General features: G+C 49.8%; 50 protein-coding genes and 1 pseudogene (1 of these 51 only partly in view). 19 read left to right on the top strand and 32 right to left on the bottom strand.

Annotated elements, in window-relative coordinates:
- Window positions 1–490: 490 nt before the first annotated feature.
- Window positions 491–2011: a DUF3612 domain-containing protein gene (locus KNV97_RS03740; RefSeq protein WP_136483785.1), complete on the bottom strand. Its 1521-nt coding sequence runs from the start codon at window positions 2009–2011 to the stop codon at window positions 491–493.
- A 161-nt stretch (window positions 2012–2172) separates the two neighbouring features.
- On the opposite strand from KNV97_RS03740, the gene KNV97_RS03735 reads away from it, so the two are divergent.
- Window positions 2173–2751, top strand: coding sequence for an aldolase/citrate lyase/malate synthase family protein (locus KNV97_RS03735; RefSeq protein ID WP_218561558.1), 579 nt, complete (start codon window positions 2173–2175; stop codon window positions 2749–2751).
- A gap of 218 nt (window positions 2752–2969) precedes the next feature.
- Here KNV97_RS03735 and KNV97_RS03730 read toward each other — a convergent pair whose 3' ends face one another.
- Together KNV97_RS03730 and KNV97_RS03725 are read right to left on the bottom strand one after the other, a co-directional pair.
- Window positions 2970–3986, bottom strand: coding sequence for a GGDEF domain-containing protein (locus tag KNV97_RS03730; RefSeq protein ID WP_136483787.1), 1017 nt, complete (start codon window positions 3984–3986; stop codon window positions 2970–2972).
- 167 nt (window positions 3987–4153) lie between these two features.
- Window positions 4154–5050, bottom strand: coding sequence for a DMT family transporter (locus KNV97_RS03725; protein ID WP_218561557.1), 897 nt, complete (start codon window positions 5048–5050; stop codon window positions 4154–4156).
- A 115-nt stretch (window positions 5051–5165) separates the two neighbouring features.
- On the opposite strand from KNV97_RS03725, the gene KNV97_RS03720 reads away from it, so the two are divergent.
- Both KNV97_RS03720 and KNV97_RS03715 read left to right on the top strand, forming a co-directional pair.
- Window positions 5166–5657 (top strand): MarR family winged helix-turn-helix transcriptional regulator, encoded by a 492-nt coding sequence (locus KNV97_RS03720; protein WP_136483789.1) that lies wholly within the window; start codon window positions 5166–5168, stop codon window positions 5655–5657.
- A gap of 5 nt (window positions 5658–5662) precedes the next feature.
- The gene (locus tag KNV97_RS03715) at window positions 5663–6052 is read left to right on the top strand and encodes an MmcQ/YjbR family DNA-binding protein (RefSeq protein ID WP_136483790.1); all 390 of its coding nucleotides are present in this window, start codon (window positions 5663–5665) and stop codon (window positions 6050–6052) included.
- Here the strand turns inward: KNV97_RS03715 and KNV97_RS03710 are convergent, their stop codons facing one another.
- A complete protein-coding gene (locus KNV97_RS03710; RefSeq protein ID WP_218561556.1) occupies window positions 6053–6976 on the bottom strand; it encodes a chemotaxis protein in 924 nt (307 codons plus the stop codon). It lies immediately after the preceding gene.
- A 217-nt stretch (window positions 6977–7193) separates the two neighbouring features.
- Between KNV97_RS03710 and ppiC the strand changes: the two genes are divergently transcribed.
- Window positions 7194–7472, top strand: a complete 279-nt coding sequence (ppiC, locus tag KNV97_RS03705) for a peptidylprolyl isomerase PpiC (protein ID WP_136483792.1) — start codon at window positions 7194–7196, stop codon at window positions 7470–7472.
- 197 nt (window positions 7473–7669) lie between these two features.
- Here ppiC and KNV97_RS03700 read toward each other — a convergent pair whose 3' ends face one another.
- The 10 genes from KNV97_RS03700 to KNV97_RS03655 all read right to left on the bottom strand — a co-directional run bounded on the left by KNV97_RS03700 (window position 7670) and on the right by KNV97_RS03655 (window position 21503).
- Complete coding sequence (locus tag KNV97_RS03700) at window positions 7670–9475, bottom strand: RICIN domain-containing protein (RefSeq protein WP_218561555.1); 1806 nt, start codon at window positions 9473–9475, stop codon at window positions 7670–7672.
- Window positions 9476–10051: 576 nt separating this feature from the next.
- The gene (locus KNV97_RS03695; RefSeq protein WP_218561554.1) at window positions 10052–10372 is read right to left on the bottom strand and encodes a heavy metal-binding domain-containing protein; all 321 of its coding nucleotides are present in this window, start codon (window positions 10370–10372) and stop codon (window positions 10052–10054) included.
- A 129-nt stretch (window positions 10373–10501) separates the two neighbouring features.
- Window positions 10502–11665 carry an oligogalacturonate lyase family protein gene (locus KNV97_RS03690; protein WP_218561553.1) on the bottom strand — a complete coding sequence of 388 codons (1164 nt, stop codon included), beginning with the start codon at window positions 11663–11665 and terminating at the stop codon, window positions 10502–10504.
- Window positions 11666–11726: 61 nt separating this feature from the next.
- Window positions 11727–13496 (bottom strand): sodium:solute symporter family protein, encoded by a 1770-nt coding sequence (locus tag KNV97_RS03685; RefSeq protein WP_218561552.1) that lies wholly within the window; start codon window positions 13494–13496, stop codon window positions 11727–11729.
- A 403-nt stretch (window positions 13497–13899) separates the two neighbouring features.
- Complete coding sequence (locus tag KNV97_RS03680; RefSeq protein WP_256611394.1) at window positions 13900–15360, bottom strand: EmmdR/YeeO family multidrug/toxin efflux MATE transporter; 1461 nt, start codon at window positions 15358–15360, stop codon at window positions 13900–13902.
- Window positions 15361–15393: 33 nt separating this feature from the next.
- Window positions 15394–17031, bottom strand: a complete 1638-nt coding sequence (locus KNV97_RS03675; protein ID WP_218561551.1) for a pectate lyase — start codon at window positions 17029–17031, stop codon at window positions 15394–15396.
- Window positions 17032–17220: 189 nt separating this feature from the next.
- Window positions 17221–18507, bottom strand: coding sequence for an ABC transporter substrate-binding protein (locus KNV97_RS03670; RefSeq protein WP_218561550.1), 1287 nt, complete (start codon window positions 18505–18507; stop codon window positions 17221–17223).
- A 21-nt stretch (window positions 18508–18528) separates the two neighbouring features.
- Window positions 18529–19671, bottom strand: a complete 1143-nt coding sequence (locus KNV97_RS03665) for an ABC transporter ATP-binding protein (protein WP_218561549.1) — start codon at window positions 19669–19671, stop codon at window positions 18529–18531.
- Window positions 19672–19704: 33 nt separating this feature from the next.
- Window positions 19705–20616 carry a carbohydrate ABC transporter permease gene (locus KNV97_RS03660; protein ID WP_218561548.1) on the bottom strand — a complete coding sequence of 304 codons (912 nt, stop codon included), beginning with the start codon at window positions 20614–20616 and terminating at the stop codon, window positions 19705–19707.
- A 2-nt stretch (window positions 20617–20618) separates the two neighbouring features.
- Window positions 20619–21503: a carbohydrate ABC transporter permease gene (locus tag KNV97_RS03655; RefSeq protein WP_020328923.1), complete on the bottom strand. Its 885-nt coding sequence runs from the start codon at window positions 21501–21503 to the stop codon at window positions 20619–20621.
- 737 nt (window positions 21504–22240) lie between these two features.
- Between KNV97_RS03655 and KNV97_RS03650 the strand changes: the two genes are divergently transcribed.
- The 3 genes from KNV97_RS03650 (at window position 22241) to KNV97_RS03640 (ending at window position 27871) form a co-directional block, all read left to right on the top strand.
- Entirely contained in the window at window positions 22241–22888 is a 648-nt protein-coding gene (locus KNV97_RS03650; RefSeq protein WP_256611390.1) for an oligogalacturonate-specific porin KdgM family protein, read from the top strand.
- Window positions 22889–22961: 73 nt separating this feature from the next.
- Window positions 22962–25169 carry a right-handed parallel beta-helix repeat-containing protein gene (locus KNV97_RS03645; protein ID WP_218561547.1) on the top strand — a complete coding sequence of 736 codons (2208 nt, stop codon included), beginning with the start codon at window positions 22962–22964 and terminating at the stop codon, window positions 25167–25169.
- A 134-nt stretch (window positions 25170–25303) separates the two neighbouring features.
- Window positions 25304–27871, top strand: coding sequence for a pectinesterase family protein (locus KNV97_RS03640; RefSeq protein WP_218561546.1), 2568 nt, complete (start codon window positions 25304–25306; stop codon window positions 27869–27871).
- A gap of 97 nt (window positions 27872–27968) precedes the next feature.
- Here KNV97_RS03640 and KNV97_RS03635 read toward each other — a convergent pair whose 3' ends face one another.
- From KNV97_RS03635 to kduD, 8 genes are all read right to left on the bottom strand, one after another.
- A complete protein-coding gene (locus KNV97_RS03635) occupies window positions 27969–28310 on the bottom strand; it encodes a DUF2799 domain-containing protein (RefSeq protein WP_218561545.1) in 342 nt (113 codons plus the stop codon).
- 274 nt (window positions 28311–28584) lie between these two features.
- Window positions 28585–29211, bottom strand: a complete 627-nt coding sequence (locus KNV97_RS03630) for a bifunctional 4-hydroxy-2-oxoglutarate aldolase/2-dehydro-3-deoxy-phosphogluconate aldolase (protein WP_218561544.1) — start codon at window positions 29209–29211, stop codon at window positions 28585–28587.
- Window positions 29212–29221: 10 nt separating this feature from the next.
- Window positions 29222–30148 carry a 2-dehydro-3-deoxygluconokinase gene (gene kdgK / locus KNV97_RS03625; RefSeq protein ID WP_218561543.1) on the bottom strand — a complete coding sequence of 309 codons (927 nt, stop codon included), beginning with the start codon at window positions 30146–30148 and terminating at the stop codon, window positions 29222–29224.
- Window positions 30149–30321: 173 nt separating this feature from the next.
- Window positions 30322–31236 (bottom strand): alpha/beta hydrolase, encoded by a 915-nt coding sequence (locus KNV97_RS03620; RefSeq protein ID WP_218561542.1) that lies wholly within the window; start codon window positions 31234–31236, stop codon window positions 30322–30324.
- A gap of 111 nt (window positions 31237–31347) precedes the next feature.
- Window positions 31348–31983: an RpiB/LacA/LacB family sugar-phosphate isomerase gene (locus KNV97_RS03615; protein WP_218561541.1), complete on the bottom strand. Its 636-nt coding sequence runs from the start codon at window positions 31981–31983 to the stop codon at window positions 31348–31350.
- A gap of 50 nt (window positions 31984–32033) precedes the next feature.
- On the bottom strand, window positions 32034–32357 hold the full coding sequence (locus tag KNV97_RS03610) for a cupin domain-containing protein (protein ID WP_020328932.1): 324 nt from the start codon (window positions 32355–32357) through the stop codon (window positions 32034–32036).
- 14 nt (window positions 32358–32371) lie between these two features.
- Entirely contained in the window at window positions 32372–32893 is a 522-nt protein-coding gene (locus KNV97_RS03605) for a YgjV family protein (RefSeq protein ID WP_218561540.1), read from the bottom strand.
- A gap of 22 nt (window positions 32894–32915) precedes the next feature.
- On the bottom strand, window positions 32916–33677 hold the full coding sequence (kduD, locus tag KNV97_RS03600; RefSeq protein ID WP_218561539.1) for a 2-dehydro-3-deoxy-D-gluconate 5-dehydrogenase KduD: 762 nt from the start codon (window positions 33675–33677) through the stop codon (window positions 32916–32918).
- A 260-nt stretch (window positions 33678–33937) separates the two neighbouring features.
- Here kduD and kdgR point away from each other — a divergent pair, with 260 nt between their 5' ends.
- The 4 genes from kdgR to KNV97_RS03580 all read left to right on the top strand — a co-directional run bounded on the left by kdgR (window position 33938) and on the right by KNV97_RS03580 (window position 38167).
- Entirely contained in the window at window positions 33938–34720 is a 783-nt protein-coding gene (gene kdgR / locus KNV97_RS03595) for a DNA-binding transcriptional regulator KdgR (protein ID WP_218561538.1), read from the top strand.
- An 82-nt stretch (window positions 34721–34802) separates the two neighbouring features.
- Entirely contained in the window at window positions 34803–36677 is a 1875-nt protein-coding gene (locus KNV97_RS03590) for a putative nucleotidyltransferase substrate binding domain-containing protein (protein ID WP_218561537.1), read from the top strand.
- A gap of 4 nt (window positions 36678–36681) precedes the next feature.
- The gene (locus KNV97_RS03585) at window positions 36682–37407 is read left to right on the top strand and encodes an exonuclease domain-containing protein (protein ID WP_218561536.1); all 726 of its coding nucleotides are present in this window, start codon (window positions 36682–36684) and stop codon (window positions 37405–37407) included.
- A gap of 151 nt (window positions 37408–37558) precedes the next feature.
- Window positions 37559–38167 (top strand): 2OG-Fe(II) oxygenase, encoded by a 609-nt coding sequence (locus KNV97_RS03580; protein WP_136483797.1) that lies wholly within the window; start codon window positions 37559–37561, stop codon window positions 38165–38167.
- Window positions 38168–38352: 185 nt separating this feature from the next.
- Here KNV97_RS03580 and speG read toward each other — a convergent pair whose 3' ends face one another.
- The 3 genes and pseudogenes from speG to KNV97_RS03565 form a co-directional block, all read right to left on the bottom strand.
- Entirely contained in the window at window positions 38353–38883 is a 531-nt protein-coding gene (gene speG / locus KNV97_RS03575; RefSeq protein WP_136483798.1) for a spermidine N1-acetyltransferase, read from the bottom strand.
- Between the two features lie 105 nt (window positions 38884–38988).
- On the bottom strand, window positions 38989–39384 hold the full coding sequence (locus KNV97_RS03570) for a DUF2391 family protein (protein WP_136483799.1): 396 nt from the start codon (window positions 39382–39384) through the stop codon (window positions 38989–38991).
- Window positions 39385–39587: 203 nt separating this feature from the next.
- A pseudogene (locus KNV97_RS03565) lies at window positions 39588–41049 on the bottom strand (aminotransferase-like domain-containing protein).
- Window positions 41050–41163: 114 nt separating this feature from the next.
- On the opposite strand from KNV97_RS03565, the gene KNV97_RS03560 reads away from it, so the two are divergent.
- Complete coding sequence (locus KNV97_RS03560; protein WP_218561534.1) at window positions 41164–42069, top strand: DMT family transporter; 906 nt, start codon at window positions 41164–41166, stop codon at window positions 42067–42069.
- Between the two features lie 123 nt (window positions 42070–42192).
- Here KNV97_RS03560 and malK read toward each other — a convergent pair whose 3' ends face one another.
- Entirely contained in the window at window positions 42193–43314 is a 1122-nt protein-coding gene (gene malK / locus KNV97_RS03555; RefSeq protein WP_218561533.1) for a maltose/maltodextrin ABC transporter ATP-binding protein MalK, read from the bottom strand.
- A 731-nt stretch (window positions 43315–44045) separates the two neighbouring features.
- Between malK and malE the strand changes: the two genes are divergently transcribed.
- The 3 genes from malE to malG all read left to right on the top strand — a co-directional run bounded on the left by malE (window position 44046) and on the right by malG (window position 47778).
- Entirely contained in the window at window positions 44046–45227 is a 1182-nt protein-coding gene (gene malE, locus KNV97_RS03550) for a maltose/maltodextrin ABC transporter substrate-binding protein MalE (protein ID WP_136483803.1), read from the top strand.
- 73 nt (window positions 45228–45300) lie between these two features.
- Window positions 45301–46875, top strand: a complete 1575-nt coding sequence (gene malF, locus KNV97_RS03545) for a maltose ABC transporter permease MalF (RefSeq protein ID WP_218561532.1) — start codon at window positions 45301–45303, stop codon at window positions 46873–46875.
- A gap of 12 nt (window positions 46876–46887) precedes the next feature.
- Window positions 46888–47778 (top strand): maltose ABC transporter permease MalG, encoded by an 891-nt coding sequence (gene malG, locus KNV97_RS03540; RefSeq protein ID WP_136483805.1) that lies wholly within the window; start codon window positions 46888–46890, stop codon window positions 47776–47778.
- Window positions 47779–47929: 151 nt separating this feature from the next.
- Here the strand turns inward: malG and KNV97_RS03535 are convergent, their stop codons facing one another.
- The 3 genes from KNV97_RS03535 to KNV97_RS03525 all read right to left on the bottom strand — a co-directional run bounded on the left by KNV97_RS03535 (window position 47930) and on the right by KNV97_RS03525 (window position 49963).
- Window positions 47930–48181, bottom strand: a complete 252-nt coding sequence (locus tag KNV97_RS03535) for a hypothetical protein (protein WP_218561531.1) — start codon at window positions 48179–48181, stop codon at window positions 47930–47932.
- Between the two features lie 174 nt (window positions 48182–48355).
- Window positions 48356–48847, bottom strand: a complete 492-nt coding sequence (locus KNV97_RS03530; RefSeq protein WP_136483807.1) for an acyl-CoA thioesterase — start codon at window positions 48845–48847, stop codon at window positions 48356–48358.
- 204 nt (window positions 48848–49051) lie between these two features.
- Complete coding sequence (locus tag KNV97_RS03525; protein ID WP_218561530.1) at window positions 49052–49963, bottom strand: DMT family transporter; 912 nt, start codon at window positions 49961–49963, stop codon at window positions 49052–49054.
- 214 nt (window positions 49964–50177) lie between these two features.
- On the opposite strand from KNV97_RS03525, the gene KNV97_RS03520 reads away from it, so the two are divergent.
- Entirely contained in the window at window positions 50178–50966 is a 789-nt protein-coding gene (locus tag KNV97_RS03520) for an AraC family transcriptional regulator (protein WP_136483809.1), read from the top strand.
- A gap of 75 nt (window positions 50967–51041) precedes the next feature.
- Here KNV97_RS03520 and KNV97_RS03515 read toward each other — a convergent pair whose 3' ends face one another.
- Window positions 51042–51956: a M14 family metallopeptidase gene (locus KNV97_RS03515; RefSeq protein WP_218561529.1), complete on the bottom strand. Its 915-nt coding sequence runs from the start codon at window positions 51954–51956 to the stop codon at window positions 51042–51044.
- 181 nt (window positions 51957–52137) lie between these two features.
- Between KNV97_RS03515 and KNV97_RS03510 the strand changes: the two genes are divergently transcribed.
- A complete protein-coding gene (locus KNV97_RS03510; RefSeq protein ID WP_136483811.1) occupies window positions 52138–53046 on the top strand; it encodes a DUF808 domain-containing protein in 909 nt (302 codons plus the stop codon).
- Window positions 53047–53232: 186 nt separating this feature from the next.
- Here KNV97_RS03510 and pyrC read toward each other — a convergent pair whose 3' ends face one another.
- A complete protein-coding gene (pyrC, locus tag KNV97_RS03505) occupies window positions 53233–54261 on the bottom strand; it encodes a dihydroorotase (protein ID WP_218561528.1) in 1029 nt (342 codons plus the stop codon).
- A 308-nt stretch (window positions 54262–54569) separates the two neighbouring features.
- On the opposite strand from pyrC, the gene KNV97_RS03500 reads away from it, so the two are divergent.
- Window positions 54570–56390, top strand: a complete 1821-nt coding sequence (locus KNV97_RS03500) for a hybrid-cluster NAD(P)-dependent oxidoreductase (RefSeq protein WP_218561527.1) — start codon at window positions 54570–54572, stop codon at window positions 56388–56390.
- 145 nt (window positions 56391–56535) lie between these two features.
- On the opposite strand, the gene KNV97_RS03495 is transcribed toward KNV97_RS03500, so the two are convergent.
- Window positions 56536–57162, bottom strand: coding sequence for an AraC family transcriptional regulator (locus tag KNV97_RS03495; RefSeq protein WP_136483814.1), 627 nt, complete (start codon window positions 57160–57162; stop codon window positions 56536–56538).
- Between the two features lie 243 nt (window positions 57163–57405).
- Here KNV97_RS03495 and KNV97_RS03490 point away from each other — a divergent pair, with 243 nt between their 5' ends.
- Window positions 57406–57671, top strand: partial view of a 1-acyl-sn-glycerol-3-phosphate acyltransferase gene (locus KNV97_RS03490; protein ID WP_136483815.1) — the start only. 841 nt of this gene lie beyond the right edge of the window; only the first 266 of its 1107 coding nucleotides appear in the window; its start codon is at window positions 57406–57408; its stop codon lies beyond the right edge, outside the window.

Below are 57671 nucleotides of genomic sequence, written 5' to 3'. Positions count from 1 at the left end.
TTGTTTATTCTAATTGTTGTAGTCTCATAACGCCCACTATAACGGGGCGGCTCGTTCACAGTAACAGGAGATAAGCGCGATGACTCTGACCTCAGGTAAACGAATGGGTGTCCGTGCGCTGCTTGTTACGTTAGATTACCGAGCGGTTTTATGAGTTGGCATGCTTAGTGTTAGATTGCTTATTGGTGTTGCAAAATGCAAGTAATTGCAAATCGCAATTGTATTATGACATCAGTTGTAATGAAATCGTTCTATTTTTCACCGGTAACCCCGTATTTAAAGCATTTTATAAGTTGGCACGCTATGTGCTTTATATACAGTGACCCTTTTAAGCCGAGGGTCACCTAGCCAACTGACGTTGTTAGTGAACCATCTTGTTCACATCTATATATAGCCAACCGCCTTTATTGCGATTGGCTTTTTTTTTGCTCTTTTTCCGGCAATTAACTTTTTACATTAATATCTTAGTTGGCCGGATGTTGTGTGACTTTTACTCTTCTCCATCGCATTTTGCATAGCAGCTTGGTTGACGCGGACAGACTGCACCACGTGAGCAAATCAAGCGGGCTTCATTTTCAATCCCACGTTCAATCCAGTTAATATTAAGAATTTTTGCGATAGTGAGTAAATCTTTCTTAATTGCGCCCGGAATCACAGTACTCCCGCCGTGACTGACGCAAGACGCTTTCAGCTCTTCTGCGATGGCCAGTGCATCTCCACCTTGCGCTGCAATGGCCGGGTTAAGATCGATACCTGCGCACAACACCCGGTTATTGCCGGCAGGATCGGTCATGTTGATCGATTCACAGCAGTAAATACGCGGTTCGTCCCCAACGTTGAGAATCGAGATCTGTGCGGAGCTGTCCGGTTGAGGCTCAGAGAGGCGACGGAAAACCGCCCAGTGCTGACAGGGGTCGTTAACTTTACGCATATTGCCCCAGGGCAGAGGGATACCATTACCACGATAAACCGCTTTGAGCTTTCCTGCTCCGTAAGCATCGAAATAGTGCCAGTAAGGGTAGGGTGAAACGACCGTCATACGGCGCATCGCGACCGACGGTGATACACCGGCTTTGAGGTGCACATCAATTTCATAGCCATTGCGGTCGAGTAGTTGGCGGAAGGGAACTTTAGGACACAGCAGGGCACCGGCAAAAAAGCTCGATTCAAAGTCTCGCCACGCCTGCAGAATATCCTGCGAGTTAAGCTCTGAAGTGGGCTGGCTGTCTTGCTCTTCCCAGCCCTGCGTATGACCGACAGTGAGTACGCTTTTCAGGCCGTCTTTGCTGTGCAGGACATTGTGACCAATGTAGACCGCCAGATCATATTTAAGCCGGGTCGGATGCTGGCGCAGGATTTCATTGAGATAAATGGTGCCGGGAGGTTCAAAAAATGAGGTGATAAGCTGTTTGGCACTCACCCCAAGCTCGTCCACCACGTCACGAGGTGTACGCTGTACCCAGCGAATATTCAGTCCCAGGCTTTTGGCGATATCGAACAGATCTTCCACCGCCAGGTTCAGACGTTTAAGACCGACCTCTTCAGCAGCACGTTCCAAATCGGGAAAATGGTTCTGCAGGCTTTCCTGGTGGGCTCGGATCAGCAGATGAGCAAACTGGCGACCGGTAATGCCGGTTTGTGACAGCATTTCCGGTATGGCGATCTGCAAAATGTCGTTCGAAAACAAGAAGCTTGGCTCCAGAGCCATGCCGCTGATCCCGCCCCGGTTACCTTTGTCCGGGGTGATATCGGCCTGCTCCGGCTCGTCATCGAGAAACCAGGCCGGATCTTTTTGAAATACATTGGCGATCACCTCGAGCATTTCCACACTTGGTACCCGTTTGCCCCGTTCAATCATCGACAGGTAGGAGACGGATGGCGCGTACTCCGGATTAACCCGAATACAGCGTGCGGAGAGATCCTCCATTGTTAAGTGATTGCGTTTTCTCAGGTTTCTGACTTTAGTCCCGAGAAAATGAGACTGTCTGACTAAGCTTTTTGACACGGCCATTTTGTAAAATTCACATTGTAAAATTTTTGTTGTGAAATTGTAGTAAAAAATCCGCTAATCTACAAAATAAGCAAGTCACAAACTGGAAAACAAAAATACTTAACCAGCTTAATGTGAATGCACAGGACGAAACATTTTTGGTTATCCATGAGGGAAAGACGATGAATATGCTGACATTCGATAAAACAGAAATCCAACAACAACCGAAACCATTTATCGCTGAAGCTGTCTTCGCCGTCGAGACGATCAGCGCTGATAAGCAGTGTGAAAAACAAGCCAAAGCCAAACAGCTGCTCGATCGCCTGTTTCCGCTGGAAAATGGCTCACACCAAGATGTGACCAGCTACATGATTGATTACAGTCACGTACTGGCCTATTTCAAAGACGGTACTCACAGTGGACTGAAATATCCGAAACACTTTGTGGCGTACACTGGCGGAAAAGACAATCCGTGCTCAATCCTGCTGCGTGATGGCAGTGGCTGCCATGTAGAAGTGCTGCTGGGCTGCATGAAAGGCACCGGCAGCGTTGAGTTGGTAGAGATTGACGATATCCAGCTTGAGACCTGTACCACCTTCTGTCAGATGTGTGATGAGACGGAACCGACCGCTGCGATGCGTCACTGGATAAGCCTTATTAAGGGAGACGAGCGTGGCAGACCACAGGCGTGCAGTGAGGATAAAGAATACACGTCCAAAAGCGGAGAAGACTACTGCCTGAGCTACTGCTTTAATCTGTGATAGCAAAACGTTGCGGTGAAAAGTCGCGCAGTGATATCAATCAGAGCCTTATATCAGAGTGATACATAGCACAGTGATATTAGGTAACTTGATTCATCGCCAAAGCGTTTACTTTGGGTAAGGCCTTCAGCAATAAAAAAATCCACCGGGTTAAATCGGTGGATTTTTTATTGTCTCAGCGTTTCGCAAAGCTGTTGTGTGCTGCTTGACGTGCCTGTTTAAATCGGCATCACCCGGTTACGTCCCAAGTGCTTGGCGTCGTACAGCATTTGGTCGGCCCGATCGAGCAGTGACTGCGCGCTATCAAGGTCATCACGCTGTGAAACTCCGAACGAGGCGGTAATGTTACCAACCTGGTTATTATTGCGGCGATCGCGTACCTTGAGTTTTTCAATTGAGCGGCGCAACGTGTCGGCGAACTGGCGTGCGCTGCGCAATGATTTATTCGGCAGGATTAGTGCAAACTCTTCGCCGCCAAAACGATAAGCAGTGATACCTTCCCGACAACTCGCCTGCAGACGTTTACCCAGGCTGCGTATGATATTGTCGCCGAACAGGTGGCCAAATTCGTCGTTAAATCTTTTAAAATGATCGATGTCGAGCAAAATAATGCTCATTGGCTGGTGGCCATGCATTAGGGCGGCCAGATCATCATTAAAGGCTCGGCGGTTATACAGGCCAGACAGGCTGTCAAACAGGGCATCGCGCTGTACCGTCGCCAGCTGCGCTTTCAGGCGTGATATTTCCTGACTGGCACTCTGTAACTGGTTGTTGAGGAAACGGGTCGAGTGCCGGATATCGTGTGATTCACTGACAAACTGACGGATCATCATCATCACTTCCTCGATGGAAAGCTCTTCATGCTCAACCCGTTCAAGGTCATTCAGACTTTTATCGATAGCGGCCTCAAATGCACTGGTGTCCGTCATGGTGTCTGACATGGAGCAGCAGATTTCATTGGCCAGCAATTCGATATTGTTGCGCAGTTCACTGACGCTGGTTTCGGCTCTGGTCGCTATGTGCGTCTTGTAGAGATGCTCACCAGTGGCTGGCGGGAACAGATCGAAGTTGGCCAGAATGGCGTCCATCTCCTCGTTCAACTGAGGCATACTGTTATCAACATAGGTGTACCAGAGCGCGTAGTTGGCAGGCGTCGCGGCAACATGGTTTTTGATCATCAGTGGAACGGCTTGTTTGAGGTTGGCCGTGGATTTTTTGAAATCGTCGTCAGTCATTATGTATCGGAAGTCACTAGGCGATAACCATTTGATTAGCAAATAATAGCTGAGTTTGGTCAGCAATGCTTTAAAAAACGCATGATATGTAAGGTTCCATGAGTCAGACTAGGCTTTAGCTAAGTCCTTTTTTCTATACAGATCAAAACCTAATCAAATTAGGCCGCTCATGAGTGAGCAGCCAGTTTTAACGGGCGGCGCTGACGCAGCAGCGCGATCACCTGAGGTAATAATGACATGACGATCATCCCGGCCATCAAGGCATATTGCTGCGGTTGGTAAAATTCACTCAGTAACAAGCCCCCGCACACAATACCGGCCACCGGATTGGCGATACCGCCAAAGGTAAAATCGACCACCGACATACGTTGCAGTAGCCACACATACAAACCATAACCGATAACAGTATTGGCCAGCACTATCCATAGGATGCCGATAGCGTTACGGGCAGAAAAATGATGTAGCGCCTCCAGATAGGCATGAGGTTCAATCAAAGCGTGTACCAATGCAGCCGCGCTCAGCGCCAGGCCGCCAATGATCAGTTGCCAGGTCAGCACTGACCACCAGTGAATGCGTCCACCCAGTGCCTTGGTCAGGGTTGAACCAAAAATGATGCACATGATTGCTGCCAGCATGGCCATCAGACCAAACGGGTTGAGGCTAAGGGTTTTAGGATCAAACAGCATCCAGGCGAGCAGCACCAGGCCTAGACCGCACATCAACTGAATCAGCGATGGTCGTTGACGCCGGACCAGCCAATGGTAGCCCATGGCAAAGACAGGGACAGACACCATACCAACCCCCGAAATGGCTGATGGCAGCGTTAAAGCCATGACAAAGATCAGGCTGAAGAATGCGGCAATATTGACCAGGCCAACCATACTCAGCGTTTTCCAGCTTGTCTTATCAGGCCAGCTTGGTTTTAGAGCAAGCAGCAGCAGACCGGCAGGCAGTGCGCGCAACGCTCCTAGTGCCAAAGGTGGCCAGTCGGCCAAGGTAGATTTAGTGACAGCGTAGGTGGTTCCCCACAGGAAGGCAGGAATCATGGCAAATAAAATGTTCATATCAAGTATCTTTATGTTGAGATATTTAAGTGAAATTTATCGCACAGAATGCTTCTTGTAAAGTATCTTTATGTTAAAGTAAATTATCGAAGCCGATAAAGGAGAATACAACCCGATGGATGCGATTGATCGCGTACTTGCACAGTGGCAGGCAGAGCGGCCACAGTTAGACACTTTACCTATGGGTATCATGGGACGCATGATGCGTTTGATTAAGCACCTTGAAGCAGCGGTGGGCGAGTTGCACAAGCAGCATGGTCTGAAAATGGGCGAATTTGACGTGCTCGCCACGTTGCTGCGATCCGGAGCCCCTTATCAGTTGACACCGTCAGAGCTGCTTTCTTCTATGATGCTTACCTCAGGCGCGATGACCAACCGGCTGGATAAACTGGATCAGAAAGGCCTGATCACCCGCGTACACAGCACGGCGGATCGACGCAGTATTGAAGTCAAACTCAGTGAGCAGGGATTGTTATTAATTAATACTTTGGTGCAGGAACATGTCAACATTCAACAGCAGTTAACCCAGTCGTTGAGCCCGCAGCAGCAGCAGGCGCTGACACTGTTACTCAAACAGTGGTTGAGTGATTTCGAAGCGCAGGAGTAAGTCGTATGGCGCTGACAAACACACCCAGGCAGACGCTGATTGAATTTATCGAAAGCTTGCCGCAGGTACAGGCGGACTATCCCTTTGGTCCTGAGCCTCTGGTGTATAAAATTCGCGGCAAAATGTTTGTGCTGTTTTTTGAATCGGCCTCGGAGTGGTTTGTGAACCTGAAATGCACTCCTCAAGACGGTGAAATTCTCACCAGCCAGTTTAATGCGATTCGGCCGGGCTACCATATGAACAAGCGTCACTGGATTTCAGTCGCGCTGCAGGGAGATGTGGAGCCGGGAATGATCGAAGATCTGTGTCTGCGTTCTTACCAGTTGGTTGTGAATAAACTAAGGAAAGGGGAGCGCGAAGCCTTGCAGCGTTTGTGGCCGCAAGGCAAGGCGTGATCAGTGGCTGGAAGAGAGCGCGGGCTGGCTCAGTTTTTTGGCACCGCGCAGCATAGCTTCAATCAGTTCGGTGGCGTTAAATTTCTCTAATGCTTCATGTGCGCCGACCTGATGGGCACGATCGACACAGATTTCACTCGACAGTGAGGTGTGCAAGATGCAGTAGGCATGGCTGAGGTGAGCGTCGTTTTGTACCTCAAATGCCAACTCGTAGCCATCCAGTCCCGGCATTTCAATGTCGCTGACCAGGATATCAATCGCCTGATGGTCTGCAGCCAGTCTGCGCATCATATCAATCGCTTCGAGACCGTTTTTACAGATCTGGTAAGGGATATTGATACGATCCAGCGCATCCGCCAGCTGTTTACGTGCGATAGATGAGTCATCCACCAGCATGATATTGAGGGCTTTGAGTCGCTCACGTTCCACATCGGTCAGCATCGGCACTTTAGTGGATTCATACTGCGGGTAAATTTTAGACAGCAGCAGTTCGACATCCAGCATCTGAACGATTTTCTGCTCGTAGCGGGTAATACCTGTCACGAAAACATTGCGCCCGGCTGACGGCGGAGATGGCTCAATACTGCGCCAGTCACATTCGATGATCTTTTCAATCCCGCGCACCATAAATGCCACGACAGTACGCAGGCAGTCAGTGACGATCAGATAGCTTTTTTCATATTCATCCGGGTGGATCGGGCGAAAACCGATCGCCGCTGCCATATCAATCACCGGCACGGTGGTGTTGCGGAAGGTAACAGTACCAACCACATGGTGATGTGAGTAGGGAATCTGAGTCATCGGCATAAAAGGAATAATTTCGCGTACTTTTAATGTTCCAATCGCGAACAGCTGTTTTTGCATATTCAGCGTGAACATCAGCATGCCCTGCGACTGATTTGCCTTACTGGGAGTTTTAGCCATAACTAGTATCTTAATTAATCGTTATTCACTCTATACTAACTGAAAATAGCGCATCGGCAACGGTAACGCGGTTTTTTTAGTGCAGACGGAGTGCCAGTTCGAGAACAATCGAACAGTTGTTTGAAAAATGTTTTCACGATGTAAATGAAACAATGCCGAGTGCATCGGGTGCGGAGTTCCGCTAGACTAGGCAACTTTTTCGGGTGAGGTAAAAGTTATGGCAAGAACGGCAGCAGCGTTGCATATTCTGGTAAAACACAAAGAACAAGCTGACGATATTATGCAGCAGCTGAAAAAAGGCGCCAAGTTTCAGACTCTGGCGAAGAAATATTCCCAGTGCCCTTCGGGCAAACGCGGCGGTGATCTGGGTGAATTTCGCCAGGGCCAAATGGTGCCGCAGTTTGATAAAGCGTGTTTTAAAGGCGAAGTGCTCACTCCGCAACTGGTCAAGACCAAGTTTGGTTGGCACGTGATTAAGGTGTTGTATCGGACATGATAGCCCGAGCCGACATAAGTATTGTCTGCCTCAGTTTGGAATGAAGTGACGCCGATTACGATTAAGCTATAGAGATGCCATTAAAACTAATCACGCTATATTGTTTTTCAACATTAGGGTTAGTAAACAAAAAATCCGGGTATCTGAGACACCCGGATAAACTAGAAATGTTGAGGATTAGCGATTAGAACATGCGTTTATTCTGATTCAAAAGAACCTAAATCAGGTGCGTTACCATTGTAATCCAGCCCAACATCGGTACCTGCGTCAATAAGCTTACTGCCAGATTTGAGGTGGAAGAATTTAACCACAGGTAAACTACCATCACTCTGACGAGCGGCAAGTAAGTTATTTATATCAACACTTTCGAAATCAGATGAAGAAAATGACAAGCTGTTCTGCCAGCTGTTGTTTTTGATGCTGGTTGAGCTGGCGCCAAATTTATCGCTGCTACCGCCACCTAAAGACACACTGTTGTTGAGCGTGAGCTTCTTCAGCTCTCGAGAGCTACCATCGCCTAAACCAAAGTTACGTGCATTATTATAGGCAATCGCATTATAGATCGTGACCGTACCTCGGTTACTGTTTTGGTCGTATCCATCTGCGGTATTGCCTGCCGAAATGGTATTGATATAAAGGCCATTGTGAGCTAAATTTTTGTCGTCACTTCCGCCGGTTTTAAAACCGTTGCCATCACCTGAGCCCGCCACGCCGTTTTTCTGATACCCATTGCGAATCATCCAGGTGTATTCCAAGGTTGTTGTAACGCTACTACCATTGTCACGTAGATAGCCATCAAAGCCATCGTCAAGATTGTTCCATGCTCGACAACCGTAGAAGTAGTTTCCGGTACCGACCGTTAACTTGGCGGCAAATCCATCCGCATTTTCAAGTGATGAGTCCGCATTGTAATAAGAGTCGGAGTTTTTGATGAAGTTATAAGCTCCCCCGCTACTGATTTGCAGACCCGTATCTGAGTTTTCATAAAACTCCATGAACTCAATGGTATTGTGCGAGCCAGTCAAATACATACCATTATCGCCTGCTTTGGTAATATCAAAGCCATAGATGTGCCAGTAGTTAGCACTGACCTGAAAACCACGGTTGCTGCTACTTTCGGACATTGCAGAGAAGTCAAATACAGGTCGATCATCACCCGGGTATACACTCAGTACAATCGCTTTGGTCGAAGTGCCACTATTTTGGATCTTGATAGTATCGGAAGGATAATAGGTACCTTCGCGAATATAGATAACATCACCAGCACTGGCATTATTAATCGCGTCAACAACACCGGCTAGGGTTGAAACGACGGTTGCATCTGACTTGACACTGGTTATGAACGATGGATAACCATTAGTCAGTGGTTCACTGTTGGCACCGGCCATTCTTGCCGCATCCGCCGTGGGCGCTGCGGAGGAACTGGAAGTATCCGGGGATGACGAACCGCTGGAACTTGATGAATCACCACAGCTACCAGATACCGGATTGATATACCAACGTTGCGAACTGAGTGATGCATCTTCATTTTGGTAAACGTTTGAACCATTGCTTGAGCCAGCAACTGTGAGGGAATGCTGAGAATTCTTGTTGACGATTTTAAACCCACCACCTGATTGAACCTTTAACTCCCAACGTTGATTATCGCCATCCCAATCACTGTATGTATCCACGTTAGCACCATTCGAAGTGGAAGCGTTTAACACTTCTAACAACTTACTGTTATAAATAGATTTAATTTCCCAGTAGTTATCACTTTGCTTAGTCAATACGAACTGTTGATTAGTGCCTCCCCAATATTCGTAACTCATTACATTAGGTACGGTACTGGTATCAGTGGTATTAACATCGAGCGCTTGTCCAGAACCTTTATTAATGAAATAGTATGTGCCACCAGAAGTTGGTGTGGTGGAGCAGTTTTCAGCAAATGCAGAAGCACTCAACGCAGCGAAAGATAAGGCTAAAGCTATCTTACACCTTGGATAATGATGTAGAGTTTTCATTTGGTTCCCTATAAGATTTTATGTTGATAAAAGTGTAATTTTTATTAAGGCTTAACAGATCCTATTGTTATAATTAATTAAAGCAATGGATCGCAGTTGAGCTATCACCCAGCTTACTCGCTATAGATATAAGAAAACGTTTCCTCTATCAAAAAATATATTGAAAATACTAATATGTTTAATAATTCACTCATCCAGTTTAGATATATTAAGGCTATTATTTCAAATAGATTAAATTCAGAGCATTTAACGTTAAAATCTTTGGATTGGTATTGGCATAAATAATGAACTGGTCAGATCTGAAATATCTATGTCAGCTATTTAAGGGGTGGGCATAAACGATTTATGCACGTTGCGCTAAATTGCTTTAACCCGCAGGGCGGTGAACCGTAATCTTTGGGTTGAATATGCAGCTTGCTATAAATCCAAACAGCGTGGTTCCCATTCACGTTTATTATCAAAGTCAAGTCTGTCAGTGGACCTAGCTTTTATCTATCTGTAGAGAGCGAGCAGGAAAAAACGTTTTTTGGTATTAATACCCTGCCGAGTCAATAAAGAGAGTCGGTAATTACCCGATTATTCCACCAGTACGGCTGTGCCGCTGACGGACACCATCAGCATGCCATTGGTTTTACCGAACGTTTCGTAATCGAGGTCGATACCGACCACCGCATTGGCACCGAGCTCTGCAGCGCGGGCTTCCAGCTCCTGCAGTGCAATGGTGCGCGCTTTTTGTAATTCATGCTCATACGTTGCTGAACGGCCGCCGACGATGTCGCGAATGCCCGCAAACATATCTTTAAAAATGTTTGCACCCATAATGGCTTCACCGGCGATGACGCCGCAATAGCGGACGATCCGCTTGCCTTCGATCTGAGGGGTTGTGGTGATGATCATTCCTGACTCCGTTATGTTTTATCATTGACGCGAGTTAGAAGTGTAAACCCGCCAAGAGCTTCGCGCAGTATTCTGGCTGGGTAAAAAGCCTTCGCAGTGAAGGAAGGCTTAGCGCAGCATAGAGGGGATTTAACCTAGTTCAGCCGTAATATCGGCGATGTAAATGGCCGGCACACCCTCAAAATCGCTGGTAAACAGTACGCCCGTATCACCCGGTGCGAAAGATGGGTGAGGATGAGTGATTTGACGATCACCATCGAGTACATCCCACGATGTGCTGTGTTTTGCCAGCTTCGCGTAGTGCTTGGTGTTGGTATTGAGAATGTACAGGAACGGATCATTTTCGATGTCGTAGCTTTCGGCATCGGCCACGTCTACTGGCGCATCACAGCCGTCACCCACCATCAGAGAGCCATCAAAGTTGCTCATTAGGTGTGAACATGGCGGCATGACCATTACCTCTTCGTTTTCCAGCGTCTCCGGGTTGGCTTTGTAAATCACGCGCTCGGTCATGCCTTTAAAGTAAGAAACATAGACCATGGCGCTGCCATCCGGAATCCAGAATTCGTGGGTACACGATTCACCCGGCGCATGTTCTTTGATTTTACGCACATTGCTGCCGTTTTCGTTCACCAACCACATGCGGGCGTCTACCAAATCGTGCGGACCTTCATGGCAGAAGCCTATGGTCGAATCATCGAATGGACGGTAAATCGGGTGACCCAGCCATGCGTTGTCCTGATGGACTACCTCAAATTCACCGGATTGAATATCGACTTTAATCAGGCGGCAGGTGGGTTTGGTGTGGTAGAACTCAGCAAACTTTTCCCATGAGGTGAGTGGCTGCCAGTCATGTTTGAGGATTTCGATACCGACCAGTTTGGTGCATTCGGAGTTCGCCACCCAAGTACCGTAACCTTTCCACTTGTCATCGACAGTGTAGATGACCTGTTCTTCAAGTGTTTCGAGGTCCACTTTCATCAGGTTCAGTTCATTTTTGACATAGAAGAAAGAACGGTCATCGTTAGAGATGAATCCGCCGAAGGTATTGTCGCCTTTGCCTTCCGTAAGCTGTTTGGCCTGCTGTGTGTTCAGATCGGCCAGGTAGTAGTTACGGGCTCCGTCAAAGTCACCAGCGAATAGCAGTTTGCTGCCGTCATTGGTAAAACACTTTTGATAGAAGTAGTTACGATGACAGATCACGTCCGTTGGAGTCAGACGAGTCACTTTTACTTGGGTGTCGCTGTCGATGAATGATTCGAATGCCAGCTGAATTACATCACCTTTAGCCATAAATAATCTCCGTAAATGGCACTGCCAACCGACGAGGATTGGCAGTAAACGTTCAATTGAATCAGTTAGAAGAAATCACACTTTTTACTACTACGGTGTCCAGCCCGGCGCTGCGCTTGAGAGCGTAGCCGACGAAAGCAATCACCGCCGCACAACCCAGGAACAGCAGTCTTCCCCAGATTGGATTCGGTATCAGAATCATCAGTGACAGACCCGCCGCCATGAACATCACCAGAGTACCCAGCTTGTTGCGTTGCATACGGTCTACAATGTCCTGACCTTCTTCAGCAACACATTCCGTGTCCACATCTTTGAAGAACTCGGCCGTTTGCACTTTGTATGGGTCGTTCTCTTCTTTGTAAAAGAGCGTGGTCAGGCAGAAGAAACCCGCGGTCAGGAATAGGTGTGCCGCAATGGTGATGATGGTGCGCATTTCACCGGCTTCGCGACGAGTCAGATCATCGATACCAAACCAGCTTGCCACGTTCGCCGGGGTGAAGAATTCCACTACAGACCACGAGACCAGCATACCGAATACCACGGTGGCCCATGGTGTCCATTTTGGCGTCTTGCGAATCAGGATCCCCAGGAACAGCGGCACCAGAATCGGTGATTGCAGTAGCGTCGCAACTTGCATCATTAGATCAAATAGGCTCAGATGTTTCAGTGAGTTGAAGAACTGCGCCATGAAAATAACCAGCAGACCGTTCACCAGACACGCGATTTGACCTGCGCGCAACTGCTCTTTGTCGGTTGCCTGACCTTTACGCATGACGGGAGCATAGAAGCTGCGAACGAAGATGCCTGAGTTACGGTTCAGTGCTGAATCCATCGAGGACATGGTGGCGGCGAACAGACCGGCCATAAGCAGTCCCACGGTGCCAAGAGGCATGGTTTCACGTGCAAACACCAGGTAAACCGCATCGCCCGCTTTCGCGCCCAGTTGCGAATACTGAGTCGCCGCATCAGGGTAAAGGATGGCAGACGCCCAAGGTGGAATGAACCAAATCACCGCGCCAACCACCATCATACCCAGCGCCAACAGGGCAGCTTTGCTGGCATTTTTCGAGTCTTTTGCATTTAGGAAGCGGTAAGATTCCTGCATGTTGTTGATACTTTGCAGCTGTTTCACTACAAAGAAGATAAAGGTACACACTAGCAGTAGTGGATAGTTCATATCGGGGCCCATAATGAAGCCACCAGGGAAATTATTAACAATTTCGCTCGGACCGCCCACCACGTAAAGAGCAACCAGTGCACATGCGACAGAGATAACCGCTACGACCAGAGTCTGAATAAAGTCAGAAGCCACTACACCCCAAGCGCCGCTCAGCAATGAAATTGCCAGTACAGCCAGGCCGGTAACCCAAATGGTGGTCACGATGTCAGCATCAAATACGGCCGAGGCAAACACCCCCAGGCCGTTGAGCCATACACCGGCGTTGATCACGCTCAGAGGGATGATCACCCAAGTGAAGAACTGCTCGTTGACGCCACCAAAACGACGTTTCACGCCTTCGGTTGGTGTATCGACTCGCATCTGACGGAAGCGACGAGCAAAGTAGAAGTAAGCGAATACATACGCCACCATGTTACCGATAAAGACCGCGAGGACGGCGAAACCATCGCTGAACGCTTTACCGGCAGCACCGGTGAATGTCCAGGCGGAAAATTGAGTCATAAAGGCGGTCGCACCCACCATCCACCAGAGCATTTTACCGCCCCCGCGGAAGTAATCACTGGTACTGCTGCTGGCCATCTTTTTGAACAGCAAGCTGATTGCCACCATCAGGGCAAAGTAGCCTGCAATGACAAGATAATCGTATTGCATGTTAAACCTCGAAACGCTGTTTTAATTTTCAATGATTATATGAGGGTTAATTGAAATGGTATGTGATAAAAATCGAAACAATGGTTCATTTTTTATATTTTTAATGATTTAGTGATCTGAATCATAAACAGACCGTCCCAATTTCTTGCCGTAGTCAGCGCGCATCCATATTGGATTAGAGCTTATGCTGCAAGGCTTTGTCGCGATTAACTGACTGAAAAACTAACCGTTCTACGATAATCAGAAGTGATCAAAATAAAGCAGGACAAGTGAAATGGAAGTGAGTCATAGCGGCTTCGGTAACCTCAGTTCTTTGTTAAGAATACGCGAAGTCGTATGCGTTGGTGTGCGAAAGCGATTAAAAAGTGACGGCGTCTCGAGGCGCCGTCAGCTTAGAACGATCTCAGTTATCCCGACTGGTGAGATAGACATTGAGCCAGCGACGGCTGATCATACGATATAAATAGAGGGTGCCGCGTAGCCACCAGTCGGCAAACATACCAAGCCAGATCCCGTAGATGCCCATCTGCGCATAAATACCCAGCAGATAGCCGAGCACAATCCGACATCCCCACATACTGAGGATTGCCGTCCACATGCTGTACTTCACGTCTTTGGCACCCTTAAACGCAGCAGGTAATACAAATGACGCCGCCCAAATCGGCATCATCAACGCATTGAGATAGATAAGATTGACCACAACGTCAATCACCGCTGGGTCATCGGTGTAAATGGCGCCAATTGGGTGGGCAAACGGTACGGTCATAATGCCCAGCACGATCAGCGCTGCGCTCGCCAACCAGAGGATCAGTTGCATTTCCAACCGCGCGGTGCGGGTCTGGTTCTGACCAAGACGTTTGCTAATCAACACGGTCGCAGCCATAGCCAACGCATTACCGGGGATATTGACAAACAGCAGGACGGAAAAAGTGACCACGTTACCCGCCATGACAATCGTTCCCATGCCTGCAACCATGATTTGCGTAATGAGTTTGCCAATATTAAACATCAGCGACTCGACGCTGGCAGGCACGCCGATGACCAAGATTTCTCTGAGGATTGGACGGCTGAACGGTTTGAGAAACTCATTTGCCGGCACGCGTAGCGATCCGTTGTGAGTGAGCACAAACAGAATCATTCCCGCCCCAATCCAGCGAGCCGCACTGATGCCAATCCCGGCGCCGAGCATTCCTAAGCCACTCCAGTGCAGCGCGTCGATACCGTAAATCAACGGGTAGCTGATAATGATATTGAGGATGTTCATCAGTATATTGGTCGTTGCGGGCGAGCGCGAATTGCCTACGGCGCGCAAAATGCCGCTGCCCGAGAGCGTGATCGCCAGTGCCGGATAGCTCAGCGCAATCATCTTGAGGTATTGATCGGCAAGCGCTATCACCTCTGGCTCTGCGCCGTAGGCCACCACCGCCAGAATAGGCCTGGCAAACAGAAACATTGCCACGCAGCAGACGACGCTGACCAACACGCCGAGGTTCATCACCTGACTGGCACCAAACAGCGCTTTTTGCCGATCCCGGCGACCAAAGGCCTGAGCAATCAATACCGAGCCGCCGAGCGCGATTGCCGTGAGCAGTGACAGAATAATGTAGGTCACGCTGTCGGTGATCCCCACCGCGGCGGTGGCATCTTTACCAATCCGGCTGACCAGAATGGTGCTGACGATCCCCATCAACACCACGCAGATTAACTCAACCAGAATCGGCCAGGTAAAAGGCAGAATACTGCGCTGAATTAATACGCGGTGACGATAGCGCACACACCAGCGGCGTGCTGGCGATTGGGAGCAAGGCGGTTCGGAGTCTGGCCTGGTAACCAGCTCTGTTTCTGAAGAAAAACGGTCAGACAAAATCCACTTCCATCAATAATAAGAGAACAGCATTCAGGCCGCTGAGGTCTGATTGTAAATGACGTCGTGGTCGTACACCGTTTTGATGGCATCGCCTACCAGGCGCTCACCGTGCAGGTAGCCACCTTTGGAAATCATCACGGGAATATCGGCATACATACCCTGATGCGCCGCTTCAAGAGCCAGCAACGCGTAAGGCAGCGGATCATCAAGTCGAACATAACGATGCAGCGGTCCGGGCAAGAAGAAGCCGGCATGATAGTGCTGGCACAGCAAATTTTCTGCGATATCGTCGGCTAAACGCAGCAATCTTTCATCGTGATTGGCGGCGTGCAGTTCAAGGATTGCCATGAGCAGATAAGCCGACGTCAGCGTAGTCTGCTCAGCCACATGTGTTGCATGCAAGGTGGTGGTATCGAGTTCTCCCAAACCGAAACGTTTCCACATACGCACGGTGAGATCACGCAGCGTGGCGTCTTCACTTTGCAGACTGGCGCGGATCAGCGTTAGCAGATAGGCAGGATCGGTCGGCTGTCTGGCCAACGTTGTGCCTTTATCGCCATAGTAACCGTCGCGCACAAACGTATAGCCAGTCATGTCTTCGCCGCTGTTCCACATCGGAATCATTTGGTTGTGGGTCTCATCCCAGGCATGGGCAAAGTATGCCGTGATGCCGTCAATCGCCCCTTGACGCATCTGCGGCTCATCCAGCAGCTTAGCACATTCGAGGATGGCCAGCGGATTATCAACCACCACGGGCCAGCTGTCGCGAAACAGCACATTGGCTTCACGGGCAATCTCGCCAAATTCCGGGCCGAACTGGCGTTTTGCCCGATCGCCAAACCAGGAGTAGGTCAGGGTGTCGTCGTCCGGGATCGGCTGGCGTTGCAATGGCGAAGAAAACTGATACACCGGCATGCCCGTTTGCGGGTGACGCGCCAGAACAAACTGCTGATAAAGATGCTTTGCCCAACGCTTGGCATGTTCATCCTGCGTGTAGTGGAAATAATGACTGGCGGCGTAGATAAGATCGGTAGCGGCGTTAACAAACGTCAGACCAACCGTTTCGGGCAGTGCAGGCCAGAGCGCTGGGTCAACCACCGGCTGCGGCTGGTGGCGGGTAAATAGCTCAGGATCAAAGTGCTGACCATATTCTCCGTGACGGCTGAGGTCGAGCTTTTCCCAATCGGAGACGTGTGCAGCCCAGAACCCCTTGAGAAAAGTTTCGGTTTTCGCCGGATTGACCTGGTGTAAAAAGGCATAGAACGGGAAATGGTGTTTGAGTTCGTGCACGCATTCTTTGCTGGCCGGGCCTTCAATATTGCCGTTCTGCCAATGAATAAACCGATGGCCGCCCCAGTGAAACAGGCCGCTGGCATCATCGACATAATGATTGAAAAAATACGCTGTGATATGGCGTGCCTGCTGTTCAAAGCCAGGGTCTTGAGTGAGGGTGCTGAGTGCGGTCAGGCCACGCAGAAAATTCTGCTGGCTGGCGAAATTGCTCATCGGCACGCGCTGGCCATCCGGGTATGTCCAGTGCACCGGTTGTAAGGTGTGGATATCAATTCCATCGGCCAGCAGCGGCGAGGTAGGAGAGGTCGCCAGTTGCAACAGGCGCTGATAGTAATCCATCAGTAACGGGAGATGCGAATGTCGGGTGAAAACCATAGTGCCACTCCATTTTAGTTTTCGGAGATAAGAAGATCCGCGCAGTAGCAACGGATAATGCATTCGAACAAATCGAACAAGGGTAAGTGGCCTTTGCAATGTGAGCGACTTACCCATGGCGACTCAAAACGTCTGCGCCACAAACTGCAAAAGCACCCCTGACAAGGGGTGCTGATACCACGTGAACGCTTAGTTCATACGTTTCAATACACGGTTACCGCGGCGCAGGAAGTTTTTGGCGGCTTCTTCGACGCTGGACTGGCCATAGTCGAGATGCTGCATCTCCTCGCTGAATAGTTCCATCAACTGTGCGTTGTCGGTGTAGGTGGTTGGCATGATTTTCTGAGGCAGCGCTTTGGCCTGCTCATAACCAAGGTACGACAGGCTGCTTGGGTCGATGTGGCCGCTTTGTTGCAGCGTCGACAGCCCCGACTGACTCATTGGAATGCCGCGTGTCAGCCCCAGTGCTTCAATACCGTCAGGATCGTTGAGCAGGAAGTTCACCAGTTTCGCCGCTTCTTGCGGATGTTTGGTGTTGCGGCCGATAGAGAACATCATCGATGGGCGAGCCAGCAGACCAGCTTCTACCGCATTGTTTTCCATTGGGTAGGGACCTAGTTCCAGCGACATTGGTGGCTGCAGGTTGTCAACGTATTTCTCAACCGCGGTATCCCACATGTAGAGGCCACCAAAACGGCCGTCAATCCAAGGACGCATTTCGTACAGGTTACCCTTGCCGTAAGAAGCGAACTCTTTGGTCGACGGGAACACGTGGTTTTTAACCTGATCCACATAAAGCTGGAAGAATTCGGTCATCTCTTTGTCGCTGAATGCCAGCAGGTTGGTGTCGTGGCTGATGATGTCTTTGCCATGCTTCTGAATGAACAGCGAGCGGTTCATCGCGAACACATCACGTGCTTCAATCACCAGTGGGTAGTAGCCGTCGCCGAGGTTTTGTTTGAATGCCTGACCCGCTTTCATCAGCTCATCCCAGGTTTTCGGATAGCCCACCCCCGCTTTCGCCCAGATGTCCTTGTTGTAGTAGAACACGCGAGAGGTCATGCTCACCGGCAGGCCGTTGATCTTGCCGTCGACGGTGGTCATGTTGATGGCCTGCTGCGGGAACTGAGCCACCTGCAACGCATCTTTATTCTGGTTCATGTCGTAAAAACCGCCGCCATCGCGGGAGAAGATGGGCAGCCAGTTCCAGTTGGTTTGCATCACATCCGGCTCAGTGTTACCTGCAATTTGCGTGGTCAGGCGCGACAAGTGACCATCCCAACCGGTGTACTCCCCTTTGACGACGATATCCGGGTATTTTTCGTGGAATTTTTCCAGCGCTTTCAAGGTCGCCTGGTGGCGGGTATTGCCACCCCACCAGGACATACGCAGTTCAGTTTGCGCGTAGGCATTGGCAGCCATGCCACTGAGCGCGAGCGCAGTCAGCGTTGATAGCAGTGTTCTCTTCATGTTCATAGGGTTAGCCTCCAAGCTATTTTATTTTTTTAGCGAGATGTTCTTTTCGGTTTCTTTATCGAAAATGTGTGCTTTGTTCATGTCCACCATGAAGGTCACACCGCGTTTCAATTCCATGTTGAGCTTGGCCTTCACATCGTCGATCGGCACACGAGCAGTGAACTCTTCTTTACCGACACGGAAGTAAACAAATACTTCGTGGCCCATGTTTTCCATGCGAATCACATCGCCGGTCAGCGCCTGTACTCCTTCCGGAATATCGTCGGTCAGCGCCAGCGTGATGTTGTCCGGGCGAATGCCGAGTACAGTTTTGTGATAACCAGTGGCTTGGATGCTGGCGGCTTTGTCCGCAGGCAGAGTGAGGTGTTGACCTTCCAGCGATACCACTAACTCGCCGTCGATGTCATCCAGCGTGACGTCGCGCAGGTTCATTTCTGGTGCACCGATGAAGCCGGCGACGAACATATTGACCGGGTTGTTGTACAGCTCTTCCGGCGTGTCGACTTGCATTATTTCACCGAGTTTCATGACGCAGATGCGATCGCCCATGGTCATGGCTTCGGTTTGATCGTGCGTGACGTACACCGCGGTCGCGGGACGGTTTTCCGCTTTCAGGTGCTTGTGCAGATCCGAAATGCGTACGCGCATCGAGGCACGAAGTTTGGCATCGAGGTTAGAAAGCGGTTCGTCGAACAGGAAGACGTCCGGCTTTTTCACGATAGCGCGGCCCACCGCCACACGTTGCGCCTGACCACCAGACAACTGGCGCGGCAGACGTTCAAGCAGCTCTTCGATCTCCAGGATCTTAGCGGCTTCATTTACACGTTGGTCGATTTCTGTCTTCGGCAGCTTTTGCAGTTTGAGACCGAAGCCTAGGTTTTCGCGCACTGTCATGTGCGGGTAAAGCGCGTAGTTCTGAAACACCATCGCGATGCCGCGATTTTTCGGTGGCAGGTTGTTGACAATCTTGTTGCCGATGGTGACTTCGCCACCGGTGATGTTCTCCAGACCGGCCAGCATGCGCAGGGTGGTGGATTTGGCACAGCCCGACGGGCCGACGATCACCAGAAACTCTCCGTCACGAATGGTCAGATCGATGCCGTGTACGGCTTTGAATCCGTTGGAATAGACTTTTTCCAGTTTGTTGAATTTGACTTCAGCCATTGTTTTAACTCCAAAACTTGTTTAATTCCAAAATCAGCCTTTAATGCCGCTGCTGGTCACGCCTTCCACGAAATATTTCTGAGACATGAAGAACACGATGATCGATGGGATGATGGCGATCGATGCCATGGCCAGAATCTCGTTCCATCGCGCGCCTTCAGTGACGTCGATAGACATTTTCAGAGCCAGGGCAATCGGATACTTCTCGACGCTCGATACGTAGATCAATGGGCCAAGGAAGTCGTTCACCGACCACATGAACTGGAACAGCGCCACCGAGATAATGGCCGGGCGAATCACCGGAACCACGACGTACCACAACACCTGGAAAGAGTTGCAGCCGTCAATCATCGCCGCTTCTTCCATGTCCGTTGGAACGCCGCGCAGGAACTGCACCAACATAAAGACGAAGAAGCCTTGAGTGGCGAAAGCCAGCGGCAGGTACAGCGGTAAGTAGCTGTCCAGCAGACCCATTTCACGGAACATTAAGTACTGAGGAATCAGTAGTACTGACTGAGGCAGCAAAATGGTGGCGATCAAGGTTGCGAACCAGAACTTCTTCCACGGAATATCAAAGCGGGCGAAGGCGTAGGCGACGATGGTTGAGGAAACAACGGTAAAGAACACTTTTGGCAGCACATACAAGAAGGTGTTCATGATGTAGTGGGCGAAGGTGAACTCGGTACCGGTTTTCCAACCGTTGATGAATCCTTCCAGGCTCCATTCGCTGGGAATCAGGCTCATGGAAGAGAAGATTTCATGGTTGGGTTTCATGGCGGCGGAGAACATCCACAGCAAGGGGTAAAGCATCATAATGCCGACGATGATCAACACGGTGTAGCGAATGGTAGCGTTGATTTTTTCACGGCGCAGTGTGCGTTCGTTCTCGACATTACTGGCTCGGATTTCGCTGGCCTCGTTTTGAGCAGTGATGGTTGTAGACATGGTTATTTGCCTCCCTTGTCACCGGAATAAAATACCCAGTATTTTGATGAACGAAATGTGATGGCGGTGAAAATCGCCACCACAATAAACAGCGACCAAGCCAGCGCGCTGCCGTAGCCCATGTCGAAGAACTTAAACGCGGTTTCGTAGATGTAGAGTGAGATCAGATACGTCGACTTCATCGGGCCGCCGCCAGTGACGACGTAAGGTGCCGTGAACTCCTGGAAGGCCTGCGTGGTTTGCATGATGAAGTTGAAGAAAATCACAGGCGTGATCAATGGCACGGTCACTTTCATGAACATTTGCCACTTGCTGGCGCCGTCAATCAACGCCGCTTCATACTGAGATTGCGGCACGTTCTGCAGAGCCGCGAGAAAGATCACCATCGCTGACCCGAACTGCCACGCTCGCAGTAGTGTGATCGAGAACAGAGCAAAAGAGGGTTCGCCAAGCCAGTTGACCGGGTCGATGCCAATAAAGCCCAGCATGCCGTTTAACACACCATCGATGGCAAACAGAGCACGCCACAGAACGGCGATCGCAATGCTGCTGCCGAGAATCGACGGAATATAGTAAGCGGTGCGGAAAAAGCCGATGCCCTTGAGCTTGAAGTTCAAGATAAAGGCAATAAACAGCGCAAACGCTAATTTGACTGGAATGGTCAAGAAAACGTACGCGAAGGTGACGCTCATTGATTTCCAGAATAAATCGTCCTCTGTGAGCATATAACGATAGTTCTCGATACCGACAAATTTGGGTGCGGTCATCAAGTCATAATCGGTAAAGCTCATCAAAAATGACGAAACAAAAGGAAAGGCAGTAAACACAATCAACCCTATGATGTAGGGAGACAGGTACGCCAATCCTAGCTTACGACTTTCATACATTTTCTCGTCCTCGTTAGTTATTTTTCGCTAAACCATGATTCATTTTCTGACTCTAGTTTTTAGCTTATGAAATTCATTTAACGCAGATAAATAATGAAATTCTACAGAGTTAAACGATAAGTGTGATCGATGTTATTTTTTTTGGCCAACTAAATAAAAAAATGTGAAACGCTGTTTTGTTTTTTTGAATATGGGAAGGTTGGTGTTGTTCGAGATCAATGTGGTTAGATTGGTTCTAATTTAAATTATTGATTTTATTTGTATATGTGGTGTTTTTGTTCGGGTGTAAGAGTGAGTGAATGAAAAGTGGGTTTTTCATGTTGCATGAATACATTCTATGCAACAAAGTGATTATAGATGTATTGATTGAGCGTGACGGTTCATACCTGAAGTGAAATTTATCTATTTTTATTAATGGCTTAATTACATCATTTGTCGTGTGCATTTTATTATTGATTTTTAAATTTATTCACGCTTGGTATTAGTTGTTTTTTATTAAAATGAACCGATATTTCAACTTTGGTCACAAATATTTTTTGTTTCTAGTGCTGGCTGGTTTCATTGATCACACTTTACTGATCTTAATCTTCCATATTCATGTGTTATAAATAAAATGAAACAATCAAATCAATAAAAACAAAATGGTGTTTTAATTATGAAGATTAACATGTTGTTCTCTGCCATGATACTTGCTTTAACTGCAACTTCAGCAAGTGCCGCTACTATTAATATTCGTCATGAGTTTCAACCAGAACATGGTGACCGGGCGGGGGGCATCGCACAAAGATCGCGTGGCCGTTAGCCATCGTTTTGCGAATGGCGTAGGCTTTGAAGTGGAAGCTAAGTGGGCGTCAAATAATAAAGATGGTGAACTGAACCAAGATCCATTTAGTGAATTTGCCGGTAATGGTCAACAAGCCAATATTAGCTATCGTTATAAACTGACTGACTCGTTATCCCTGACTCCTCAATATAAATGGGAATCCAGCGATGGTAAGTGGGGTAACCAGTTTAACCTCAAACTGGATTATAAAGTGAATGATGAGTGGGGTGTGTCATTCCGCCATCGTTATCACTATGAGACAAAACCTAATGTGGACAAAAGCTCTCACTACAATCGTTGGACATTCGGAGCAGGATACAAAGGTATTGAACATTGGTCGTTGGGTGCATCCATGGACTACACCTGGAAGCAGGAAGGGCAGATTGTCTACAAAGATGACAGTGATGGTATCAGCGAAGTTAACTTTACATTTGAATATCAAGGGCTTGAAAGCGGTTGGAGGCCATTTGGCGAAATTGGTGTAACGCCTTCAAGAAAGGATGATGACGAAGTCGATAGCTACCGCCCACGTTTTCGTGCTGGTGTGAAATACAGTTTTTAATTGCATCAGCATGTCAGGTTGGCTCAACATTAGATTGTATTGGGCCAATTTTCTTCCTGTGAAAGGTGACCCGATGAAAACGATTCCTTTGATACTTTGTGCCTCTTCTTTACTTGCAATCTCTGCCTGTTCAACCAGTTCTCCAGTTCTGGACAGTGGTCAGGTCTGGCAGGCAATTACATTCGGTCAATCGACTGATTTGAATTTTGGTTCCACGATTCTTCCTGAAAAAGTGGGTATGAACCAGGTTGTTGCTAAAGGCAAGTTGGTTCAGCCCGGTCCTATCGCATCCGAATTTACGCTCGAGAGCCGCGGTGGAAAAATTGCAAATTCCCATGAGGGGGGCACGTTTTATTATACCCAATTACCCTCCGGCACTAATTTTACCCTGTCAGCGCAGGTAACCATTGAGCAACTTGGTCCTGAAACAGGGTCCAGCCCCAACCGTCAGGAAGGGGCGGGCTTGATGGTGCGTGATATTCTGGGCAAAGCTCGCCTGGATCCCCAGCCTGAAGGGCTGGAGGAGTTCCCTTCTTCATCAAATATGGTGATGAACCTGGTGAGAGCGAATAAAAAAGCGAGCAATGGGCTTGTCAATATTGATGCCACTTATCGTGAAGGAATATATCAACCCTGGGGTACGGCAGGTAACAGGATGAGTCGCGATGTCTACGTTGAAGGTGTCGAATTTGGTCTGGGTAAGACTTATCAAATGTCTCTTACACGCACGAACTCAGGTTACGTTGTGAGTTACGATGATGGCCAAATCATTAAAACCCAACAGGTCAACGGCGCTAACGCTAACATTGTCGAAATGCAAGATAGCGAACATCAGTACGTGGGCTTTTTTGCCTCTCGTAACGCAAAGATGACGGTCAGCAATGTCACATTGACGCTCGCAAAAGCCGATACTGTGGATGCTCCACGCTATCACGCCAAATTGGTCAACCCGGTACTGCAACAATCCTCTCCGGATAAATCGGCGACGGATGACTATGTTTTACAGGCCCGGGCAAATTACACCGGTTTATTTAGTGTGTTGCAGAATGGTCAACCTATAGTCGAAAAACAAAGGGTTACAGCGGGTGAAATGTTTGTATTTCCGACAGTACTGGAGCAGGCGATAACGCCATTTGAGGTGATCTACACACCTTCCGAGGGGCCAGACAGGCAACCGATGAGTTACCAGTACAATGTAGAAAAAGTGGTACTGGATAACCCGATGGAAATCAGAGTTAACCCCAAAGGGAACAATGGCCGTTTAACATTAGCGCAAGCCGTAATTCTCCTTCCTCCAGGAGGTAAGATCCTACTCGAAGATGGCGACTATGATGGTCTTGAGCTTCCGATCAGTGCCAGCGGGACTGCTGAAAAAATGAAAACGTTGCAACCTCTGGGTAATAAGGTCCGTTTTGTTGGTCCGTATCTTCATGAAGCCAGTTACTGGAAGGTTTCGAATATTGAAGTGGCTGGCGCACGTACCATAGTACATGGTAGTCACAACCATTTTTCACACATGGTAACGCATGGCGCTCCGGATACCGGCTTTCAGATTTCTTCACCGGATGGTATTGGCCGGGCGTTGTGGGCAAGTTATAACCTGGTGACCGATAGTGTTAGCTTCAATAATATGGATGAATCGCAGATCAACGCAGACGGTTTTGCTGCCAAAATGCGCATTGGTGATGGTAATACGTTTATACGCTGCATATCACACCACAATATAGATGACGGATGGGACCTGTTTAATAAGGTCGAAGATGGCGCTAATGGTGTTGTGACGATCCTCGATTCAGTATCGTATATGAATGGCCAGACTTTGCAGGTTGACGTGCAAGGCGGAACCCGGGGTAACGGATTTAAGCTCGGCGGTGAAGGGTTACCGGTTGCACACGTTGTGAAAAACAACCTTGCCTTTCGAAACAATATGGATGGCTTTACCGATAACTTCAACCCGGGCGCACTGACGCTGGAAAATAACGTATCGATTGATAACGTTCGATTTAACTACTTGTTTCGTAAGAGCCCTTACGAAGCCGCGGGTAAACAGGGAGAGTTTATTGATAATCAATCGTACCGTTTTTATATCGCCAGCCAATACCGCGATGTGGTGAACGGTGAAACGTTGCGCGGCAATCGTTTTATCTATGATGAGTCAACACAAGGAGTTGATCGGTCAACACAGGAAGCACTGCAAGCAGCCGCGAAGCCAACAGACGGTGAAGTACATCCGGGTGACCTTCAGGTAGAAAAAATCCGGCACATCTTAAACATGGACTAATTGTCTGCCCCGGGCTTACTTTTTTCTCAGTAAGCCCCTTTCTCATTACATGCTTTTTTTATTACTAATCCTAGGCTTTGCCTCCTTTGAGTGGCAAAGACGAATAGCAACCGCACGACTTGAAAGAGGGTGATATGAATAGGTATCAAATAGCGTTAGGAGTATCTGCATTGCTTTATGGCGGAGGGTTAATGGCTGTACCACTTTATGATGTTGTGGTTGCACAGGATGGCAGCGGTGATTTTATTTCGGTTCAGCAGGCTATTGATGCAGCGCCTCGCGATAATCAGCAGTTTGTTATCTATATTCGTAACGGTGTGTATAAAGAGCGGTTAAATATCAGCCGTGACCGCCTTTACCTGATTGGTGAGGATCGTGAGCATACTATTATCACTGCATCGTATGCCAACGGGACTTTGGATAAAAATGGCGTGCGTATGGGAACGTCTGGTAGCCGCACCGTATATGTTGATGCGAATGATTTTAAAGCGCGTACATTGACCATTGAAAATGGCTTTGATTTTATTGCTAATCAGGCTAAGTCAGACGATGATCCGAGCAAACTACAGCATACTCAGGCTGTTGCATTGATGGTGTCAAGAACGGCTGATCGGGCTCAGTTTAAGGATGTTAACCTGGTCGGTTACCAGGATACGTTATATTTGCGTGGCGGGCGTAGTGTCTTTGAACAGTCGCGTATCAGCGGCACGGTCGATTTTATTTTTGGTCACGGGACCGGCTTGTTTAAGCAAGCGGAGATCATCGCACGTGATCGTGATGATGTTGAAAGCGGCGGCGTGTATGGGTACATCACCGCGCCCTCAACCAATATTAATCAACCCTTTGGGCTTGTTTTTAAAGATTGTCGGATCACTAAAGAACCGGGGGTTCCGGCCAACAGTTATGGTTTAGGGCGCCCTTGGCATCCAACGACGACTTTCAGCGATGGCCGTTATGCTGATCCGAATGCCATTGGGCATGCCGCCTTTATCAATTGCGAGATGGATAACCATATTTATGGCTGGGATAGAATGAGCGGGAAGGATATTAATCAGCAGCCTATCTGGTTTTATCCAAGTGACTCGCGGTTCTGGGAATATGGCAATTGGGGTGAGGGAGCGGTATCGGTCGCGCAACGTCCGCAGTTAAGTGATGAAGATAATTTGGCCTATCAGGACAACGTGATCCTCGCTGGCTGGGAGCCCGATCTTTCTCTTGGCAGTGAGAGCGAATTGCAGGGGGAAGTCCTGCATCAACTGATGAAGTTTCCGTCGCAGGTGACAGTAAAAGACTCCTTGGGTCAGCAGAGCATGGTCGATACGGACCAGCGCGGACGCTATCGTATTTCGATAGCAGGTATGACACCTCCCCTCCTGATCAGTGCCGATGATCACAGTGGAGCGTCTTGCTTGCATAGTGACCAACCCCGTTCGATTTGTGTCAGTGCACTGGTAGCCGATGTTGTCAATAATGGTATTACCACAGGTAATGTCAACGCATTCAGTGATTTGCAAGTTTCAGAACTGGCTGAACAGGCCGGAATTGATGGCCCGCAACAGCTGCTTGGGATGGAACGACTACCGGTATTTTCACGTTCGGTATGGTTACAGACTAAGCGGAACTTTATTGATTTTAGTCAGCAAACAGAGGAAAAATTCAGCCCTGTGGATTACTCAGAGCAGTGGCATCAAGAAATGAAATCTCTCTCCAACAAAGTGATCCATAATCGGGGTTACAACAGTCAGACCGGATTGGCTAATCAGGTGTCTTTGACCGACCTGGCATTTCAGCCGATCTTAAGCCTTGAGCCTGGCGCCAATTATCTCAAGAACAAGACGCAACTTGCGTTAGCGCAGCAACGAATAACAGAAGCGGATACCCGACTGTTTATCGTGGGTGATTCGACGGCTTCTAATTATGAACCGGATGTTTATCCACGTATGGGGTGGGGACAGGCGTTGGCTGCGAAATTGACGGCGAATCCTAGCTTGTCGGTGGTCAATGCCGCCCGTTCTGGTCGTAGTTCACGTGATTATATTAACGGCCTTTGGTTGAGTTATTTGCGACTGTTAGTAAAACCTGGCGATTATCTGTTTATTCAGTTTGGGCATAATGACGAAAAATGTAATGGCGCTAAAGCCAAACGTGGTGTCATTGACGTTGCTAATTTGTGTACTTATCCCAATGATGTCAGTGGGCTTCCACAGTTTGAACAGGGGGAAGAACTGCTTTCTTTTCAACACTCGCTGGAGCGTTATATCGCTTTTGCACTCGAACATAAGATGCATCCGGTTTTACTCACATCAGTTCCCAGGGTTCTCAATGCGGATAATCAAGCGGCATTACCTATAACGGCTAATCAGCATATTACTCGACAAAACAGTCAGCAAGGATATAAATATGTTGGCAGTTATTATCAGACAGTGCTGGATACAGCCCAATATCATCAGTTACCCCTATTGGATATTCAGCAACGAGTTGTCTCCGCTGCTAATCAGCATGGTAATTGGCGTCAACTGTGGTTGGCGGTTGATAGTGCGGAGTTTCCGTATTACTTGGGACGAACCGGTAGCCTGGAAAAACCGGATACAACACATTTTCAGCAGCAGGGGGCTGAAATGGTGGCGGACCTGGTTTTGGACGAAATTCAACGTAATCAAGCGCTGAAGAAACTGGCGCGAAAGCTGAAAATTGAACAATAAAATAAGGCCTTGTCGTGTCACGGCAAGGCCAGTTAACAGCATCAGCGTAGAGATTTCTATGTACTCAGCCCCGAACGATTCACCGCTCACGGAAGCACTATTCCAAACTTGCCCCATCGTCCCACCACGTTCCTTCACGGTATTTCGTACGGAAAGTAGGATCAATTTCATCACATACGCCGTGATAAGGACGATGTAATTTGCCCAGTGATAAGGCATCTTGCTGGCAATATACGTTTCGGCCTTGCTCATATCCCTTGTTGTAGGCAGTCATTAATTCAGCTTGCTTCATTTCTTTACCGGATAGTTTTACCAGCCCGGAAACTCCTTGCTCATACCCAAATTTCTGCCAGTCAGAGCTTGAATATGAATCCGGCATACTGTTTGAACTACACGCGGCTAAACCGGTGAGAGCTAATACTACTATTATTCGTTTCATTTGATTTCTCCTGTGAGTAACCAAATAACAGTATAGGCGGCACTCTAGAAAACCTCTGTTCTCTTTATGTAAAATAGCGTAAAAATTCGCGGGTGCCTTTATTCGTTCTGACGATGGTTTTACTATATTGTCCGCTAAATAAAAGGCCCATACTGTGTATGGACCTTTTGGGTATTTTATCTGGTTAAATCAGGAGCTTGTATATTGCAAAAATAACAATCCAGATTAACTAAGGCACAAGCAAATCAGAATGCGATGCTTTGTGAGTGATTACCTAATCACCAACAACAGTGGCGACTTGTTTGACCAGTCGAGCCAGTTCATCCCATTGCTCATTGTCGATAAGATCGTTGGGTACCATCCAGGTTCCGCCACACGCCAGCACCGCTGAAATAGCGAGGTAGTCCTTCACATTGCCCGGACTCACGCCGCCGGTTGGCATGAAGCTGACCGGGTAAACGGCCGTCAGGGCTTTGAGCATAGCGATACCGCCAGAAGGCTCAGCCGGGAAGAATTTCAGTGTATCCAGACCCAATTCCATCGCTTGCTCAACCAGGCTTGGATTGTTCACGCCAGGGACGATGGTCACGCCGCGCTGCTGACAATATTTCACTGTTGTTGGGTTAAAGCCCGGGCTGACAACAAAGTCGACACCCGCTTCAATCGCCTGGTCTACCTGAGTTGTGGTCAGTACCGTACCCGCGCCGATCAGCATGTCCGGGAAAGCTTCACGCATGTTTTTCATTGCCAGCGCAGCTTGTTCAGTACGGAAAGTCACTTCTGCACAAGGCAGGCCGTTCTCAATCAGCACTTCGGCAAGTTTTACGGCTTTGTCCGCGTCTTTGATTGCAATAACCGGAACGACTTTGATTTCGCGCAGTTGCTCGTTAAGAGTTTTCATTTTTCCATCCTTAAATTAGAGGCATGACATCGCACGGAATAATTGCCCCACGATGTTGAATAACGGTGCCCGCCAGAGCGTGGCCAGAAACCGCGGAGTCGACGGTACTGCCACCAGTCAGACGTTTGGCCAGATAACCAGCGCTGAATGAGTCACCGGCGGCGGTGGTGTCTACCACTTTGCTCACTTTGATGGCCGGTACGGCAATAAAATCATCAGGCGTCACGACAAAACATTCGTCCGCGCCACGTTTCACCACGATCTCTTTGACGCCAAAACCTTGCGTGCGCTCGATCGCCTGCTGTTCCGCGCTGTCGCCATAAAGCATCACTTCATCGTCAAATGTCAGAAACGCGATATCCGTTAAACGCAGAATACTGGCGTACATGTCGCGCGCTGCCTGGGCAGATTCCCACAGGGCAGGACGGTAGTTATTATCGAAGGCGATGGTTACGCCATCTTTGCGACACAGTGTGAGCAGCTCAACTAATTTTTTACGGCAATCTGTGGGTAAAATCGCCAGGCTGATACCGCTGAGGTAAACCACCTGATGTTGGCTAAGCTTTTCTGCCAGGCTCAGCAGCGGGCTTTCGCGCAGCCAGTACTTCGCCGCAGAATCGTTACGCCAGTAGTAGAAACTGCGCTCACCATCCGGTGCGGTTTCAATTGCGTAGATACCCGGCAGTTTGCTCTCGGAGATCTGTACCAGATCGGTGTTGATCCCTTCCTGCTGCCAACTGGTCAACATCTGTTTGCTGAACGGATCTTTCCCTAATCCGGTCACATAAGAGGTGGTGATGCCGTATTGCTGCGTCAGGCGAGACAGATAGAGTGCAGTATTTAGCGTATCGCCACCAAAACTCTGCTTGAGCTGATCGTCGGCTTTTTGCAATTCCACCATGCATTCGCCGATGACCGCGACTCGATTCACCTTCATTGGAGTACTCCTCAAAATAATCTGACGTCATTATGACAACAACAAAAACATGAAACAATAAATTTAAAACTATGGTTCATTTAAATTGTGAATTGGGTCTTTATTTGAGTTTTTGCGTGTGAAGTTAAAGAGCAAAATCCGGCATGTACTCTACGTGCTATTTGACGTTGAAGTTACCGAGTGGACGTCGAGATGTACAAGCTCTGTACCCAATTGTCGAGTAGCTGTGGCCAGTGTTTGGCGGGCAGATGCTGGACACCGCGCAGGCCAAAGCCGTGGCCGCCGCGGGCAAAAATGTGCAGTTCGGTTGGGACATGGTACGCTTTGAGCGACTGCCAGAAGACCAGGCTGTTGTCGGCTTTGACGGTGTTGTCATCGCTGGCGTGCATCAGAAAGCAGGGTGGTGTATCTGGGCGCACCTGGGTGTGTAGCGAATAGTGCTGACGAGTCGCCGTGTCCGGATCGTCGCCCATCAGTTCATAACGGGAACCGTCGTGGCCGATCTCTTCATCCATGCTGATTACAGGATACATCAGCGCTGCAAAATCTGGGCGTGGCGACAGTAAATCGGCAGAATCCTGTAAAGGGTAAACTGCTTGATGGTGATGTACCATTAGTGTGCCCGCCGCGTGTCCGCCTGCTGAAAAACCAATGATGCCGATATGACGAAGTCCCCAGCGCTGAGCATGAGCCCGAATCAGCCTGATGGCGCGCTGAGCATCCGCCAGCGGTGCGTGCACACCCTCCGCATGGCCATCGCCTGGCATACGGTAGGTCATCACAAACACGGTATAGCCTTTCTCACTCATCGCGATGGCGGTGTCCATGCCTTCTTTGTCAAAGGCTACGCGCTGATAGCTGCCACCGGGTAAGACCACAAGGCCGATTCCGTTGGAGTGCTCAGAAGTTACCACTACCATCTCTGGCTGGGTAACCTGAGAAACTTCTCGGTCGCGCACCACTTCATCACTGCTGCGGTCACTGAAACGAGGCGCAAGGTCGGGGATGGGCTGAGTCGATGGCCAGAGCGGAATGACTGTGTGGTCGGGGAACCACTGCGTGAGAGAAGTAAACGAAACGTCAGTCATATCAAATCCTTGAAGCGAAGAGGTGGAACTATTATGCTATCGGTTGAATAAAAAAAGCCAGCGCGAAGGCTGGCTTTATGATGAGTTCCCGATAAATAAGTAAAGCAGTGCTTAGTCGAGCAGAGACTGTACGTATTCTGCGATTTCCGGCACCTGACAGTGGCTGAAGAAACACTCTTGGAAGCGTGCGCCGCCCACAGCCGTTTTCACCAGTTCCTGATCGATAGCGCGCAGTGCTTCGACGACGTCTTTGGCGACCGCGAATTTCACCTGAGTCAGAATGCCAGCATTGCGCTGTTGAGGTTCAGCACGTTCGATTGGGTAACCCTGACCCCGCTCGCCAGTGAACGCTTTTTCAAAAATGTAACGAACGTTCAGTTCACCTGCCCAGCCAAAGCCTTTCGCAAAAGCCAGAGACAGCGCGTTACCGTTGTTGATTTGGTTAAACAGGAACGCATCTGAAGGCTCCAGGCAGTAGCCACAGATTACACCCGGATGGAGGTTCAGCGACATCATTGCGCCCTGACCGGTACCACAGCCTGCCACAACAAAATCGGCCGCTTTTGAGTTCAGCAGAATGCTGGCCATGATGCCTAGGTGGATGTAAGTCAGGTGATGGTCGTTTTCATCAGACATACCAACGTTGAAAACGTCGTGGCCCAGCGGTGCCGCTACGGTGTTCAGTTCGTTCAGAACCATTGCGTTTTTGCCAGCTTGGCTGTTTTCCATCATCAGTGCGATTTTCATAGAGTTTCTCCTGCGGTTTACCCGCAACAATCAGTTAAAAAGCAAATTCGTTATTGAATGAAATCTTTGCGCATTGGGGTGAAGTTATCGAGCAACACCCCAGCTTTGAGACAAACGCAGCCGTGCATCACGTTAGGCTCTTTGTATAGCGCATCGCCGGCTTTGACGATTTTGGTTTCATCGCCAATGGTAAATTCGAATTCACCCGACAGCACATACGTCAGCTGTTCATGCGGGTGGCTGTGCATCGGGCCAATCGCGCCTTGCTCAAAATGCACTTCAACGCTCATGATGTTGTCACTGTAGGCGAGGATTTTGCGAGAAACGCCAGCGCCGAGATCTTCCAGTTTTACATCTTGGTTATAGACAAACATGATGCCCTCTTTGTTTACAGTGCCTGACTGGCCAGCGCGCGTTTTTGTTCACGCAGCATGCGGAAAATGGTCAGGCTGTTAACGGTAATCACAGTCAGCTCCAGCAAGGTGCCGCCAATTGAGCCAACCAGAATATTGTTGGTCAGCCAGCAGCAGGCACCAACCAGAAACGCAATGCGCATTTGAATGCCGCGCAACATGAAGATAGCAAATGTACCAATCATGGTGCCAATCACTGGCCACAGATCCCACCAATGGTCGGCAATGTAAAGGCCTAATCCCGCTCCCGCGAGCAGGAATATCGCCGCCACATATTTCGACGAGGTGTAGATGGAACTGGCTGTGCGCATGGCCGACAGGGCCGCGCTAAGCGCAGAGACTGCCGAACCAAGCAAAATAAAGTGGAGAAGATGATTGAGATTGAAGGCGAACATTACGATCTTCAGCCGCTGGTCGTTTTTCTGGTAGAAAGTGGAGATTCCTAAACCAAAGCTGACAAACCCTAATGCCTGAGCCAGTGATAAATCTGCAATCATCTTCTCGTATGCTTCCTAGTAATTAACGGGCTAACCAGCCGCCATCAACCGCTACAGTGTAACCGTTGATGTAGTCTGATGCTTTCGACGCCAGGAAGACCACTGGGCCTGCCAGGTCTTCCGGTGTACCCCAACGACCCGCCGGAATGCGATCCAGAATCTCTTTGCTGCGATCTTCATCAGCTCGCAGCGCGGCGGTGTTGTTGGTTGCCATGTAACCCGGTGCAATCGCGTTCACGTTGACGTTGTGTTGTGCCCACTCGTTGGCCATCAGGCGAGTAATGCCCATGACACCGCTCTTTGATGCGGTGTAAGAGGGGACGCGGATACCACCTTGGTAAGAGAGCATGGACGCTACGTTGATGATCTTGCCGCCTTCGCCTTGTGCAATGAACTGTTTCGCCACCGCTTGAGACATGAAGAACACTGACTTGATGTTGATGTTCATTACGTCATCCCAGTCTTTTTCGCTGAATTCAATCGCGTCATTACGACGGATGATACCAGCGTTGTTCACCAGAATATCAATACGGCCCAGTTCAGTCACTGCACGGTCGATGATGGATGGAATGTCGTCCAGAACCATCAGATTAGCGCGGATATCAACGAACTTACGTCCGGTTTCTGCTATTTTCGCAATAGTTTCAGTCGGCTCAACAATGTTTACACCCACGATGTCACAACCTGCTTTAGCCAGGCCGAGTGCCATACCCTGACCAAGACCAGTGTCACAACCCGTGACGATAGCGACTTTGCCTTCCAGGTTAAATGAATCAAGAATCATAACGTTTTCCTCAGTGGTAGCTGGTTTTTGAGTGGCGGCGAGTTGGCCATCTCAGTTTGTATGTCTGTATCGTGGATCAAAAAGAAACCAAAGGCAATTATTTTTGAAAAGGTGTTTTAAAAATAATGATTGAGATCTTCTTTTTTGATAATGGAATGTTTGCGCGGTTTCAAAAATTTGAAAAGGCTTTTTAAAATTTGTGGTACGCAAAAAGTGAGCGGTTATAATAGGCGCTAACAAGTAAACACAAAGGTTCTATAATGGAAAAGTCAACTCAACCGGAAGCGGTATCTTCGGTTCTGAAAGTCTTTAGCATTCTTCAGGCCCTGGGTGAGCAGAAAGAAATCGGTGTTTCGGAACTGTCTCAACGTCTAATGATGTCTAAAGCCACGACCTATCGTTTCCTGCAAACCATGAAATCCATGGGCTTTGTCGCTCAGGAAGGGGAAGCAGATAAATATAAGCTAACCCTGAAATTGTTTGAGCTGGGCGCAAAATCCCTTGAGTACGTCGATCTGATTGATTTAGCGGACAAAGAGATGCGTTATATCTCTGAAAAAACCAACGAGGCGCTGCACTTAGGTTCTCTGGATGAAAACGCTATCATCTACATTCACAAAATAGATTCTGGCTACAATTTGCGCATGCAGTCACGCATTGGTCGTCGTAACCCGCTGTATAGTACTGCGATTGGTAAAGTGCTTCTGGCAGAGCGCGATGAGCAGTTTGTACGAGATACCTTGCAAGATGTAGAGTTCATCAAACATACTGAACGTACTCTGGAAAATGTCGAGCAACTGCTGGAAGAGCTGGCGCGAGTTCGCACTCAACACTTTGCGGAAGACAATGAAGAACAAGAGCCAGGTTTGCGTTGTATCGCCGCACCCGTCTATGATCGCTTTGGTCATGTGATTGCGGGCCTGTCGATGTCGCTGCCAACCATCCGTTTTGATGAACAACGTATGGGCTACTACGTGGATTTGTTGCAAACCGCAGGTCGCAATATCTCGCTTCAGCTTGGTTATAACCATTATCCGGCTTAGGTGAAAAATGAGCAGCCGTCTGGCTGCTTTTTTTAGTATCATTTTTCGTATTGAAACAGCGTTTTGAAATTAGGATGGCGGTATGGGCTCATCATTAACCCCTAATATTTATGACTTTCTTATCAAGCTCGATCCGTTTGATAAGTTGTCCTCCGAGATTGTTGAATCGCTCGCGAATCATGTCAAAGTGCGCTACCTGGCGAAAGGCGAAAAAATAGAGTTCAGCGCATTGTGCCAAGAGCGATATCTCTACATCATTCGCACCGGGGCGATTGAGCAGCGTAGGCGCGACGGTCAGTTGCGTGCTCGTTTGGGAGAAGAGGATCAGTTTGGTTTCACTTTCCTCGCGCCGCTTCAGAATGCCGAAGATGGCTATCAGGCTGAAGCGATTCAGGACTCACTGCTTTATCTGGTGCCGCACACAGACGTGCAGACCGTTTGCCTAGAGCATCCGGAATTTGCTAATTACTTCGCATCCCATGCGCAACTGCGCTTGACGTCCGCAGTCAATGATGCGGCTGGGCGAGAAGAGGACAAAGGGCTGTTTTTCCGCCGTGTGGGGGAAATTGCCAGCGAAAACATCGCGATTGTCGATGTGAACACGCCGATTCAGGACGTGGCGCAAACCATGTGTGGTGAAGAGCGCAGCCGCAGCTCGTGCGCGGTGGTGATGCGCGATGGTGAAATTGTCGGTGTGGTCACTGATCGAGATATGACCAGCGGTGTCGTGGCGACTGGAATTGGTATTCATGAGCCAATCAGTATGGTGATGACTCAGAATCCGCAACTGATTCAGGCCGATGACAAAGTGATTCAGGCCATTTCCATCATGCTGCAATACAACATTCGTTGCCTGCCGGTGGTGCAGGGGAAAGAGGTAGTCGGTTTACTTACCACGTCACATCTGGTTCACAATCATCGTACGCAAGCCCTGTTCCTTATTGAAAAAATCAAATATGCCAGTTCAGTGAATACGCTGGCCGCACTTAACGTGGAAAAGCAGTCGATCTTTGAATCGCTGGTGGAAAGCGGCGTGAGTGCAGAAATTCAGGGGAGGGTGATGTCGATGATCATGGACGCGTTTACCCGCCGCCTGTTGCAGATCAACGAGGAACTCCTTGGGCCGCCGCCGTGTGATTATGCTTGGGTAGTGGCGGGTTCGCATGCCCGTAATGAAGTGCATATGTTGTCGGATCAGGACAGCGCTTTAGTGTTGGCGCATGATGCTAAGCCGGAAGATATGCTGTATTTCACCCATCTGTCTATGCGCGTATGCAATGGGCTGGCGGCTTGCGGGTATCCTCTGTGTGACGGCAAATATATGGCCGCGTCACCGAAATGGTGCCAGCCAATTCAGGTATGGAAAGAGTATTACCGTAAATGGGTATCAAGCCCGGAGTACAACAAACTACTCAGCATTAGTGTGTTTCTGGAAGTACGTTCGATTTACGGCAACAGTGAATTGGTGGAGGATCTACAACAGCATCTGCATCAGTGTATTCAGAACAGCCAGAATTTCTTGCCTGCTCTGGTTCGCGACGCGATCGATACGCAGCCGCCGCTGGGGATTTTCAATAATCTGGTGCTGGAGAAAGGCGGCGATAACAGCAACACGCTCAATATCAAAAAATATGCGCTGAACCTGATTATCGACCTGGCGCGGATATTCAGTCTGGCGGCTGGCGGTTCAATGACCGGCACCGAAGAGCGTTTTCGCTTCGCGGCTCAGCAGGGCACGATGTCCGAAGACAGCTGTCAGAACATTATCGGCGCCTACAAATTCATTACTCAGGTTCGCTTTCAGCATCAGTTGCAGGCTCTGCGTGAAGGCAAAGAACCGAACAACCATATTTCACCGGACTCTTTCAGCAGCTTTGAGCGCAAACACCTGAAAGATGCCTTTAAAATCATCAGTGAGCTACAGGACGTAGCCAAACTCAGGTTTGTAAAAGGATAAAACGATGCTTAATGCATTGAAACGCCGCTTTGGCGGCGGCTACCACAAGATGGTGAAACAGCATCAGCGACTGGCCGCCCGCCGCGATTGGCCTACAGGGCTCGAACACTATTTCAGTCAGGCACTGCCAAGCCTGGAAGCCTTGGTGTATCAGATGGATATGGTGGCGTTTGATTTTGAAACGTCAGGAGTCAACGCCAGTCAGGATCAGATCCTGAGCATTGGCTGGGTGGGAATCACGATGGATCATATTGATGTCGCCGCCAGTGAAGAGCTGTTCGTTCGGCATCCCGAGTTTGTGACGGCGGACTCTGCGGTAATCAATCACATCACTCCCGACGTGTTGTCACAGGGCGTCACGCTGGATGACGCGATGGATCAGTTGTTCAATCAACTGGCCGGGAAAATCGCACTGGTACACGGCGCCTGCATTGAACGGGCATTTGTGGCGCAGTACATGCGCGAGCGCTTCGGTGTCGAGCATTTTCCTTGCGTGTGGATTGATACGCTGCACATCGAAAAGCAGATGACCTATGCGGGTAAAACGGCGCCGGGCACCAGCTTTCAGCTCAATGATGTTCGTCGACGTTACGCATTGCCACAATATAGTTCGCACTCTGCGACCATTGATGCATTGGCTACTGCCGAGCTCTTCACTGCTCAGATAAAATCGTTGTTTAAAGGCCATTCTCCTAGGGTTGCTAAATTGGCGGCACCGCTTTTTCTTTAAACTTCGCTTGTTGTCCGATTCGACTTCGTCAGCTTAATGCTTAAACCATTGCGCATCGACAAATTATATTGTCCGTTTGGATAAAAACTTAGATTTGTCGCCCTTGGGTTATCCTTATATAACGCCTTTTTTCAAACAGATATGTAGAAAAATGGCATTAGAAACCTTATTGGATGCAATTGCTGAGCAGGGCTGGTACGTGTGGGATGATTTTCTTTCCCTGGAGCAGGTACAGAGCCTGAGAGAGTGCGTACCTCAAGATTGGTACCGTGCCCGTATTGGCCGCAATGATGATCTGCTGCAAGCCAAGGCTATTCGCAGTGATCGTATTCAGTGGTTGAATTCGGAGATGGGACTGCCGGTGCAGGATTACCTGACACGCATGGAGCAGATCCGTTGCGAGGTGAACCGCGATTTCTTCATGGGCCTGTTTGAGTATGAATCCCACTTTGCCCAGTATCAGGTCGGCGACTTTTACAAAAAGCATCTCGATGCGTTTCGCGGCCAGGAAAACCGCAAACTGACCACAGTGTTCTACCTCAATGAGAACTGGACCGAAGCCGATGGCGGCGAACTGAAAATCTACGATATGGATGATCAGTTAATCGACACCGTTGCGCCGGTCGCCGGACGTCTGGTGGTGTTCCTGTCAGAAAATTTCCCGCATGAAGTGCTGCCTGCCAAAGCGGAGCGCATGAGTATTGCCGGTTGGTTCCGCACCAACGGCGTGACAGAGAGTCGTTTCGATATTGCCCATTGATATCAGGCCACCGTCTAAGTCGCTGAGTAACGCGATGGCCCGATGATAGCCCGTTTTATACCAACCGCGCCGCTGTTTGCTGGCGCGGTTTTTATTTGGGCTTATGATAATGTTTTAGGCGAAAAGTCGCTTGGCTAGGAGGCGTTTTGAAGATGGTGGCCTCATTTCCCTGAATTGCCCTTGGCTCAGCTTTGCGCTGAGAGTTTGCTCAGATAGTCATTTTGCAGAATATACATGCGTTTGACGTCACGATAGGCGCCGTTGATGAAGAATTCTTCCACCAGATGGCCCTCTTCTTTAAATCCACATGACTGATACAAATGCACCGCTTTTTCGTTATCGATCGCGACATGCAGATACACTTTATGCAGGTTGAGAATGGTAAAGGAGTAGTCGAGTGCTTTATGAATTAACGTGCGGGCGAAGCCACGGCCCTGATGCTGCGGGGTGATGATAATCTGAAATTCACCACTGCGATGGATATAGTCAATTTCAATCAACTCGACCAGACCCACCAGTTCCTTTTGTTCATTTTCTACCACAAAGCGGCGTTCGGCGTTGTCGTGGATGTGCTTGTTGTACAACTCTTCCAGTTCATCGAACGACTCATACGGCTCTTCAAACCAGTATGACATAATATTGCGGTTGTTGTTGAGATCGTGAATGAAACGCAAATCACTGCGTTCAAGCGCTCTGAGAGTGAGTTGGATGTTCATATGAGGTCCTGATTTATTCGCTTGTATTGCAAGGAATCTTATAAGGTTTTGAATATAGTCCGCTTTTGTTGCAAAACGACGGTAGTAAAACAATGGGTTCGGTGATTATTCTTTGTCAAAACTGTCAACGATAATAGCACCCATCGATGCGGGCATGGCGATGACGACAATACGTTTAAGTGAAATTAGCGGTTCGTCGAGGAGCGGCAATTTGTCGAGTGCGAGCAGGACAAAACCCACCACCAACGCGGTTATCGCATAGGCGATGACAATACGCAGCAAAAAAGCGGGTATCCGACGCTGCACATTGCGCTGGAAGACACTTTCATAGGCAAATACGCCGAGAAAACCCAGAGACAGCGTCAGTAACAGCAGCAGGTTGGGCAGCGGGAGCGACGTTCCAAGTTGCCAGGCTTCTTCTGAAAAGGAAATGGGCACCGCCAGAGCAAAGGCACCGACGCATACCTGACTGGCGTCTTCCATGTTAAAACTCATTTTCATACTTACACCTCATGATTGGGCCGGCTGTGAGCGGCAACCGATATCCTCAAGCATAATCGATTATCGGTTGAGACAAATTCACGCGCAGAGACAATTTAATGTGCTGCGATAGCTGTATGCTCACAGACAACTGTATGCGCTGAAACCACTTTACGTGCTGGTCACGCAATTAGCGAGCTTCTTAGCTCTGTTGGGTCAATCGTTTAGCTCTGATTATGTTGGCCCGCTAATGTTTTACCACTGCTGCGGGTGAGCTGCTGCACTATTATCTCAGCCAGTATCTGCAGACTTTTTTTGCCAGCGCGTTTCATCTTCCAGATTGGAAACACTAAAGCGGATACATTGGGTAAATTGTCCCTGATTAGCGAACAAGTGCCCGGGTAGCAGGCTGATTTTCTGACTCAGGCAGTGTTGATAGACCTGCTGGGTATCGACCTCTGCCGGCAGCGTCAGCCAGCACAGGAAAGAGCCCTGCGGACGTGACAGGTGGTAGCGGCCATTGAGCTCCGGATGTGAGTTAAATGCCTGAGAGAGCATCTGGGCGAATCGGAGTTGCCGGCTCTGATACAGGCGTCGCATGCGCGTCAGATGAGTGCGGTATCTGCCGGTCGAGAGAAAAGCCGCGACCGCCGACTGGATCAAATTGAGACTGCCCATATTTTCGCTCAGCAGGACTTTCTCGATCTGATTCATATAGCGTCCGGCGATAATCCAGCCGATACGCAGTCTCGAATCGAGCGTTTTCGATAACGAACTGATGTAAATCACCCGTTCCTGCTGATCCAAACTCTTCAGGCTCGGTAGCGCCTGTGCAAATCCCAGGCTGCCAAACACGTCGTCTTCGATAATGGGAATTGATTCAGTGACATCCAGCAGCGCCTGGCGATGAGCCAGCGGCATCAGCGCTCCGGTCGGATTGTTAAAATTCGGCGTGACCATGACAGCCTTGATGCGCCAGCGGCTGATGGCTTGTTTGAGCGCTTCGATATCCATCCCTGTGGTGAGCTGACTTGGGATTTCGACCACCTTTAGCCCCAGTGACTCAAGCAGCAGTAGGGTGCCAAAATAGCAGGGGGATTCAACGGCGACAATATCGCCGGGTTGGGTCAGGGCGCGAAAAGCCAGGCTTAATGCCTGCTGGCCGCCGTTGGTAATGGCGATATCACGCAATCTTGCATCAATACCGAGATCGCGGCAGATTTTGCGTATCTGGTTCACCAGTTGATCATTGCCCGGAGGCAGTTGATAGTGACTGGGAATATGGGTTTGCATCCGGCTGTGGCGGCCGATTTCAGCATACAAACTGCGAATAGCCGGTGAATCCGTACAAGGATGGGCGGAGCCTGCCGGCATATTATGCTTGATCACAGGCGCAGCCAGAATAGATTTAGACATCGACAGTAAATCAACCCGGCTTGGCTCACTGGCCTGATTATCCAGACTGGATTTACGTTCAGCGACACGATATCCCGAGCGGGGCAGAGAGTAAATCCAGCCCTGAGCTTCCAGAACCTGATAAGCGCGAATGACGGTATTCTTACCCACCTGATGCTGGGTCATTAAGCCCCGTATCGAGGGCAGTTTTTCGTCGGGCTGAAACAGGCCGCCTTCAATGGCGCGGCGTATTGCCAGCTCGATATCCTGATATTTAAACTCTTCGCTCATTCTGGCTGCCTAGGTTAACACTGTACCCATTAATTCTACATCAACTGTGCCTTTTTTGTCATTCTGTGCCTAATTAGAATGGCGCCACAATAATTAGACTGCCAGAGAAATACTATGCTCATCAAAATGATTCCTTTTCTGTTCGTAATACTCTGGGCATCCGGCTTTGTCGGGGCCCGTTTCGGTCTTGAATATGCCGAGCCGATGACCTTTCTCAGTCTGCGGATGGTGCTAAATGTGGTGCTGTTTGCGCTACTGATCATGCTGCTCAAACGCCGTATCCCGACTGGCCGTCAGTTCTGGCACTCCTGTGTATCGGGGCTGTTTATCCATGGTTTGTATCTGGGGGGCACCTTTCAGGCGATTCACTGGGGGATCCCGGCGGGCTTAGCCTCACTGCTGGTCGGTAGCCAACCGATATTTACTGCGCTGATCCTGCTGCTGATGGGCAGTGAGCGGCTTAATCTCGCTCAGTGGCTCGGGCTTGCCTTGGGTTTTGCCGGCATCAGTTGTGTGCTGATGGGTAATATTGAGTGGCAGTCGGACGCACACAAATGGGCAGCCATTGGTATGTGTGTGGTTTCTTTGATCGGTATTACGGTCGGTACGCTGTATCAGAAGAAGTTATGTCAGGGTGTTGATTTGCTCGGCGGTGCCTTGGTGCAATATGTGGCTGCGGTTGCGCTGCTGTTGCCTGCTGCGATGCAGTTTGAAACCATGCAGGTGGAATGGACCCCGACATTCATTATGACGCTCGGCTGGCTGGTGGTGGTGCTGTCATGCATTGCGATTTTGCTGCTGCTGTATATGGTTGAACATGGCGCATCATCTAGTGTTGCGTCGGTGTTTTACCTGGTACCGCCGACCACTGCAATTCAGGCCTGGATTTGCTTTGGGGAATCTTTTGATCGGTTGGGGGCGCTGGGCTTTGTACTGGCCGCTGTGGCGGTTTATCTGGTGGTGAAAAAGCCGGTGTTGCGACGTAGCAGAATGCCGCAACCCGCGGAAAGTGTCAGCTAGCGCAGCATGACGGAAATGAAAAAGCCCGTTCATTGATTTGAACGGGCTTTTGCGGTCAGAGGTAATAAACATCTGAGGTTATAACCATATGAGGCGAAGGATATTAGTCCTGCCTGACAGAGATTAGTTGTTGAATTCGACGCCCTTCTCTTTAAACAAGCGGCGACACGCGCGGCCATCACTATGGAACAGATGGCAACGATGGGCCGGAATACCAATTGCCAGGCTATCGCCGACCTCAATGTCCAGGGTGTCAGGCTGACGATAGATGATATCTGAATCTGAGCCTTTAACGTTCATGTAGGCCTGGGTTTCGTTGCCCAGTTTTTCCACGATCATCACCTTTCCTTCTATTTGAGCATCACCTCGCTGCGCTTCCAGCAGGTGCTCAGGACGTACGCCCAGCGACATACGTTCACCGACCGTGACTGTCGTGCCATCAACCGGGATCCAGAAGGCGAAGCCGTTTGACAGCCGAACTTTAACCCGCTCTTTTTCCGCTTCGTCAATAGTGACACTCATGAAGTTCATCTTTGGTGAACCGATAAAACCGGCCACAAAACGATTCTGTGGGTAGTGGTAAAGCTCGAGTGGTTTACCGACCTGAGACACAAAACCGGCGTCCAGTACTACGATTTTATCAGCCATGGTCATGGCTTCGACCTGATCGTGGGTGACGTAAATCATGGTGCAGCCTAATTTGCGCTGCAGCTTAGTAATTTCGGAGCGCATCTGTACCCGCAGCGCAGCATCGAGGTTAGAAAGCGGCTCATCGAGCAGGAAAACATTGGGTTGGGAGACCAGAGTCCGGCCAATGGCGACACGCTGACGCTGGCCGCCCGATAAGGCCTTTGGCTGACGATCCAGCAGATGGCTCAATTGCAGGATATCGGCTGCGTGTTCAACGCGTTTACTGATCTCGGCTTTGTCGGCTTTGGCCAGTTTGAGGCCAAATGACATGTTGTCGTGCAAATTCAAGTGCGGATAGAGGGCGTAAGACTGAAATACCATGCCGACCCCGCGTTTGGAAGGTTCGACATCATTCATGCGTTGCTCACCAATAAACAGATCACCAGAGGTAATGTCTTCCAGTCCGGCAATACAACGCAGCAGGGTGGATTTACCACAGCCTGACGGACCGACGAAGACGACAAATTCGCCTTCCTGGATTTCCAGATCCACATTCTTGGAAATCATCACATCGCCATAAGCTTTACACACGTTTTTTAAGCTGACACTCGCCATCTAGCTCGTCCTCGGATCAAGATTTTTAATGATTACCGCCTCTGTAAGTAGATTCTCAGCAAATTTTGCCGCAGGCAGTAAAAGTAGGGATATATTGAGGTGACTCCTCGGCCTTGTGTGGCCGGGACTCTGCGTCTTAACGCGCAACCTCTTATTTTATCAGATAAGAATAACAGGTAAGAAAAGAAAGGGTGATGTCTTCAAACAAAGGGTTTGAAGAAACCATCACCCGTCAAAGCCAAGAGCCTGTTTGCTTCCCCCCGCTGCAGCGTGCGTCTCCCCCGTACAATAATGACCACGAACGCGTCGACTGCAGCAGCAAATGAGCCCGGCAATGCAAGCCAGTATTAAGGTTCAATACCGAAAAAGATTCTTACCATCCACTCTTTGGATGGGATTAGTTTCCTTGAAGCTGCCCAGCAGCACATCCTCCTAAACTTATTTTTTGCGGGGGAGTAGGTAAGGATGAGGTGGAGGAGGGGCTGGAATGGCCTGAGAGATCCAGTTCAAATTATTGACGGGTCTGAACATGAAGTAGATCACAAAGGGGCATTTTTTTGTGATTGTTCTCTCTAACAGGCAACGATTCGGATCACGAAAATAAGCCATAATACCAGGGGCGTAGGGAGTAGGAGGATGAGATGAGCCCGTTTTTTTCTGATGATATGTGGCGAAATACGGCGAAACCTCACCGGTAAGCCCTACAACATAAATAAAACAAGGATATGAACATGAAAAACGCCCTAAGCACTGTAGCGCTCAGCACTCTGGTCGCTCTTGGTTCGTTTGGCGCACACGCTGCCATCCAGGAAGGACAACTGACTATCTGGATTAACGGTGACAAAGGTTACAACGGTCTGGCTGAAGTTGGTAAAAAGTTTGAACAAGAAACTGGTATTAAAGTCACTGTTGCGCATCCGGATGGTCTGCAGGACAAATTCCCACAGACAGCGGCAACGGGTGATGGTCCCGATATCGTATTCTGGGCACATGATCGTTTCGGTGGTTACGCGGAAGCGGGTCTGCTGACGGAGATCAAACCGTCACAAGCGATCAAAGACGGTATTGTTGATTTCGCCTGGGATGCCGTGAAGTATCAAGGTAAGCTGATCGGTTACCCGGTAGCGGTTGAGTCGCTGTCACTGATTTACAATAAAGATCTGGTCCCTAATCCGCCAAAAAGTTGGGAAGAAGTGGCCGCGCTGGATGCTCAGCTGAAGAAAAACGGTAAATCAGCCATCATGTGGAACCTGAAAGAACCGTATTTTACCTGGCCTCTGATGGCTGCTGATGGTGGCTATGCATTTAAATACACTTCTTCTGGCTACGATGTAAAAGACGCAGGTATCGACAAGCAAGGCGTCAAAGATGCGATGAATTTTGTTAAAGGTCTGGTTGATAAAGGCGTGATTTCGGCCGATATGGACTACTCTGTATCTGAAGCGGAATTTAACAAAGGCAATACGGCCATGACCATCAATGGTCCGTGGTCATGGGGCAATATTGACAAGTCAGGTATCAACTACGGTGTGACCACTCTGCCTAAATTCAATGGCCAGTCTTCTAAACCGTTCGTTGGTGTGCTGACCGCTGGTATCAGTACTGCATCACCAAACAAAGATCTGGCGGTTGAGTTTATCGAAAACTACCTGCTGACTAATGAAGGTCTGCGCGCGGTCAATAACGATAAGCCACTGGGTGCGGTTGCTCTGAGTTCATTCCAGCGTGAACTGGATTCGGATCAGCGTATTGCTGCGACCATGGATAACGCGATGAACGGCGAGATCATGCCAAACATCCCACAAATGAATGCGTTCTGGGGCGCAGCTAAGAACGCAATCATCAACGTGGTTGATGGCCGTCAGACTGTTGATGCAGCCCTTGCGGATGCTGAAAAACAGATGACGAAGTAATCCCAGATTCACCTTTTAAGGAGGGGGCAACTCCTCCTTACTTTCCAGTTTTATTTCGCTAGCAGGTTGTTCTATGCAGTCAATCCAAGGTACAGAGGCTATGTCAGCATCCGCAATGACACCACCGACCAATAACAATCGCACCATCATTAAGTGGAGTGTATTAGCCGCCGTTGGTCTCGTGAATGGATATGCAACAGTTTTGATGTATTCCCGTGGTGAGCTCGCTTTTGCATTGCTGACCATTATTCTTACTGCTCTGGCACTTTACATCTTTGGCAGTAAAAAGACTTACGCCCATCGTTATATTTACCCGGGTATCGCCGGAATGATCTTATTCATTCTGTTTCCGTTAGCCTATACGGTCAATCTGGCGTTTACCAATTACAGTGCCAAAAACCAACTTTCTTTTGATCGAGCCCAGTCGGTACTGATGGACCGCACGTTTCAGAGTGGAGCGAGCTATCCGTTTTCGCTGCTTAGCACCGAACAAGGTTACCGCATCACCATTCAGGATGGTGAAACTCAGTACGCCACTCCGGTGTTTAGTCTCGATGCGAGCGGGCAGTCGTTAGCGCTGACTCCGGTCCAGGATGTGACGGGCGATAAAGAGGCGATTAAAACCATCATCAGTCACCGTGATGCTCTCGGGGCGTTGAATCTGACGCTGCCGGATGGCAACGCGATTCGCATGAGCGGACTGCGTAAATTCGCCGCTGTGGCGCCGCTTTACACCCTGCAGGATGATGGCGAAACGCTAATCAATAACCAGAACGGAGAGATGCTGCGACCGAATCTGGAGGTCGGTTTCTACCAACCGGTTAACGAGCAGGGGCAGTTTGTCGGCAGTACGGTGTCACCTGGTTTTATTGTTTCAATCGGTACCCATAACTTTGAACGGGTTTGGAAAGACGAAGGCATCAAAGAGCCATTTATCAGTATCTTTATCTGGACTGTGCTGTTCTCTGTGCTGACCGTGATCTTTACTCTGGTGATTGGTCTGGTGCTGGCGAGTGTGGTGCAGTGGGAAGAGCTCAAAGGCCGCGCTTTTTATCGTGTGCTGTTAATTCTGCCTTATGCAGTACCGGCGTTCATTTCGATTCTGATTTTTAAAGGTCTGTTCAACCAGAGCTTTGGTGAAATCAATATGGTGCTGCAAGGTCTGTTTGGCCTCAGTCCGGCCTGGTTCTCGGATCCGTTCCTAGCGAAATGCATGGTGTTGATCGTCAATACCTGGCTGGGTTTCCCCTACATGATGATTTTATGTATGGGCTTGCTGAAAGCGATTCCGGATGACTTGTACGAAGCTTCAGCTATCGATGGCGCGAACTTCGTGCACAACTTTACCAAGATCACGTTGCCATTGATGATTAAGCCGCTCACACCGCTGCTTATTGCCAGCTTTGCTTTTAACTTCAATAACTTTGTTATGATTCAGCTGTTGACGGCGGGCGGTCCGAACATGATAGGTACCTCTGAGCCAGCTGGTTACACCGACCTCTTGGTGAGCTATACCTACCGCATTGCATTCGAAGGTGCCGGTGGCCAGGACTTTGGTCTGGCGAGCGCGATTGCGACGCTGATCTTCCTGCTGGTGGGAGCGCTTGCGCTGCTTAACCTGCGTTTTACTAAAGTCAGCCAGAATTAAGGAGCGACACTTATGGCTATGGTACAAGGAACATCGCTCAAATACCGTGTGTGGGCGACACATATTGCGCTGTGGGCGTTTCTGGCGCTGATCATCTTTCCGTTGCTGATGGTGGTGGCTATCTCATTCCGCGAAGGTAATTTTGCGACCGGTAGCATCATTCCGGAAAATCCGTCCCTGGAGCACTGGAAACTGGCACTCGGTTTCTCGGTCACTAACGCAGATGGCAGTGTGACACCGCCTCCTTTTCCGGTTCTGACCTGGTTGTGGAACTCGGTTAAAATCGCGGCGGTTTCATCGGTGCTGATTGTCTGCTTATCGACCACTTCAGCCTACGCGTTTGCCCGCATGCGCTTTAAAGGCAAAGAGACCATTCTGAAAGCGATGATGATCTTCCAGATGTTCCCGGCTGTGCTGGCTCTGGTCGCGATATATGCGCTGTTTGATAAGCTTGGCCAGTACATCCCGTTTTTGGGCCTCAATACCCATGGTGGCTTGATCTTCTCCTATCTGGGGGGGATCGCACTGCATGTCTGGACTATCAAGGGCTATTTTGAAACCATCGATAACTCGCTGGAAGAAGCGGCTGCACTGGATGGTGCAACTCCTTGGCAGGCATTCCGTTTGGTGCTGCTGCCATTGTCAGTGCCAATTCTGGCGGTGGTGTTTATCCTCTCCTTCATCATGGTGGTGGGGGAAGTACCGGTGGCTTCGCTGCTGCTGTCGGATGTCGATAAGTACACATTGGCGGTAGGGATGCAGCAATATCTGTATCCGCAAAATTACCTGTGGGGTGATTTTGCCGCGGCCGCAGTGTTATCGGCTTTGCCAATTACCGCTGTTTTCCTGCTGGCGCAGCGCTGGCTGGTGGGTGGCCTGACGGCTGGTGGTGTGAAAGGTTAGCATCACGACAAGCGATAGGATTGACCTGTCAAAACGGTACAATTGAACTGTAAACAATAGGCCCGGGCATTGCTCGGGCCTATTTACTGTGTGCGATTGAAACGATGGAAGATCACTCTTCGTTGCAAGGCGACAACGATAATGGGTCAAATCACAGCTCGCGACTGGATGGCGCGCACCCGATATAACGCAGCAGCACGTACAGGCTCTCCTGCTGCAGAGCCACTTTACGAAACAGATCGGCAAAGGTTTCATCTCCGCCAAAGCAGGCCTGAATGTAATGATTAATCTCTAACGGGGGATAGCCTTCCACGTACATGGTCCGTACCCACTGGTATTCAACCGATCTAGTATCAGACAGGGTGTTCTCACTGAGGGTGATATCACTGAGGGTTAACGACATCTATTGCTCTCTGCTTGTGCCAATAGGCAGGCATACCTTTGCCAGCTAATGAAGTAGTAAAGCAAAGAAAAATGAAGGTTAGATGACAAGGCTGAATAAAATTAGCCAGATACGTTGTCAGCTCACCTGATGTCGTATCTGGACTATTTCTGATTGGGTGGATTTGTGCGAGATTTAGCGGGCTTTGAGATATTTAACGTGCGCTTCCATCTCTTCGCCGATTTCAGTACGCATATTCATCAGGCGGATGGCCGATTGACGCAGTGCGATGTCTTCATCGGTGGTCGGGATCCACTCCGGAACCGGCGTTGGTTTACCGTTTTCATCCACGGCGACCATAATCACAATGCAGTGTGTGGTGAGATGATTGTTGAGTTCTTTCGGATCCGTGGCCTGGACATCAATCGCAATGTGCATTGAGGTTTTACCGGTATAAATGACCTTAGCGCTGACTTCCACCAGGTTGCCGACCAGAATCGGTGCCACGAAACGAATACCGCCGGCGTAGGCGGTGATACAGTATTTTCCGCTCCACGCTGCGGAGCAGGCGTATGCAGCTAGGTCGATCCATTTCATCACGGCGCCGCCGTGTACTTTACCGCCAAAGTTTACATCTCCGGGCTCTGCTAGAAAGCGCAGAGTTATATCTCGTTTGCCACTGCTCATCGGCTCTTCCTTTATGATTTGAACGCGTCTTTGCCACATTGTGCGCAAGACTTCATGCACGCATGTCTAACTAATAACGAATCTGTAACCTTTGCGCAATGTTTTGTTTTTGTTTGCTCTGTGTTGGCAATAAAAAACGCGCCTCAATGCGCGTTTTTATCAAATTCCGAGTCCGGCCAGCGGGTTATACTGTCGGTGAGCTGTTTAAGGTCGTGGTGAGGTAAGCGGTAAGGCAGTGGCTGGCGGAGTGCTGCGCAGCGGACGCTTGATCTGAGCCAGAATCACCCCGCTCAGCACCATGAGACCGCCCAGCAGATGATAGACGTGGATCTGTTCATCCAGCAACCCTGCTGCCAGCGCTACCGACACCACAGGCAGCAGGTTCATAAATATAGCGGTCGAGTCAGCTCCGAGCACGTCGATGGCTTTGACCCACATCCATGGCGCCAGTAAGGAGGCGGCAATACCTGCGTAGGCGATCAATGGCAACGACTCTTGCGGTGGTAGTAAGTGCTCGCTGGTCAGCCAGAGTGGTGCCAGCATGACCACCGCCAGAGAGCCTTGCAGGTAGATCAGTGTCCAGTTGCTGAATGGCATTTTCCAGCGCTTAAGCAGCACGCAGTACAGGGCGTAGACCGCCGCCGACAGGACCATCAGACCGTCACCTTGGGTGATATCCTGATCGATAAAAAACAGCAGGTCACCCTGGCCAAGCATAAATGCCAACCCGGCCAGCGATAGCACGGCACCGACGATACTCAGTGCAGAGAGACGTTTACCCAGCAGCGGCACACTGAAGAAGATACTCAGCAGAGGGATCAGTGAAGTGATTAATGACATATTTGAAGCGCTGGTGGTGAGACCGGCGTAGTAACCAAGCGATTGGTTTAGCGCCATGCCCAGCAGCGACAGGAACGCGAGTTTAGCCAGGTAAGGACGAATAATCGTCCATTGCCGAAGTACACCGGGCAAGCAGAGCGGAGTCAGAATCACCATCGCCAGCAGCCAGCGGTAAAAGCTCATGGCACTGGGTTCGATAATGTGGGAGGCCAGTTTATTGACCAGGGTGTTGGCCCCCCAAATCAGTACTGTAAACATAGGTAAGAGATAGATCATGTCAGCCTCAACGTTCTGAAGTAAATCGATAAAGACAATGTATGAATTACGATTGCGTGCTGCTACCGAATTGATGTGACACCTGCTGACCTGGCTAGCCAACGACCCTGATGCCAGGTGATGTCGATATCAAGTAGTATTGGCGTTAAGTGTGACAGGTCTATATAATTATATATATCTTCAAAAAGACATCGCGAGCGATAGGAAGACAACTTTGAGAAAACGCGCCAGAAACCTTCACCCCTCTTTGTCGATTGAGCAGGCACCCTCCGATGTATTTATGAATTTTGAAGCCTTTCTGTCCAACACAGAAACCCGTGAGCACAGTCATGCCTGGGGCCAGGTGCAACTGATATCTGGTGGTATTCTGGAGATGGAAGCGCAGGACACCCGTTTTCTCGCACCACCTCATCTGGCGATTTGGGTTCCGGCGGGTATCCGGCATAAAAGTTTTAACCGTAAGCCAATCGAGTACTGTTCGCTCAACATTGCTGCCGATATGACCACGGCGTTTCCGAGCCGGACCTGCTTAATCAAAGTCACCCCGATCGTGTCAGCGATTATTGATGATTTTCGTCGCCGCCAGATAAGCGTGGCAGAATCACTGCAGGATAAACGTCTGGTTCAGGTGCTGCTCGATCAACTGGCGACTCAGGAAAGCCAGCACCATTTTCTGCCATCAAGTAATAATAAGTATTTGGCACCCATCCTGGCGGCCGTGGAAGAGAGCCCCACCGATGACACCAGCCTGCAGCAGTGGGCGGAAAAAGTCCATGCAACGGAACGCACACTGGCACGCCATTGTCAGGCTGAATTGGGTATGAGCTTTACCGAGTGGCGTCTGCGGGTCCGTTATCTGTATTCCATGGAATTGCTGCGCAGCGGTCATTCGGTCAAAGAAGTCGCACTGACTTTAGGCTACAACCAGGCCAGTCCGTTTATCTCGATGTTTAAAAAATACTCCGGGCAGACCCCGGAGCAATACAAAAACCGCCTGCTTTAGGACCGATGATGGAGAGTGTCGACCAGTGTTATCCGTGGCACGCCATTATCCGCGGCGTGCTATGCACCATGCTTATCACTGGGCTAGCACGTACTCCAGCGCGCCGACCACCGCCGCGACCTGCGCGTCATTGCATTCCTGAGCAGTCACCTGCGGGCTGTCTGGATAGACTTCGGTGGTTGAAGTGTACGTACAATCGGTGACGCCGCCACACAAGCCCAGTTTTTTCATCGGATAGAGAATCACGCCTTCCTGAACCGCATCGGAGCCAATCAGCTGGCCGTTCTCGTCGCTTGGTGCAATGTGGGTCACCTTGCGCACCGCCTCGATGATAGCCGTCTGCAAGGCCAGTTGCGGTTTATCGCTGTCGCCGACCGTGTAGAAGCCGTCCGGAATCGAGCCGGCGACATAGGCAATACCATCACGTGCGGCCAGTGCCGGGCGGAACTCGCTTTCATCCGTGTCGGTGGTTTCGTGCAGATCAATATGCAGCAAAATATCTGGCAGTTCAGCCACCAGTGCCATCAACGCGGCAGACTCTTCCGCCGGGCTGCCCGGATAGAACGAACGGTTCGGATCGAGCGCATTCGGGTTCCAGCGATTGATGGTCTCATAACCCCAAGGGCTGACACATGGCGCTACCACGAGATTGACCTCGCTTTCAAAGCGGCTCGCCTCTGTGGCCAGAAACTGCAGCGCACCATGCACGCCGCTGGTTTCGTAGCCGTGCACACCGCCAGTGATCAGTACCGTTGGTTTGTCATCCTGCCAGGCGCGGGTTTTCACACACCACAGCGGATAGCGCGCTGGATCATAAGAGAGCGCGCCATACTGAACCACATCAAACCGAGCGCGTAAGGCTTCGATTTCAGGTATTACCAGCTGCTGATATTCGCGTTTGATACTGGTTTGAGCACGCCAGGTCTGGCGTTCTTCATCACCCCATTTCTGACCTGGGGTTCCGATTGGATAAGTGTAAGCACTGTGCATAACTTTCCCTGTGACTAAGGAGAAAAAACCAAGAGTAATCCCAGTTATCTGCTGAGACAAGTAGCGGGCGTTACCAACGGTAGCGGCACGAGAAAAAAGCCGGCTTTATTTCGCGCACAGGCCCGGATGATGTTACATTTCGTTGCGTATTGTTTGATTAAACCGAGATGAAGAGACGAGAATGGCTGGTGCAAGTTTATTAACCCTGTTAGATGATATCGCGACCGTGCTGGATGATGTAGCAGTGATGTCCAAGATGGCCGCCAAAAAAACTGCGGGTGTGCTGGGCGATGATTTGGCGCTCAATGCACAGCAAGTGTCAGGCGTTGCCGCTGAACGGGAAATTCCGGTGGTCTGGGCGGTTGCCAAAGGTTCATTTCGTAATAAATGTATTTTGGTGCCTGCGGCGCTGATCATCAGCTCTGTTGCGCCCTGGCTTATCATGCCTTTGCTGTTGCTGGGCGGCTTGTTCCTCTGTTATGAGGGGGCGGAGAAAGTGCTGGAGAAGCTGTTTCACCCGCAGCCAAAGAAACAGCCTGAGCAGGCGATGGAAGAGCTCAGTCAGGTTAGTCTTGAGGAGTATGAAACCAAAAAGGTTCAGGGGGCGATCCGGACCGATTTTATTCTTTCTGCGGAGATTATCGTCATTGCGCTGGGCACAGTGCAGGGATACGCGATGTTGACCCAGATTGCGGTGGTCAGCCTGATTGCGGTGATCATGACGGCCGGTGTGTATGGCCTGGTGGCCGGGATTGTCAAACTCGACGATCTTGGTTTTTATCTGGAGCGTAAATCTCAGGGTAAAGGTGGTCTGGCAGTGATAGGAGCAGCCTTAGTCGCGTTCGCGCCTAAGCTAATGAAAGGTTTGACAGTGGTGGGGACCGCAGCGATGTTTTTGGTCGGTGGTGGTATCGTGGTGCATAACGTGCCGGTCATTCATCACTGGATTGAGCCTGTGATTATGCGTATTCCGGAGCTTACCCTGGTTTCAGACTTGGTTCCGGCGCTGCTGAACGGGCTGATTGGGGTCGTGGCAGGTCTGCTTGTGGTGGCGGTGATGGAAGTCGTGCACAAAGTACGCGGTCACTAAGTTGTCGTTATCGACAAGATAAAACATTTCAATGGTGATTTACTAGTGAATGAATAGACTAACGCTTTTCTTCTCTGCCAGTCACCAGTTATGCAACGTTGCCAATCAGTGCAATAAAAAAGAAGAGGCGAAGCCTCTTCTTTGCGTTTGTTTTCGGCCGTTAGGCTACTGACTCAGTGGTCACGGTTATTTGACTGTCCACAGCACCTGTTCGCCGCCACGAATCGGCACTACGGTTTCGCCGCCAAACGGCATTTCCGCTGGCACGTTCCAGGCTTGTTTGCTTAGGGTAACGGTGTCGCTGTTACGCGGCAGACCGTAGAAATCCGGGCCATTGTGGCTGGCGAAGGCTTCCAGTTGATCAAGCTTACCTTCCTGTTCGAATACTTCCGCATACAGTTCCAGTGCCGCGTGTGCGGTGTACGAACCGGCACAGCCACAGGCCGTCTCTTTTTTGCCCTTGGAATGCGGCGCTGAATCGGTGCCAAGGAAAAATTTCTTGCTGCCTGAGGTCGCGGCTGCAACCAACGCGTGCTGGTGGGTCGCGCGTTTCAGGATTGGCAGGCAGTAAAAGTGCGGGCGGATACCGCCAACCAGCATGTGGTTACGGTTGTACATCAGGTGATGCGCGGTGATCGTTGCCGCGACGTTGTCACCGGCTTTGTTGACGAACTCGACAGCATCGGCCGTGGTGATGTGCTCGAGGACTATTTTCAGATTCGGGAAATCGTGCACGATCGGAGCCAGTACGGTGTCTAGGAAGGTTTTTTCACGGTCGAAAATGTCAATATCGTGCGTAGTCACTTCGCCGTGCACCAGCAGCAGCAACCCTTCTTCCTGCATCGCTTGCAGTACAGGGTAAATATTTTTCGCTGAGGTGACACCAGAGTCTGAGTTGGTGGTGGCGCCCGCCGGGTAAAGCTTGGCAGCGACAACGGCACCGGATGCCTTGGCGCTGCGGATATCGTCTGCGCTGGTGTTGTCAGTCAGGTAGAGTGACATCAGCGGCTCAAACTGGCCTTGTGGCTGCGCGTTCATGATACGCTCGCGGTAGGCCAGCGCCATTTCGGTATTAATCACAGGTGGGACAGTATTGGGCATGATTAGCGCGCGTCCGTTGTAGCGGCTGATATCACGTACTGTATCGGTCAGGACCTCGCCATCGCGCAGGTGAACGTGCCAGTCGTCAGGACGAGTGATCGTAAGTGTTGTCATGTATTGCTCCCACCATGAAGTCGTTGAGTGATTGGAGCCTAAACTGTCTGCCTGACCGCAAAAAACGCGGATGTCCGTATGACGCAAACGCTTCCGTTTAGGCGACAGGATGATAGAGGAAAAGGGGGCCAATTTCACCCCTTAATTTGATCTTCGTCTGAAAGCGGCATTTTTCTCACTTTTTATCGCCGTATCTCTCCATTATGCAAGCAGGTTAGTCGTCAGCGTGAAATTGTTTTATTATCACCTCACACATCGAATTATTATCACCGCATCATATCTCATTCTTATTGCGCTAAGGAAATGCCATGTCGTCCGCTCATCTCTCTCAAATTAATGTCTATCCGGTTAAGTCAGTAGCCGGCATCGCTCTGTCTACCGCCTGGGTAGAAAAGCAGGGGCTGATGTTTGACCGCCGTTTTATGGTGGCGCTGGCTGATGGCAGCATGGTCACGGCGCGCAAGTATCCCGCGATGGTGAAAGTGCATTCGACTCTGACCCCGGATGGCTTGATCTTTACTGCGCAAGATAAGCCGCCGCTGACGCTGCGTTATGTGGATTTCAAGTTGCAGGAAGCGCCGGCACAGGTTTGGAAAGATAACTTTATTGCCTATACCACCACCGATGAAGCGGATGACTGGTTCAGCGAGGTGTTGGGTCAGCGGGTTGAGTTACTGTTTAGTGGCCAGCAGTCTAACCGGGTGCGGGAAAAAGTCGGCAGTAACGTCAGCTTTGCCGACGGTTATCCGCTGTTGGTGATCAGTGAAGGCTCCCTCGAAGAGCTCAATCGCCGCAGTCCGGAGCGCCACAGTATGGATCAATTCCGTACGAATCTGGTGGTGTCCGGGACGGAACCATTCGCCGAGGACGGCTGGAAACGGATTCGGATTGGCGACGTCGAGTTTGAAGCGGTGAAGCCCTGTGAGCGCTGTATTCTGACTACGGTGGATGTGGAAACGGGCACATTTCGTCCCACTCAGGAGCCACTGCGCACCTTATCGCAATTTCGCGCCAACGAGCGTGGCGGAGTGTTTTTTGGCCAGAACCTGGTGGCGAAAAATGAAGGCATGATTCGCGCCGGTGATGTGGTGCAAGTATTGGAATACAAAGAAAAAGAAGCGTATCAGGATCAGGGGCTGCGTCATTACCGCATGACTTGCGTGGAGCGGGAAGAAATCGCGCGTGATTTCGTTACCTTCTGGCTTGAGCCGCAGCAGGGTGAGTTGCCGGCTTACCTGCCTGGGCAGCATCTGCCGATTGAGCTGGTGATCGAAGGGGAGCGGATAGCACGCCGTTATACCTTGTCATCCAGTCCTTCGCGTCCCGGACGTCTGGCGATTTCGGTCAAGCGTATTGATGGTGGCCGGGTGTCGAACTGGCTGGTGAATCATCTGCAAGTTGGTGATGCATTAACGACCGAAGCGCCGGATGGCAGCTTTCACCTCGATGGGAGTCAGTCGCGTCAGCCACTGCTGTTGTTGTCGGCTGGCAGTGGGGTGACCCCGATGCTGTCGATGCTGCGTTATCTGGCGGATCATGATCAAATCGACGACGTCGTGTTTTACCACCAGTGTCGTTCAGTGGCAGATATCCCGGTGCGTGACGAGCTGAAACAACTGGAAAGCCAGTTTACCGGCCTTAAAGTCTTTATTTCGCTTACCCAGGCACCGCTGGACTGGTTTGGTCTGAAGGGGCGTTTTTCGCTGTCTCACCTCAAGCAAGTGAAAGAGGTAACTCAGCGTCAGGTGTTTGTGTGCGGGCCGGATGGTTTTATGCAAAAGGCGAAAAATTTGCTGCTCAAACAGGGACTGCCGCAAACGGCTTATCATCAGGAAGCCTTTGGTGTCGCGCTAACGGCGCCAAAAGAGCTTAAAACCGTTCAGCTTAGCATTAATGGAAAAGTGTTCAGCGGCAATAATCAGGCGCCACTGCTTGATCAGGCAGAAGAAGCCGGTATTCACATCGAAAGCAGTTGTCGCGCCGGTTTGTGTGGCGCCTGTAAAGTCACAGTACAATCGGGCAAGGTGCATCAACCTCAGGTGCCGGCGCTGCCGGCGCATGAACGTCATATGGGTGTGGTGCTGGCGTGTTGCTGCGTCCCGGAGACAGACGTCGAAATTGTTGGTTAGCAATTTGAGGCTGGGAGACTGGTCTTCAACCGACTGGGCTTCAAGATTGTAGCTTAATCGACTCAACCGGCGTGAGAGTCACGCCGGTTGAACGCTGTCCTGACTGATATCCAGTGCTGTTGGCTGCTGCGCTTCGTGCTGGAGCCTAGAGCGTTTTACCTAGTACGATCTGACACATCTGCTGATACTGGCTGTTGTTGTCAGCAAACAGTTCGGCAACGATTTGCGCTTCTTTTCCGCCTGACTGGCGACGTTTCATCGCTTCACGTACCAGCAAGACTAAATGCTGTTCTTTGCTTAACCCATGGTGTGCCTGTGGTGACCAGGCGGCTAAAGACTGATTAAATGTCGAATGAGGCAGCTTAGGTTCAAAGTTTTTTACTTCGCTTTTTATCACTTGCAGTAAATGCAGATACACTTCGTCTTCACGGCTGACTTGCTGATCACTAGCAAGTTGTCGCAGACGGTTAAGTACCGCCCGGCTAAGTTCGCTATGTTTAACCAGGCCCGCCTGATGCGGAAAGGTATCAGGCAATCGAACCGAAAAATCGATACGCTGAATTTGTGTGTTGGGGAAAAACGTCAGTGCACTCAGACAGTCGATCGGTATCCACAGCGCTTGATCCGCCTCAATGGCGTATTCCTGCTTGCCGAGTTTGACCAGCACTAAACCACGCTCCACATGAATCAGGCTGTGCTTAACGGCGCGCTTACGCGACGTGGCTTCAAGGTAGGGAAATAAGCACGTTTCAGATTGGATAGCGTAGTTCATGGATAGCCTCGAGCAATAGAAGGGCGCTAAGGGTAACGCTTTCCCTGAAAAAAGCCAAATACCCAGTGAAGTGGTATGAAATAAGCCTACTGAGAGTTGTGACAGGCGGAAATATTTCTGTCACTTTTAAGAAACCTTTATCACGTGTTCTGGTCTGACCTTGTGAATTATGTGGTAACGATAGCTGCGACTGATGGTGACTACGCGTAGAATAGGCCAGCTTTTTATTTGATGTAAAATAATATGACTTCAACAAACGATCCTTATGTAGACATTCGTCCTTACAATGACGAAGAGATTCCTGCCGCCATTAATCGTCTGATTAATGACGAAGAGTTTATCGCTGCCATTTTGCAGCACCGTTTTGAGCGTCAGCCGGCTTGGCTGCAATCTCTGATGGGACCTTTTGTTAAAGCCTATCTGAAATTCAAATGGGCTAAACTGAAGTCCGTTGATGTTATTCAGCGGGAAGTGAAAAAGTACCTTGATCAAACGCTGGAGCACACCAC

This window comes from Vibrio ostreae, assembly GCF_019226825.1.
In the GTDB taxonomy this organism is placed as follows: domain Bacteria; phylum Pseudomonadota; class Gammaproteobacteria; order Enterobacterales; family Vibrionaceae; genus Vibrio; species Vibrio ostreae.
This window is presented reverse-complemented; position numbering and strand designations above follow the sequence as displayed.

What these genes read in the sequence shown, in the direction of transcription:
- KNV97_RS03740 (WP_136483785.1), bottom strand. Translation starts at nt 2,011, where the DNA reads ATGGCCGTGTCAAAAAGCTTAGTCAGACAGTCTCATTTTCTCGGGACT.
- KNV97_RS03735 (WP_218561558.1), top strand. Translation starts at nt 2,173, where the DNA reads ATGAATATGCTGACATTCGATAAAACAGAAATCCAACAACAACCGAAA.
- KNV97_RS03730 (WP_136483787.1), bottom strand. Translation starts at nt 3,986, where the DNA reads ATGACTGACGACGATTTCAAAAAATCCACGGCCAACCTCAAACAAGCC.
- KNV97_RS03725 (WP_218561557.1), bottom strand. Translation starts at nt 5,050, where the DNA reads ATGAACATTTTATTTGCCATGATTCCTGCCTTCCTGTGGGGAACCACC.
- KNV97_RS03720 (WP_136483789.1), top strand. Translation starts at nt 5,166, where the DNA reads ATGGATGCGATTGATCGCGTACTTGCACAGTGGCAGGCAGAGCGGCCA.
- KNV97_RS03715 (WP_136483790.1), top strand. Translation starts at nt 5,663, where the DNA reads ATGGCGCTGACAAACACACCCAGGCAGACGCTGATTGAATTTATCGAA.
- KNV97_RS03710 (WP_218561556.1), bottom strand. Translation starts at nt 6,976, where the DNA reads ATGGCTAAAACTCCCAGTAAGGCAAATCAGTCGCAGGGCATGCTGATG.
- ppiC (WP_136483792.1), top strand. Translation starts at nt 7,194, where the DNA reads ATGGCAAGAACGGCAGCAGCGTTGCATATTCTGGTAAAACACAAAGAA.
- KNV97_RS03700 (WP_218561555.1), bottom strand. Translation starts at nt 9,475, where the DNA reads ATGAAAACTCTACATCATTATCCAAGGTGTAAGATAGCTTTAGCCTTA.
- KNV97_RS03695 (WP_218561554.1), bottom strand. Translation starts at nt 10,372, where the DNA reads ATGATCATCACCACAACCCCTCAGATCGAAGGCAAGCGGATCGTCCGC.
- KNV97_RS03690 (WP_218561553.1), bottom strand. Translation starts at nt 11,665, where the DNA reads ATGGCTAAAGGTGATGTAATTCAGCTGGCATTCGAATCATTCATCGAC.
- KNV97_RS03685 (WP_218561552.1), bottom strand. Translation starts at nt 13,496, where the DNA reads ATGCAATACGATTATCTTGTCATTGCAGGCTACTTTGCCCTGATGGTG.
- KNV97_RS03675 (WP_218561551.1), bottom strand. Translation starts at nt 17,031, where the DNA reads ATGGTTTTCACCCGACATTCGCATCTCCCGTTACTGATGGATTACTAT.
- KNV97_RS03670 (WP_218561550.1), bottom strand. Translation starts at nt 18,507, where the DNA reads ATGAACATGAAGAGAACACTGCTATCAACGCTGACTGCGCTCGCGCTC.
- KNV97_RS03665 (WP_218561549.1), bottom strand. Translation starts at nt 19,671, where the DNA reads ATGGCTGAAGTCAAATTCAACAAACTGGAAAAAGTCTATTCCAACGGA.
- KNV97_RS03660 (WP_218561548.1), bottom strand. Translation starts at nt 20,616, where the DNA reads ATGTCTACAACCATCACTGCTCAAAACGAGGCCAGCGAAATCCGAGCC.
- KNV97_RS03655 (WP_020328923.1), bottom strand. Translation starts at nt 21,503, where the DNA reads ATGTATGAAAGTCGTAAGCTAGGATTGGCGTACCTGTCTCCCTACATC.
- KNV97_RS03650 (WP_256611390.1), top strand. Translation starts at nt 22,241, where the DNA reads ATGAGTTTCAACCAGAACATGGTGACCGGGCGGGGGGCATCGCACAAA.
- KNV97_RS03645 (WP_218561547.1), top strand. Translation starts at nt 22,962, where the DNA reads ATGAAAACGATTCCTTTGATACTTTGTGCCTCTTCTTTACTTGCAATC.
- KNV97_RS03640 (WP_218561546.1), top strand. Translation starts at nt 25,304, where the DNA reads ATGAATAGGTATCAAATAGCGTTAGGAGTATCTGCATTGCTTTATGGC.
- KNV97_RS03635 (WP_218561545.1), bottom strand. Translation starts at nt 28,310, where the DNA reads ATGAAACGAATAATAGTAGTATTAGCTCTCACCGGTTTAGCCGCGTGT.
- KNV97_RS03630 (WP_218561544.1), bottom strand. Translation starts at nt 29,211, where the DNA reads ATGAAAACTCTTAACGAGCAACTGCGCGAAATCAAAGTCGTTCCGGTT.
- kdgK (WP_218561543.1), bottom strand. Translation starts at nt 30,148, where the DNA reads ATGAAGGTGAATCGAGTCGCGGTCATCGGCGAATGCATGGTGGAATTG.
- KNV97_RS03620 (WP_218561542.1), bottom strand. Translation starts at nt 31,236, where the DNA reads ATGACTGACGTTTCGTTTACTTCTCTCACGCAGTGGTTCCCCGACCAC.
- KNV97_RS03615 (WP_218561541.1), bottom strand. Translation starts at nt 31,983, where the DNA reads ATGAAAATCGCACTGATGATGGAAAACAGCCAAGCTGGCAAAAACGCA.
- KNV97_RS03610 (WP_020328932.1), bottom strand. Translation starts at nt 32,357, where the DNA reads ATGTTTGTCTATAACCAAGATGTAAAACTGGAAGATCTCGGCGCTGGC.
- KNV97_RS03605 (WP_218561540.1), bottom strand. Translation starts at nt 32,893, where the DNA reads ATGATTGCAGATTTATCACTGGCTCAGGCATTAGGGTTTGTCAGCTTT.
- kduD (WP_218561539.1), bottom strand. Translation starts at nt 33,677, where the DNA reads ATGATTCTTGATTCATTTAACCTGGAAGGCAAAGTCGCTATCGTCACG.
- kdgR (WP_218561538.1), top strand. Translation starts at nt 33,938, where the DNA reads ATGGAAAAGTCAACTCAACCGGAAGCGGTATCTTCGGTTCTGAAAGTC.
- KNV97_RS03590 (WP_218561537.1), top strand. Translation starts at nt 34,803, where the DNA reads ATGGGCTCATCATTAACCCCTAATATTTATGACTTTCTTATCAAGCTC.
- KNV97_RS03585 (WP_218561536.1), top strand. Translation starts at nt 36,682, where the DNA reads ATGCTTAATGCATTGAAACGCCGCTTTGGCGGCGGCTACCACAAGATG.
- KNV97_RS03580 (WP_136483797.1), top strand. Translation starts at nt 37,559, where the DNA reads ATGGCATTAGAAACCTTATTGGATGCAATTGCTGAGCAGGGCTGGTAC.
- speG (WP_136483798.1), bottom strand. Translation starts at nt 38,883, where the DNA reads ATGAACATCCAACTCACTCTCAGAGCGCTTGAACGCAGTGATTTGCGT.
- KNV97_RS03570 (WP_136483799.1), bottom strand. Translation starts at nt 39,384, where the DNA reads ATGAAAATGAGTTTTAACATGGAAGACGCCAGTCAGGTATGCGTCGGT.
- KNV97_RS03560 (WP_218561534.1), top strand. Translation starts at nt 41,164, where the DNA reads ATGCTCATCAAAATGATTCCTTTTCTGTTCGTAATACTCTGGGCATCC.
- malK (WP_218561533.1), bottom strand. Translation starts at nt 43,314, where the DNA reads ATGGCGAGTGTCAGCTTAAAAAACGTGTGTAAAGCTTATGGCGATGTG.
- malE (WP_136483803.1), top strand. Translation starts at nt 44,046, where the DNA reads ATGAAAAACGCCCTAAGCACTGTAGCGCTCAGCACTCTGGTCGCTCTT.
- malF (WP_218561532.1), top strand. Translation starts at nt 45,301, where the DNA reads ATGCAGTCAATCCAAGGTACAGAGGCTATGTCAGCATCCGCAATGACA.
- malG (WP_136483805.1), top strand. Translation starts at nt 46,888, where the DNA reads ATGGCTATGGTACAAGGAACATCGCTCAAATACCGTGTGTGGGCGACA.
- KNV97_RS03535 (WP_218561531.1), bottom strand. Translation starts at nt 48,181, where the DNA reads ATGTCGTTAACCCTCAGTGATATCACCCTCAGTGAGAACACCCTGTCT.
- KNV97_RS03530 (WP_136483807.1), bottom strand. Translation starts at nt 48,847, where the DNA reads ATGAGCAGTGGCAAACGAGATATAACTCTGCGCTTTCTAGCAGAGCCC.
- KNV97_RS03525 (WP_218561530.1), bottom strand. Translation starts at nt 49,963, where the DNA reads ATGATCTATCTCTTACCTATGTTTACAGTACTGATTTGGGGGGCCAAC.
- KNV97_RS03515 (WP_218561529.1), bottom strand. Translation starts at nt 51,956, where the DNA reads ATGCACAGTGCTTACACTTATCCAATCGGAACCCCAGGTCAGAAATGG.
- KNV97_RS03510 (WP_136483811.1), top strand. Translation starts at nt 52,138, where the DNA reads ATGGCTGGTGCAAGTTTATTAACCCTGTTAGATGATATCGCGACCGTG.
- pyrC (WP_218561528.1), bottom strand. Translation starts at nt 54,261, where the DNA reads ATGACAACACTTACGATCACTCGTCCTGACGACTGGCACGTTCACCTG.
- KNV97_RS03500 (WP_218561527.1), top strand. Translation starts at nt 54,570, where the DNA reads ATGTCGTCCGCTCATCTCTCTCAAATTAATGTCTATCCGGTTAAGTCA.
- KNV97_RS03495 (WP_136483814.1), bottom strand. Translation starts at nt 57,162, where the DNA reads ATGAACTACGCTATCCAATCTGAAACGTGCTTATTTCCCTACCTTGAA.